This is a genomic window from Streptomyces anandii JCM 4720 (genome assembly GCF_014650655.1).
GTDB lineage: Bacteria > Actinomycetota > Actinomycetes > Streptomycetales > Streptomycetaceae > Streptomyces > Streptomyces anandii.
On sequence record NZ_BMVJ01000007.1, the window covers coordinates 144,690 to 191,934 of the forward strand.

43 protein-coding genes are annotated in these 47,245 nt (G+C 72.2%); 18 read left to right on the forward strand and 25 right to left on the reverse strand.

The annotated features are described in order from the left end of the window. From IE249_RS15120 to IE249_RS37310, 3 genes are all read left to right on the forward strand, one after another. Positions 1 to 955: family 2 encapsulin nanocompartment cargo protein polyprenyl transferase (locus IE249_RS15120; protein ID WP_229858507.1), on the forward strand; the 955-nt coding region annotated here is incomplete at its 5' end. Positions 956 to 1,207: 252 nt separating this feature from the next. Continuing rightward, positions 1,208 to 1,867 carry a GNAT family N-acetyltransferase gene (locus IE249_RS15125; protein WP_189705337.1) on the forward strand — a complete coding sequence of 220 codons (660 nt, stop codon included), beginning with the start codon at positions 1,208 to 1,210 and terminating at the stop codon, positions 1,865 to 1,867. A gap of 9 nt (positions 1,868 to 1,876) precedes the next feature. Next, positions 1,877 to 2,134 (forward strand): hypothetical protein, encoded by a 258-nt coding sequence (locus IE249_RS37310; protein WP_229858510.1) that lies wholly within the window; start codon positions 1,877 to 1,879, stop codon positions 2,132 to 2,134. 56 nt (positions 2,135 to 2,190) lie between these two features. On the opposite strand, the gene IE249_RS15130 is transcribed toward IE249_RS37310, so the two are convergent. The 6 genes from IE249_RS15130 to sodN form a co-directional block, all read right to left on the reverse strand. Continuing rightward, positions 2,191 to 2,964, reverse strand: a complete 774-nt coding sequence (locus IE249_RS15130; RefSeq protein ID WP_189705338.1) for a VOC family protein — start codon at positions 2,962 to 2,964, stop codon at positions 2,191 to 2,193. 43 nt (positions 2,965 to 3,007) lie between these two features. Continuing rightward, positions 3,008 to 3,424, reverse strand: coding sequence for a VOC family protein (locus IE249_RS15135; protein WP_189705339.1), 417 nt, complete (start codon positions 3,422 to 3,424; stop codon positions 3,008 to 3,010). A 9-nt stretch (positions 3,425 to 3,433) separates the two neighbouring features. Then, positions 3,434 to 3,844, reverse strand: a complete 411-nt coding sequence (locus IE249_RS15140) for a helix-turn-helix transcriptional regulator (protein ID WP_189705340.1) — start codon at positions 3,842 to 3,844, stop codon at positions 3,434 to 3,436. 41 nt (positions 3,845 to 3,885) lie between these two features. Next, entirely contained in the window at positions 3,886 to 8,265 is a 4,380-nt protein-coding gene (locus IE249_RS15145; protein WP_229858512.1) for an nSTAND1 domain-containing NTPase, read from the reverse strand. Between the two features lie 216 nt (positions 8,266 to 8,481). Continuing rightward, entirely contained in the window at positions 8,482 to 8,907 is a 426-nt protein-coding gene (locus IE249_RS15150; RefSeq protein WP_189705341.1) for an effector-associated constant component EACC1, read from the reverse strand. A gap of 198 nt (positions 8,908 to 9,105) precedes the next feature. Further along, on the reverse strand, positions 9,106 to 9,501 hold the full coding sequence (gene sodN, locus IE249_RS15155; RefSeq protein WP_189705342.1) for a superoxide dismutase, Ni: 396 nt from the start codon (positions 9,499 to 9,501) through the stop codon (positions 9,106 to 9,108). 145 nt (positions 9,502 to 9,646) lie between these two features. On the opposite strand from sodN, the gene sodX reads away from it, so the two are divergent. Then, positions 9,647 to 10,081, forward strand: a complete 435-nt coding sequence (gene sodX / locus IE249_RS15160) for a nickel-type superoxide dismutase maturation protease (RefSeq protein ID WP_189705343.1) — start codon at positions 9,647 to 9,649, stop codon at positions 10,079 to 10,081. Here sodX and IE249_RS15165 read toward each other — a convergent pair. Continuing rightward, on the reverse strand, positions 9,985 to 10,614 hold the full coding sequence (locus tag IE249_RS15165) for a CGNR zinc finger domain-containing protein (protein ID WP_189705344.1): 630 nt from the start codon (positions 10,612 to 10,614) through the stop codon (positions 9,985 to 9,987). The two genes, sodX and IE249_RS15165, sit on opposite strands and share 97 nt — an antisense overlap. Positions 10,615 to 10,728: 114 nt before the next feature. On the opposite strand from IE249_RS15165, the gene IE249_RS15170 reads away from it, so the two are divergent. After that, positions 10,729 to 11,505 carry a class I SAM-dependent methyltransferase gene (locus IE249_RS15170; protein ID WP_189705345.1) on the forward strand — a complete coding sequence of 259 codons (777 nt, stop codon included), beginning with the start codon at positions 10,729 to 10,731 and terminating at the stop codon, positions 11,503 to 11,505. A gap of 106 nt (positions 11,506 to 11,611) precedes the next feature. Here the strand turns inward: IE249_RS15170 and IE249_RS15175 are convergent, their stop codons facing one another. Genes IE249_RS15175 through IE249_RS15185 form a run of 3 tightly spaced genes read right to left on the reverse strand, consistent with a single transcriptional unit; the run spans position 11,612 to position 14,345 of the window. Continuing rightward, positions 11,612 to 12,364 (reverse strand): amino acid ABC transporter ATP-binding protein, encoded by a 753-nt coding sequence (locus IE249_RS15175; protein WP_189705494.1) that lies wholly within the window; start codon positions 12,362 to 12,364, stop codon positions 11,612 to 11,614. Positions 12,365 to 12,417: 53 nt separating this feature from the next. Next, complete coding sequence (locus tag IE249_RS15180; protein ID WP_189705346.1) at positions 12,418 to 13,353, reverse strand: amino acid ABC transporter permease; 936 nt, start codon at positions 13,351 to 13,353, stop codon at positions 12,418 to 12,420. Positions 13,354 to 13,385: 32 nt separating this feature from the next. Further along, positions 13,386 to 14,345, reverse strand: a complete 960-nt coding sequence (locus IE249_RS15185; protein WP_189705347.1) for an ABC transporter substrate-binding protein — start codon at positions 14,343 to 14,345, stop codon at positions 13,386 to 13,388. Positions 14,346 to 14,892: 547 nt separating this feature from the next. On the opposite strand from IE249_RS15185, the gene IE249_RS15190 reads away from it, so the two are divergent. From IE249_RS15190 to IE249_RS15205, 4 genes are all read left to right on the forward strand, one after another. Further along, positions 14,893 to 16,116: an NAD(P)-dependent malic enzyme gene (locus IE249_RS15190; protein WP_189705348.1), complete on the forward strand. Its 1,224-nt coding sequence runs from the start codon at positions 14,893 to 14,895 to the stop codon at positions 16,114 to 16,116. A gap of 187 nt (positions 16,117 to 16,303) precedes the next feature. Continuing rightward, positions 16,304 to 17,269 carry a zinc-binding dehydrogenase gene (locus IE249_RS15195; RefSeq protein WP_189705349.1) on the forward strand — a complete coding sequence of 322 codons (966 nt, stop codon included), beginning with the start codon at positions 16,304 to 16,306 and terminating at the stop codon, positions 17,267 to 17,269. Between the two features lie 60 nt (positions 17,270 to 17,329). Then, complete coding sequence (locus IE249_RS15200) at positions 17,330 to 17,539, forward strand: helix-turn-helix domain-containing protein (RefSeq protein ID WP_018571396.1); 210 nt, start codon at positions 17,330 to 17,332, stop codon at positions 17,537 to 17,539. Continuing rightward, entirely contained in the window at positions 17,539 to 18,111 is a 573-nt protein-coding gene (locus tag IE249_RS15205) for a Clp protease N-terminal domain-containing protein (RefSeq protein ID WP_189705350.1), read from the forward strand. The genes IE249_RS15200 and IE249_RS15205 overlap by 1 nt, the downstream gene beginning before the upstream one ends. Before the next feature lie 18 nt (positions 18,112 to 18,129). Here IE249_RS15205 and IE249_RS15210 read toward each other — a convergent pair whose 3' ends face one another. The 7 genes from IE249_RS15210 to IE249_RS15240 all read right to left on the reverse strand — a co-directional run bounded on the left by IE249_RS15210 (position 18,130) and on the right by IE249_RS15240 (position 27,348). Next, positions 18,130 to 19,185 (reverse strand): PadR family transcriptional regulator, encoded by a 1,056-nt coding sequence (locus tag IE249_RS15210; RefSeq protein WP_189705351.1) that lies wholly within the window; start codon positions 19,183 to 19,185, stop codon positions 18,130 to 18,132. A gap of 1 nt (position 19,186) precedes the next feature. Then, positions 19,187 to 20,095, reverse strand: a complete 909-nt coding sequence (locus IE249_RS15215; RefSeq protein WP_189705352.1) for a DUF4097 family beta strand repeat-containing protein — start codon at positions 20,093 to 20,095, stop codon at positions 19,187 to 19,189. A gap of 278 nt (positions 20,096 to 20,373) precedes the next feature. Beyond that, positions 20,374 to 20,553, reverse strand: coding sequence for a DUF6104 family protein (locus IE249_RS15220; RefSeq protein WP_073491365.1), 180 nt, complete (start codon positions 20,551 to 20,553; stop codon positions 20,374 to 20,376). Positions 20,554 to 20,632: 79 nt separating this feature from the next. Then, positions 20,633 to 24,427 (reverse strand): multifunctional oxoglutarate decarboxylase/oxoglutarate dehydrogenase thiamine pyrophosphate-binding subunit/dihydrolipoyllysine-residue succinyltransferase subunit, encoded by a 3,795-nt coding sequence (locus tag IE249_RS15225; protein ID WP_189705353.1) that lies wholly within the window; start codon positions 24,425 to 24,427, stop codon positions 20,633 to 20,635. A gap of 281 nt (positions 24,428 to 24,708) precedes the next feature. After that, positions 24,709 to 25,815: a HAMP domain-containing sensor histidine kinase gene (locus IE249_RS15230; protein WP_189705354.1), complete on the reverse strand. Its 1,107-nt coding sequence runs from the start codon at positions 25,813 to 25,815 to the stop codon at positions 24,709 to 24,711. Further along, positions 25,812 to 26,549 (reverse strand): response regulator transcription factor, encoded by a 738-nt coding sequence (locus IE249_RS15235; RefSeq protein ID WP_189705355.1) that lies wholly within the window; start codon positions 26,547 to 26,549, stop codon positions 25,812 to 25,814. Before IE249_RS15235 ends, IE249_RS15230 begins: the two co-directional genes overlap by 4 nt. 121 nt (positions 26,550 to 26,670) lie before the next feature. Continuing rightward, positions 26,671 to 27,348, reverse strand: a complete 678-nt coding sequence (locus IE249_RS15240) for a spermidine synthase family protein (protein ID WP_189705356.1) — start codon at positions 27,346 to 27,348, stop codon at positions 26,671 to 26,673. Positions 27,349 to 27,552: 204 nt separating this feature from the next. Here IE249_RS15240 and IE249_RS15245 point away from each other — a divergent pair, with 204 nt between their 5' ends. Together IE249_RS15245 and lon are read left to right on the forward strand one after the other, a co-directional pair. Further along, positions 27,553 to 28,395: a rhomboid-like protein gene (locus tag IE249_RS15245; RefSeq protein ID WP_189705357.1), complete on the forward strand. Its 843-nt coding sequence runs from the start codon at positions 27,553 to 27,555 to the stop codon at positions 28,393 to 28,395. 90 nt (positions 28,396 to 28,485) lie between these two features. Next, entirely contained in the window at positions 28,486 to 30,909 is a 2,424-nt protein-coding gene (gene lon / locus IE249_RS15250; RefSeq protein WP_189705358.1) for an endopeptidase La, read from the forward strand. A gap of 78 nt (positions 30,910 to 30,987) precedes the next feature. Here the strand turns inward: lon and IE249_RS15255 are convergent, their stop codons facing one another. Beyond that, positions 30,988 to 31,827 (reverse strand): lysozyme, encoded by an 840-nt coding sequence (locus IE249_RS15255; RefSeq protein WP_189705359.1) that lies wholly within the window; start codon positions 31,825 to 31,827, stop codon positions 30,988 to 30,990. A gap of 285 nt (positions 31,828 to 32,112) precedes the next feature. On the opposite strand from IE249_RS15255, the gene IE249_RS15260 reads away from it, so the two are divergent. Continuing rightward, positions 32,113 to 32,604: a MarR family winged helix-turn-helix transcriptional regulator gene (locus IE249_RS15260; protein WP_189705360.1), complete on the forward strand. Its 492-nt coding sequence runs from the start codon at positions 32,113 to 32,115 to the stop codon at positions 32,602 to 32,604. Positions 32,605 to 33,035: 431 nt separating this feature from the next. Here IE249_RS15260 and IE249_RS15265 read toward each other — a convergent pair whose 3' ends face one another. After that, complete coding sequence (locus tag IE249_RS15265; RefSeq protein ID WP_189705361.1) at positions 33,036 to 33,824, reverse strand: protein phosphatase 2C domain-containing protein; 789 nt, start codon at positions 33,822 to 33,824, stop codon at positions 33,036 to 33,038. 418 nt (positions 33,825 to 34,242) lie between these two features. Between IE249_RS15265 and IE249_RS15270 the strand changes: the two genes are divergently transcribed. From IE249_RS15270 to IE249_RS15290, 5 genes are all read left to right on the forward strand, one after another. Beyond that, a complete protein-coding gene (locus IE249_RS15270) occupies positions 34,243 to 37,287 on the forward strand; it encodes a sensor histidine kinase (RefSeq protein WP_229858515.1) in 3,045 nt (1,014 codons plus the stop codon). Then, positions 37,284 to 37,787, forward strand: a complete 504-nt coding sequence (locus IE249_RS15275; RefSeq protein WP_189705363.1) for a roadblock/LC7 domain-containing protein — start codon at positions 37,284 to 37,286, stop codon at positions 37,785 to 37,787. The genes IE249_RS15270 and IE249_RS15275 overlap by 4 nt, the downstream gene beginning before the upstream one ends. Beyond that, a complete protein-coding gene (locus IE249_RS15280; RefSeq protein WP_373304390.1) occupies positions 37,784 to 38,221 on the forward strand; it encodes a DUF742 domain-containing protein in 438 nt (145 codons plus the stop codon). Before IE249_RS15275 ends, IE249_RS15280 begins: the two co-directional genes overlap by 4 nt. Then, positions 38,202 to 38,840: a GTP-binding protein gene (locus IE249_RS15285; protein WP_189705364.1), complete on the forward strand. Its 639-nt coding sequence runs from the start codon at positions 38,202 to 38,204 to the stop codon at positions 38,838 to 38,840. The genes IE249_RS15280 and IE249_RS15285 overlap by 20 nt, the downstream gene beginning before the upstream one ends. 61 nt (positions 38,841 to 38,901) lie before the next feature. Further along, positions 38,902 to 40,164 (forward strand): styrene monooxygenase/indole monooxygenase family protein, encoded by a 1,263-nt coding sequence (locus IE249_RS15290; protein WP_189705365.1) that lies wholly within the window; start codon positions 38,902 to 38,904, stop codon positions 40,162 to 40,164. Here the strand turns inward: IE249_RS15290 and IE249_RS15295 are convergent. The 4 genes from IE249_RS15295 to IE249_RS15310 all read right to left on the reverse strand — a co-directional run bounded on the left by IE249_RS15295 (position 40,128) and on the right by IE249_RS15310 (position 43,471). Then, positions 40,128 to 41,279, reverse strand: coding sequence for a C40 family peptidase (locus tag IE249_RS15295; protein ID WP_189705366.1), 1,152 nt, complete (start codon positions 41,277 to 41,279; stop codon positions 40,128 to 40,130). The two genes, IE249_RS15290 and IE249_RS15295, sit on opposite strands and share 37 nt — an antisense overlap. A 102-nt stretch (positions 41,280 to 41,381) precedes the next feature. Continuing rightward, a complete protein-coding gene (locus IE249_RS15300; protein WP_189705367.1) occupies positions 41,382 to 41,717 on the reverse strand; it encodes a DUF8847 domain-containing protein in 336 nt (111 codons plus the stop codon). A gap of 10 nt (positions 41,718 to 41,727) precedes the next feature. Beyond that, the gene (locus tag IE249_RS15305) at positions 41,728 to 42,387 is read right to left on the reverse strand and encodes a TetR/AcrR family transcriptional regulator (protein WP_189705368.1); all 660 of its coding nucleotides are present in this window, start codon (positions 42,385 to 42,387) and stop codon (positions 41,728 to 41,730) included. A gap of 145 nt (positions 42,388 to 42,532) precedes the next feature. Next, on the reverse strand, positions 42,533 to 43,471 hold the full coding sequence (locus tag IE249_RS15310; RefSeq protein ID WP_189705369.1) for an AurF N-oxygenase family protein: 939 nt from the start codon (positions 43,469 to 43,471) through the stop codon (positions 42,533 to 42,535). Positions 43,472 to 43,622: 151 nt separating this feature from the next. On the opposite strand from IE249_RS15310, the gene IE249_RS15315 reads away from it, so the two are divergent. Further along, positions 43,623 to 44,735: a ferritin-like domain-containing protein gene (locus tag IE249_RS15315; protein WP_189705370.1), complete on the forward strand. Its 1,113-nt coding sequence runs from the start codon at positions 43,623 to 43,625 to the stop codon at positions 44,733 to 44,735. Positions 44,736 to 44,744: 9 nt separating this feature from the next. Here the strand turns inward: IE249_RS15315 and IE249_RS15320 are convergent, their stop codons facing one another. Together IE249_RS15320 and IE249_RS15325 are read right to left on the reverse strand one after the other, a co-directional pair. Next, positions 44,745 to 46,214: a penicillin-binding transpeptidase domain-containing protein gene (locus IE249_RS15320; RefSeq protein ID WP_189705371.1), complete on the reverse strand. Its 1,470-nt coding sequence runs from the start codon at positions 46,212 to 46,214 to the stop codon at positions 44,745 to 44,747. Beyond that, positions 46,211 to 47,245, reverse strand: a 1,035-nt coding sequence (locus tag IE249_RS15325; RefSeq protein ID WP_229858518.1) for an FtsW/RodA/SpoVE family cell cycle protein, incomplete at its 5' end; no start/stop codon positions are given. The genes IE249_RS15325 and IE249_RS15320, both read right to left, overlap by 4 nt.

Genomic DNA, 47,245 nt, shown 5'->3' on the forward strand with positions numbered 1-47,245 from the left:
GGTGACCTCATTGCCCGCCTCGATGCGGCGGATCGCGCGCTACCACTTCGGCTGGGAGCACCCGGACGGCACCCCGGCCGCAGGGAACGCGGGCAAGGCGATCCGCCCGGCGCTCGTCCTGACCGCGGCCGACGCGCTCGGCGGGCCGCGGGCCAGGGCGTCGGCGGCCCGGGCGGCCGCGGCGGTGGAACTGGTCCACAACTTCACGCTGCTGCACGACGACGTGATGGACCGCGACACCACCCGCCGGCACCGGCCCACCGCGTGGACGGTGTTCGGGGACGCCGACGCCATCCTCGCCGGGGACGCACTGCAGGCGCTCGCCCTGGGGCTGCTGGCCGGGGACCCGCACCCGGCGTCCCGGGCGGCCGCCGCCCGGCTCGCCGCCTGCGTCGTGGAGCTGTGCGCGGGACAGCAGGCGGACACGGCCCTGGAGGTCCGCGCCCCCGGCGAGGTCACCCTGGCCGAGGTGCTCGCCATGGCCGAGGCCAAGACCGGGGCGCTGCTCGGCTGCGCCTGTGCCATCGGCGCCCTGTACGCGGGGGCGGGGGAGGAGGAGGTCGAGGCGCTCGACGCGTTCGGCCGTCAGGCCGGGCTGGCCTTCCAGCTCATCGACGACGTCATCGGCATATGGGGCGACCCCGCCCGCACCGGCAAGCCGGCCGGCGCCGACCTCGCCGCCCGCAAGAAGTCCCTGCCGGTGGTCGCCGCGCTGACCTCCGGCACGCCGGCCGCCGCGGAACTCGCCGAGCTGTACGCCCGGCCCCACCAGGAAGGAGAGGAGGAGCGCGCGGCACTGGCCGTGGAGCGGGCCGGTGGACGCGACTGGGCGCAGGCCCAGGCGGCCGACCGCATGTCCCGGGCCCTGCACGACCTGTCCCGGGCCATCCCGGACCCGCGGGCCGCGGACGGGCTGCTGGCGCTGGCGGAGTTCGTCACCCGGCGCACCGCCTGAGTCCGCGGCGCGGCACCGCACCACCGCCCGGCGCGGCCCGGCACCACTCGGCGTCACCGCGTCACCGCCCCACCAGGACACCGGAGGAATCGGGTCCGTACGGCTCCTGACTCCGTACGGCCGCCGGGGCCCCGGTCCGGCGGGTCCCGCACTTCCCCACGGTGTGCGGGGCCCGCCACCCCACCGGGTCCGCGGGCACCCAGTAGGCTCAACACCCGTATGAATACGGCTGGTTGAGGCGGAGGGGCGGAGATGGGCGTGGGAATCCGGGCCGCGGGACAGGGCGACCGGGAGCTGGTCGTGCGGCTGCTGGACGAGGCGTTCCAGGACGACCCGGTGAGCGGCTGGGTCTTCCCGGGGGAGGAGTACCGCCGTACGACCCACCAGCGGCTGATGGCCGCGTTCACCGACATCGTGCTCGCCGACGGCCGGATCGACGTCACGGATGACGGCGCGGCGTGTGCGCTGTGGCTGCCGGTGCGCGCCGGTGACCAGGCAGAAGAAGCACAACAAGGGGAGAACGGGGAGGAGGGCGACGAGACCGACGAGGCCGTGCGGCTGCGTGAGGCCGTGGACCCCGCGAACGCGCGGGTGGAGGAGGTCGCCCGGCTGATGGCCGAGGCGCATCCCGCCGGCCGGGCCCACGAGTACCTGTGGATGATCGGCGTCACGCCGGGCCGCCAGGGCGAGGGCCTGGGGAGCGCGCTCATCGAGCACGTCCTGCGGCGGTGCGATCACGCGGGCCTGCCCGCGTACCTGGAGGCGAGCAGCGCCCGCAGCACCAAGCTGTACGAACGCCTCGGCTTCGCCTTCACCGGCAGCACCCTCGACCTCCCGGACGGCGGCCCCCGGATGTGGCCGATGTGGCGGGAGCCCCGTTCACGGGAAGCGGTACAGCCGCGCTCGTCCTAGCCTGAAGGCATGGAGGGCGAGGAACACCGCTGTCCCACCTGCGGGCAGCCGGTGGAGACGGTGGTCCGGCGGCACAAGACGCTGGGCGCCTGGGTCCCCGTATGGGAGCCCGGACCGTGCCGGAACCCGCGCTGCGGGCCGGACACCGCGGCTGCGGCCGACCGGCCCGAGGAACCGGGACGGAGCCCGGACGCGGCTCCCGCCCCGAGCCCGGACGCGGCTCCCGCACCGAGCCCGGAACAGACATCGGCGCCGAGCCCGGAATAGACGTGGGCACCGGGTCCGGAGGCGAGTGCTTCGTGCGCGCGGATGCCGCGGGACGGTCAGCCGGCGACACCGCCGGTTCTCGGGGGCAGGCCGCCCGTCTCCGGGTCGCGTCCGGTGAGGCAGTACAGGCCGCCCGCCGGGTCGCGCAGCACCGTCCAGTGGGGGTGGTCGGCCACGTGGACGGCGCCGAGTTCCTCGTGCCGGGCGCGTGTCGCGGGGATGTCCGCACAGGCCAGGTCCAGGTGGGCGGAGGCGGGCCGCTCCTCGTCCAGGCGCTGGACCAGGACGCGGACGGGCAGCCCGGGCGGGGGCGTGATCACGTGAAACTCCGGGAGGGAGCCGGGCCGCGACTCCCAGCCGTCCAGCAGCCGTGTCCAGAAGGCGACTTCGGCGTCGTGGACCGAGGGCGGGACGTCGAGACAGATCTGGTCCAGGCGGCTGCCCCGGACGACCGGCGGGCGCGCCGACTCGCCGTGCCAGGACACCGCGCAGAACAACTGCCCGGCGGGCGAGCGGAGTACGGCCCAGCCGTCGTGCCCGGCATGCACCCCGGCGCCGGTCCGCACCGCCGACGCCACGAACGCGTCCACGTCGTCGACGGCGAGGTCCAGGTGGGCGCCCGCCTCCCCGGAGGCGACGGCCTGGAGCTTCACGCACGGGTCGGTGCCGGCACCCGCCGTGTTCCCGGACGGCAGCAAGGTGACGAACTCGCCGTGCTCACCGCGTGGTTCGGACGCCTGGGTGTCCGTGACGGCGGTCCAGAACTCCCGGGCACGGGAGAAGCGCGCGGCGGGCCGGTCGGCGAAGACGTACGTCCAGCGGATGCTCATGACGTGATCGTAGGGCGGTGAAGCCGCCGTCCCGGGCGGCCTTTCAGGCGCGGGGACGTTCCATGAAGCGCAGCAGGTTCCCGGCCGGGTCGCGGAAGGCGCAGTCGCGCACCCCGTACGGCTGGTCCATCGGCTCCTGGACGACGTCGGCGCCGTACTCCTCGACTCTGGAGAACAGGGCGTCGCAGTCGGGGGTGGAGAAGATGACCCCGCGCAGCATGCCCTTGGCCAGGAGCTGGGCCATGGCCTCCTTGTCGGCGGGGGAGGCATCGGGGTTGGCGGCGGGCGGCTCCAGCACGATCTCGACGTCCGGCTGGAGCGGCGACCCCACGGTCACCCACCGCATGCCCTCGAACCCGACGTCGTTGCGGACTTCCAGCCCGAGAACGTCCCGGTAGAAGGTGAGCGCCTTGTCATGGTCGTCGACGGCGATGAAACACTGGTGGAGTTTGAGGTCCATGCCCACACGTTAGGGCGCGAGCGGCCGTCCCGCGCGCCTCGGGCGCGTGAAGGTCCGCGCCACGCACGCCGGGATCACCGCACCGTCCTCGTGCGACCGCGCCCGGTAGGCGCTCGGCGTCTCCCCGACCAGCTCGGTGAACCGCGAGCTGAACGAACCGAGCGAGGTGCAGCCCACCGCCAGGCACACCTCCGTGACGCTCAGGTCGCCCCGCCTGAGCAGGGCCTTCGCCCGCTCGATACGACGGGTCATGAGGTAGCTGTAGGGGGTCTCGCCGAAGGCCGCCCGGAAGCTGCGCTGGAAGTGCCCGGACGACATCAGCGCGTCCCGCGCGAGCGAGGCGATGTCGAGCGGCTCGGCGTACTCGCGGTTCATCCGGTCGCGGGCCCGCCTCAGGCGCACCAGGTCTTCGGGGGTCACCCGCACAGCATGACACGGACACCGGCCTCGCCACCGGCCCGTCAGCGGCACGGTGGCCGGTAGGGATGGCCGGAGAGGTACCGGCTCCACTGCTGCCTGCTGATCGGGTCGCCCGTGGAACGGCAGAGGTCGTCGTAGAGAGGCGCCGGACCGAGATCCCACAGGCCGACGCCGGCGCCCTCCCGCAGGACGGCCAGACGACGGCCGTCCGCGCTGAAGGCGAGCGCGTAGAAGCCGCTCACCGGCCCACCGGACAGGTAGGACTCCCGGACGGGATCGGCCGGTTGGCGCAGATCCCAGATCTCGGGGTGTGCCGCCTCGCCCTGGTGGTTCTCGTCGTACTTCTGGTCGATCAGGGCGAGGCGGGTGCCGTCCGGGCTGAAGGCGATCCGGCTGCCCGTGTCGCCGATGGGCATGTCGGCCAGTGAGCGCGTCGGCCGGCCCCGGTCCATCCGCCACAGCCGCAGTTGCCCGTTGCTCTGGTAGACCGCGAGCAGCCTGCCGTCCGGCCGGAACGCCAGATACGCGAACTGGGCGTTGTTCGTGAGCGGGCGGCTCCAGAGGCGGGAGGGGTGCGCCGGGTCGGACACGTCCCAGCCCTCCAGTCGCGTCCCGTAGCCGAGCCGGGGATCCTTCGGCTTGCTCAGCGGCGAGTCGGTGAGGAGCATCGTCCTGCCGTCGGGGGAGAAGACGAGCTCCGTGACGGTCTTCTCGATGTGGGCGATCTGCCGCGGGTGCCGGGGATCCGCGATGTCGTAGAGCCGCAGGGTGGGCGGAGAGTGGTTCCTTTTCACCCAGCCGTTCATGTCGGAGACGGCCAGCAAGGGTTTGGCGGGGCTGAAGCGGAGGACCGCGACGCCGTTGCGCAGCTCGTCGCCGATCGTGCCCAGCGGGGGGCCCGAGGCCTTGGCCGTGTCGCGCAGACGCACACCGACGTACTCGGTCTTCGGCTTCTTGCCGTCCTTGTAGAGCTCCACGTCGGCGAGGAGGCGGCCGTCGGCGCTGAGCGCGATGTCCTGGCCGGTGTACATGTCGGGGGCCGGGGTGTCGGCCAGTATCCTGGCGCCGCCCGAAGGGTTCCCCAGCTCGGTCGCGTCCACAAGATAGTTCCGTCCGACGCCCTCCACGGCGATCAGTTGTCTGCCGTTCACCGCCTTGTAGACCAGCTGCGCCCCGGTTCCGGGAGTCAGCGGCAGAAAGCCACTGGCGCCGGGCTCGGCCACGTTGGACAGGTACCAGACGAGGACACCGTGGTCGCTGGTCACCAGCACTCTGCGGGTCATGCCCGGGTCGAAGAGGATGGCGCCGGGCGCCGTGGACGTCGACCGCAGGCTCATCGACGCCCCGGCGAAGAGCAGGCCGGTGTCCGGCTCGGTCGCGTACACCCAGGCCTGCCACTTCTCGCCGCACAGTCCGACGACGTGCTGATGGCCAGGGCTGAACGCCAGGGAGGTGAGCGGCGAGCTGAGACACTCGCCGCTCGCGAACTGCCCCGATTCGCCTTCCCTGAGGATGCGCCGCGGAGCGCCCGGGGTGTCGAGCCGCCACAGACCCAGGCTCTGTTCGGTCCTCGCCACCACCACCGGGGCCGCCAGCAGCCGTCCCGTGCGGTCGAAGGCCACGCGGTGCAGGGGGCCGTGGGGCGACCTCGAGTCGTAGGGGGATCCCTTCAAAGCCTCCGACTGCCGGGGACGGCGGGGGTCGGTCATGCTCCACAGCAGGATCCGGCCGTCCACGCTCATGCCCGCCAGCAGGTCGTGCCAGGGCGAGAGGGCCAGCGAGTCCACCCGCTCGGACAGTCCCCGTAAGGAGGGCAAAGCGGCCGGTGCGGAGCGGTCGCCGATGTCCCCCACCCGTATCTCGCCGGTGGACAGGCCCGCGTACAGCATCTTCCCGTCCCTGCCGAGGGCCAGTGCGGTGGCGGTGTGGTCCATCCGCAGCGCGGCGGTCTGCCGGGGCCGGTTCGGGCGGGAGGTGTCCCACAGCCGTACCGTCGCCGTGGTGGACGCGTCGCTGCCGTACGTGACGGCGGCCAGGGTCGCGCCGTCGCGGCTGAGGGCGATCGGGCCGACCGTGTCCGCGGCGATCCGCGCCGAACCGCCGTCGAAGCGCAGGACGACCGAGTCCCCGGTCGAGATCGCGAGAACGCGGCCGCTGCCGTCGGTGGCCAGGTCGCGCGCCGGCGCCTGCTCGTTGATCACGCCCGGAGTGCGGCGGCTGTTCAGGAGCGCGCTGCGGCCCGCCTCGTGATCGGTGTCGTACGCGAGCAGACTGAGCTGCTTGGCCAGGCCCGGTTCGACGACGCGCAGGGTCTCGGCCTCGGCGGAGAGGTACCGGGCGAGGTCGCGCCGGTGCGCCTGCTCGGCCTGCCGTTGGAAGATCACGGAGCCGGTCAGACCCGCCGAGGCCAGCAGGGCCAGCACGGCGAGGAAGGCCACGGCGGTCCTGCGGCGGCGGGTGCCCCGGCGCTGCTGGTGCGCGGAGGCGGCCATGAATTCGGCGGGCAGACGGTCCAGGTCCTGGGTGCGCACCGAGGCTTCCTCGGCGCGCCCCTGCACCCCTGCCAGCCTCCCGCCCCGGTACAGCAGCGAGGGGTCGCGGCCGGAACGCTCCCAGGCCGCCGCGTCGTCGGTGAGCTGCTGGCGGTCGCGCAGCCAGTCGCGGTCGGCGTCCACCCACTCCCGCAGCCGGGGCCACGCGCGGATCAGCGCCTCGTGGCTGAGCCGCGCGGTGTCCTGGTCGAGCGTGACCAGACGGGCCTCGGTGAGCCGGTCGAGCACCTGCCGGGCGGTGTCCTCGGGCAGACCGTGCAGCAGCGTGGCGCGGTCCACGGGCTGCGCGGTGTCGGCGGAGTCGTCCGCGACGCGCACCAACCGGGTGAGGATGTGGCGGAGGGTCTTCCTGCCCTCCGTGTCCAGCGCGTCGTGCAACTCGTCGGCGGTGCGTGCGATCGCCTGCCCGATGCCGCCGGCGGCGCGGTAGTCGGCGAAGGTCAGCCGTGCTCCGGTCCCTTGCCGCCAGGTCGCCCACAGCGCGTGGGACAGCAGCGGCAGCGCACCGGCCACCGGGTGGCCGCCGTTCCCGGCGCCCAGTTCGTGCAGCATCAGGTCGGCGAGCCCGTCGTCCAGTTCGAGTCCGGTCGTGGCGGCCGGCTGCTCGATCGCTGCGCGCAGTTCGGCGGCGGTCATGGGTTCGACCAGCACCTGGCGGTCACGCAGTGCGGCCAGCAGGTCGGGGTGCGCGGCGGCCCGGTCGTAGAAGTCCGCGCGCAGGGCGAGGACGACCGACGCCCGCGCGGGGCCCTCGCCCACCGGTGCGGCGAGGGCGGTCAACGCCCGGAGGAAGGCGGTCCGTTGCTCCTCCTCGGGGCAGAGCGTGAACAGTTCCTCGAGCTGGTCGACCAGCAGCACCAGCCGCTGTCCGGGCCGGCCGTCCAGGAGCCGGGCGGCCGCGTCCGCCGCCTCTTCCGGCCGCGCCCGCAGCAGTTCGGCCTCCTCGGACGCCATTCCGAGCCGTACGGCCAGCCGTCGCAACGGCCACGCACCGGGCGTGAGCCGCAGCACGGCCCGGCGGGCCAACCGGCCGGCCCCGTCCGCCCCGGCCGTGCTGTCGGGCTCGGCCTCGTCGCCGGCCTCCGGGGACACCCCGTGGCGCAGTCTGTGGGCCAGGCCCGCGTTGAGCAGGGAGCTCTTGCCCGAGCCGGACGGGCCCACCAGGACCCAGGGACCCGCTCCGGCGGGGGAGTCGGGGGGCGTGTCCAGGGTGGCGAGCAGCCGCTCGACCATGCGCTCCCGCCCGCGGAACAGCCGTGCGTCGTCAGGACCGAAGGGTTTCAGGCCGGGGTAGGGGCAGCGCCCCGGCGCCCGCGGTTCCCCGGACGGTGGCGTACGGTCGCCGGGTACGACCGCGGGCAGGGCGGCGTTCGGCGCGACGACCAGGGAGCCCGTCAGCCCCTCGGCCTGTCTGCGCGGCAGCGGGAGCTGACGTTCCCTCATCGTGCGGAACACCGCGTCGTGGACCAGGTCCAGGGTCAGCAGGCGCGGCGCGCGAGGGTCGCCGTGCGTCAGTACGTCGACGAGCGCCCCGGTGAACGCCGTCCGCTCTGCGTCCGGCGGGGCGAGGGCGAGCTGTTCCGCGGACCCGATGAAGTACAGCCCGGGCGCCGGATCCATGCTGAAGGCGGGTACGGACGTGCCGCGCCCGAGCGGCGGGCGTCCGGAGAAGCAGCAGTCGAGGATCAGGACCACGGACGGCGCTCGGCTCGCGGTGAGCGCCTGGCGCAGCGCGGCGAAGGACAGCGCCTGGTGCCCGGCCAGGCCCGGGGTGAGCCGGTCGGTGCCGCGGGCGGCCAGGTAGAGCTCGCCGTCCGCGTCGAGCAGCCCCGTGCCCGACGAAGTACACCAGCAGGACGCTGTCGGCACGCCCGGCCTCCTCGGCGACGGCCTTGGCCATGGCCTGCGCGTCGGGCGGGTCGAGTTCGGCACGCAACTGCGCGGGCGGCACCCCGCACCGCTCGGTCAGCGCCTGCCGCAGCGCGTGGAAGGTGGGCGTGACGGAGGGGACGGAGGGGAGGGTGGGACCGTCGTGCGTGGCGGTGGCGATCAGCAGAACCCGTACGCCCGCGCCGGCCAGGTCGGTCACGTCAGCTCTCGCCGCCCGCCGCTGCCGTCCACACCGGTGTCGCCGCCGGCGCCGTCCTGGCCCTGGTTCACCAGATCCGCGAGGTCGGCCACCTGCCGGCGCAGCGCGTCCGCGTCGAGGCCCGCGACCCGCCTGGCGGTCAGTTCGAGCGACCGCCCTCCGGGGAGCGTCACCTTGATGCGCACCTCACCGCGCCGGCTGCGCAGCCAGGCGATCACACCGGTCGCGAAGGCGGTCGCCGCCCCGCCCGGCCCGAGCGCCACCACGAGCGCGTCCAGGACCGGCCCCAGCGCGCCCGGCGCCACCGGGCCCTCCCGGTCGCCGACCCGGCCCCGTAACTCCTGGTCGGTGCGCAACCACTGTCCCAGGGAGCGCAGTTGATCCCCCGAGCCGGGACCCTGCGCAGCCACTGTCACGTCCATGACTCCCCCGTCACCGCCGCACGGCGCGGCCGCTCGTGTCACGACTGTGCAGGGAGGCTAGCAACGTTGAAGGAGTGCTGACCAGAAGCCCACTGCGTCATCCCGAAGCCCACACGGCATCCGCGAAAGCACGCACCCGGCACGCGAGGGCCGCCGTGTTCGGCGGTCTGCGTGCCGGGTGCGCGGGAAAGCCTCGGGTCAGGCCTTCTTGGTCTCCCAGAAGATCTTGTCGATCTGGGCGATGTGGTCCAGCGCCTTCTGGCCCGTTGCCGGGTCGGTGGAGGCCTTGGCGGCGGAGAGGGCCTTCAGCGTGTCGTTGACCAGCTGGTGCAGCTCCGGGTACTTCTCGAAGTGCGGGGGCTTGAAGTAGTCGCTCCACAGCACGGAGACGTGGTGCTTCGCCAGCTCGGCACGCTGCTCCTTGATGACGGTGGCACGCGCCTGGAAGTGCGGGTCGTCGTTTCCGGCCATCTTCTCCTGGATGGCCTTCACCGACTCCGCCTCGATGCGGGCCTGGGCCGGGTCGTACACACCGCAGGGAAGGTCGCAGTGCGCGCTGACCTTGACCTTGGGGGCAAACAGGCGGGAAAGCATGGAGCATTCCTTCCTCGTGATCGTCTTCTCAGGTGGGACATTACTCCCTGCAAGGCGTGTTTTCGCGAGTGCCCCCTAGGGCTTAGGACAAAAGTCGGGGGTCAGACTGAGACTGGTGGAGGAACGGACCGGGGAGGTGCCGGGGATGCCGGAACTGTCGCAGGAGACCGAGCGCAGGGGCGCGGTGCTGCCCTTCGGGCTGGCCGAGGTGACCGGGCCGTCCATGGTGCCCACGCTGTACCACGGGGACCGGCTCCTGGTGCAGTACGGCGCCCGCATCCGGCCCGGTGACGTGGTGGTCCTGCGGCACCCCTTCCAGCAGGACCTGCTGGTCGTCAAGCGCGCGGCGGAACTGCGCGAGGGCGGCTGGTGGGTGCTGGGGGACAACACGTACGCCGGCGGCGACAGCACCGACTACGGGACCGTGCCCGAGGACCTGGTCCTGGGCAAGGCGTGGTTCCGCTACCGGCCGCGCAAGCCCGCTCAGCGCTCGCCGCTGGCGCTGCTGCGCTGGGCGCTGTCCGCGGCCAGGCCCGTGTTCACCGACCGGTCGGCCTCCAGGCGCTTGCGGGCCCGGTAGGCGGCCACGTTGGCGCGGGTCGCGCAGCGGTCCGAGCAGTAGCGGCGAGAGCGGTTGGTCGAGGTGTCGAGGTAGGCGTTGCGGCAGGGGGCCGCCTCGCACAGGCCGAGCCGGTCGACGCCGTACTCGGTCAGGTGGAAGGCCAGGCCCATGGCGGCGATCGCCGCGTAGCCCGCGGTCGCGTTGGACGGGTGGTCGGCCAGGTGCATGTGCCACAGCGGGCGGCCGTCCTCGTCGCGGTGGTCGTGCCCCGAGATCTGCGGGCTCACCGGGAACTCCAGCAGCAGCGAGTTCAGCAGGTCCACCGCGAGCGTCTCGTCCCCGGCGTCGGCCGCCTCGAAGACCGAGCGCAGCCGGGCCCGTACCGAACGGAAGCGGGTCACGTCGGCGTCGGTGGCGCGGCGGGCCGCCGAGGCGTTGGCGCCGAACAGGTCGCGCACCGCCTCGACCGAGGTCAGCGCGTCCTTGCCCCGGGCCGGCTCCTCGCTGTTGACGAGACGTACGGCGTAATCCGAGTAATAGGCCAGTTCCACTTGTAGTCCTTACGGCGGCGCTCTATGGTCATGGAGGCGGTCGGTAACAGCCGGTCGTGCTTACAGGGTATTACGCGACGGTGGTCGCGTGACCGGGGTTCAGGGAGGGCAGCGATGACGGACACGGGCATGGACATCACCGCGACGGGGGCCGACTGGCGGGCCTGGCAGGAGAGCTGGGACCGGCAGCAGGAGTGGTACATGCCCGACCGCGAGGACCGCTTCCGCATCATGCTGGACATGGTGGAGGCACTGGTCGGCACCGCGCCGCGCGTCCTCGACCTCGCCTGCGGCACCGGCTCCATCACGGCCCGGCTGCTCGACCGCTTCCCCGCGGCCACCAGCACCGGCGTCGACCTCGACCCGGCGCTGCTCGCCATCGCGCGGGGCACCTTCGAGGGCGACGAGCGGGTCCGCTTCGTGACCGCCGACCTCAAGGACCCCGGCTGGCGGGCGGAACTGCCGTACGACTCCTACGACGCCGTCCTGACCGCCACGGCCCTGCACTGGCTGCACAGCGAACCCCTCGCGGCCCTCTACGGATCGGTCGCGGAACTCGTCCGCGACGGCGGTGTCTTCATGAACGCGGACCACATGATCGACGAGACGACGCCCCGGATCAACGCGGCCGAGCGCGCCCAGCGGCACGCGCGCATGGACGAGGCCAGGCGCGGGGGCGCCCTGGACTGGAGCGAGTGGTGGCAGCTGGCCGCCGAGGACCCGGTGCTCGCCGGCCCGACCGCCCGCCGCTTCGAGATCTACGGCGAGCACGCCGACGGCGACATGCCCGGCGCCGCCTGGCACGCGCGCGTGCTGCGCGAGAAGGGCTTCGCGGAGGCCCGCCCCGTGTGGTGCTCGCCCTCGGACACGCTGCTGCTCGCGGTGAAGTGACGGCACGAAGGGGCGGTACGGCATCGGCACACCGTACGGCGAAGGGGCGGTACGGATCGATCCGTACCGCCCCTTCGGGTGTGCCGCCCGCAGCGCCTTCGCTCTACTACAGCACCTTGGACAGGAACGACTGGGTGCGCTCGTGCTGCGGGTTGGTCAGCACCTCGCGCGGGTGGCCGGACTCGACCACCACGCCCTCGTCCATGAAGACCAGGCTGTCGCCCACCTCGCGGGCGAAGCCCATCTCGTGGGTGACGACGACCATCGTCATGCCGGACTCGGCGAGGTCGCGCATGACGTCGAGGACGTCACCGACCAGCTCCGGGTCCAGTGCCGAGGTCGGCTCGTCGAACAGCATCAGCTTCGGCTCCATCGCCAGCGCGCGGGCGATCGCCACGCGCTGCTGCTGGCCGCCGGAGAGCTGCGAGGGGTAGTGCCCGGCGCGGTCGGCGAGACCGACGCGCTCCAGGAGCTGCATCGCCCGCTCCTTGGCCTGGCCCTTGCTCATGCCCTTGACCTGCACCGGCGCCTCGATGACGTTCTCCAGCGCGGTCATGTGCGGGAACAGGTTGAAGCGCTGGAAGACCATGCCGATGTCCCGGCGCTTCATGGCGACCTCGCGGTCGCGCAGCTCGTAGAGCTTGTCGCCCTGCTGCCGGTAGCCGACGAGCTCGCCGTCGACGTACAGCCGGCCGGCGTTGATCTTCTCCAGGTGGTTGATGCACCTGAGGAAGGTCGACTTGCCGGAGCCGGAGGGGCCGATGAGGCAGAACACCTCGCCGGGCCTGACCTCCAGGTCGATGCCCTTGAGGACCTCCACCTGGCCGAAGGACTTGTGCACGCCCTCGGCCTTGACCATCGCGGCGGAGGCGTCGCGCGGGGTGGTGGCGTCGTTCTTCTCGAGCTTGTCGGTCATGCCGTCACCTTCCTGCTGGAGAAGGTCGTCAGATGTGCCCTGACCTTCTGCCACGGCGTCGGCGGCAGGCTGCGGCTGGAGCCGCGGGCGTAGTACCGCTCGATGTAGTACTGGCCCACGCTCAGCACGGAGGTCATGATCAGGTACCAGGCGGCGGCGAGGAAGTACATCTCCACCGGGGCGCCGGAGACCTGGCCGATGTCCTGGGCGTAACGGAACAGCTCCGGATACTGGACGGCCGCCACGAGCGAGGTCGTCTTCAGCATGTTGATGACCTCGTTGCCGGTCGGCGGCACGATCACCCGCATGGCCTGCGGGATGATGATCCGGCGCAGGGTCCGGCCGTGGCTCATGCCCAGCGCGTGGGCCGCCTCGGTCTGGCCCTCGTCGACCGCGAGCAGGCCGGCGCGGCAGATCTCCGCCATGTACGCGGCCTCGTTCAGACCGAGGCCGAGCAGCGCCGTCAGCAGCGGGGTCATGAAGTCCGACCAGTAGTCCTTGTAGATCGGACCGAGGTCGATGTACTCGAAGACCAGGCCCAGGTTGAACCACAGGAACAGCTGGACCAGGACCGGCGTGCCGCGGAAGAACCAGATGTAGAACCAGGAGATGGACGAGGTCACCGGGTTCTTCGACAGGCGCATCACCGCGAGGACGATGCCGCCGACGATACCGATCAGCATCGACAGGACCGTCAGCAGGAGGGTCTTGCCGACGCCCCTGATGATGCGGTCGTCGAAGAAGTAGCTCGGCACCGCATGCCAGTTGATCTTGCCCTGGCCGAACGCGTAGATGATCGCGACCAGAATCGCGATGGCGATGACGGCGGAGACGTAGCGTCCGTAGTGCCGGACCGGGATGGCCTTGATGGCCTCCGGGCCGGACGGGGGCGTGCTCGTCGGTCCCGCGGTCTTGTCGATGTCAGCAGTCACGGGTGTTGCCTTTCAGTGGCCGCTCGGTGCGGTCACTTGCCGCCGTTGATGGCCGACTCCTTGACGGCGCCGTCCTGGGCGCCCCACTTCTGGAGGATCTTCTGGTACTCGCCGCTCTTGATGACCGCGTTCAGCGCGGCCTGCAGCGCGTCACGCAGCTGCGTGCTCGACTTCGCGACCGCGATGCCGTACGGGGCCGCCTCGACCTGGTCGCCGACGATCTGGAAGTCCTTGCCACCGCCGGAGGTCTTGACCGCGTACGCGGCGACCGGGAAGTCGGCGGACACCGCGTCCGCGCCGCCCGAGCGCAGGCGGGTCTCGGCCTGCTGGTTGTCGTCGAAGGCCTGGATGGAGAGCGTCTTGCCGCTCGGGCACTTCTTCGCCTCGGCCTTGGCGAGGTCCTCGGAGACCGTGCCGCGCTCCACGGCGATCTTCTTGCCGCACAGGTCGGACCAGGACGTGATGCCCTTGGTGTCACCCTTGCGGGTGTAGATGGAGACACCGGCGGTCAGGTAGTCGACGAAGTCGACGCCCTCGCCGACCTTCTTGCCGGTGGTCGGGTCGACGCCCTCCTGGCGGTTCTTGTTGTCCGTCATCGCGGACATGGCGATGTCGTAGCGGTTGGAGCGGAGGCCGGTGAGCAGGGCGTCGAACGTTCCGTTCTGGAAGTCGAACTTCACGCCGAGCTGCTTGCCCATGGCGTCCGCCAGGTCGGGGTCGAGGCCGACGACCTTGCCCGAGTTGTCCTTGAACTCGACCGGCGCGTAGGAGATGTCCGAGCCGACCCTGATGACGCCCTTGTCACGGATCGAGGACGGGAGCTTGTCGGCGAGCGGGGCGGAGCCGGCTGACGAACTGCCGGACGCGTTGTTCTTGTCCTTGGTCTGGTCACCGCAGCCGGTGAGAATCAGGGCGCCTGCGACCGCGATCGCACCGACCGCGGCAAGACGGGAGTGCGCGGCGGTCGTACGACGGGTGGAGCCTGCGGTCATGGTGGGTTCCTCCGGCGGATGGGTGGAGATGCCGATGGGTCGACGAGAACACACACCTTCGGGTGTCGCGACCTCGTGTGATTGACGCATCTTGCCATTCGAGCTGCGCCATTCAGGGGAATCGCCATGTCAAAATCGGATAACGGGTGATCCCCCAGCCGCTCGGAACCGGCCCACGAGGGCCGGACCATCTACGGGAAAGCCTCCTCCCGGCCGGAAGATCTTCGGCACATCTCGGGATGCGGGCGGTCGGAACAGGGTGTTTGGGCGGCTCGAGACCTTGTCGAGCATTCGGCGAGAGCTTGTCCCCATATTGGGCCAAGTGTCGGCTCGCCGTCATGTGACCTTGGCGTTATGGACTCGTCCCCGACGCCGTCCGTCCGGTAAGAAGGTTCTTTACACCCCTCATCCGGGGCTCAGGGCGCGTGTGCGGCGCGCCCGTCGCGTATGCGCCCGAAGCATCACCTACTGGGCCGTGCGCGGTCCCGCCCACCCCTCACCAGGAGTGGCCACCCTCAATCCATGAACAATTAAGGGGTAAAACCAAGTGGCAGCGGAGATCGTCAATCCTCGCAGCGACGGCAGTACGGAACAGGACGGCGGGGCAGAGCCGCTCGATTCCTTCGATCCGGCTTTCGCGCTGCACCGCGGCGGCAAGATGGCAGTGCAGGCCACCGTGCCCGTCCGCGACAAGGACGACCTGTCCCTGGCGTACACGCCCGGCGTCGCGCGGGTGTGCACCGCCATCGCCGAGCAGCCGGAACTGGTCCACGACTACACGTGGAAGTCGTCCGTGGTCGCCGTCGTGACCGACGGCACGGCCGTGCTCGGGCTCGGGGACATCGGCCCGGAGGCCTCCCTTCCGGTGATGGAGGGCAAGGCCATTCTCTTCAAGCAGTTCGGCGGCGTGGACGCGGTGCCGATCGCGCTGGACTGCACCGGCGTCGACGAGATCGTCGAGACCGTGGTGCGGCTCGCGCCCTCCTTCGGCGGAGTCAACCTGGAGGACATCTCGGCGCCCCGGTGCTTCGAGATCGAGCGCCGGCTCCAGGAGCGGCTGGACATCCCGGTCTTCCACGACGACCAGCACGGCACGGCGGTCGTGACGCTGGCGGCGCTGCGCAACGCGGCGCGGCTGAGCGGGCGCGCGCTCGGTGAGCTGCGGGCCGTGATCTCGGGCGCCGGCGCGGCCGGTGTCGCCATCGCCAAGATGCTGGTCGAGGCCGGCATCGGCGATGTGGCGGTCGCCGACCGCAAGGGCGTGGTGTCCGCCGACCGCGAGGACCTCACGCAGGTCAAGCGTGAGCTGGCGGAGTTCACCAACAAGGCGGGCATCACCGGCTCGCTGGAGGACGCGCTGTCCGGCGCCGACGTCTTCATCGGCGTCTCCGGCGGCACGGTCGCGGAGTCCGCCGTGGCGTCGATGGCCGAGGGGGCCTTCGTCTTCGCCATGGCCAACCCCAACCCGGAGGTGCACCCCGACGTCGCGCGCAAGTACGCGTCGGTCGTCGCCACCGGCCGGTCGGACTTCCCGAACCAGATCAACAACGTCCTGGCGTTCCCCGGCATCTTCGCGGGCGCGCTCCAGGTGCGGGCCTCCCGGATCACCGAGGGCATGAAGATCGCGGCCGCCGAGGCGCTCGCGGGCGTGGTCGGCGACGACCTCGCCGCGGACTACGTGATCCCCTCGCCGTTCGACGAGCGGGTCGCCCCCGCGGTGACCGCCGCCGTGGCGGCCGCCGCCCGCGCGGAGGGCGTCGCCCGCAGCTGACCCACCCCGGACGGCCCCGCCCCACCCTCGGGCGGGGCCGTCCGCATGCCGGGGCCGTCCGCATGCCGGGGCCGGCGCCGCACGGGACGGCCGTGGGAGCGGCCGGTGGGGCGGGGCTTGGCAAGAGGGCGTGTGTCACAGAGGGGTCTGGTTCCCTCCGCGGGGGCGCACGCCTATCGTCAAGGTCATGTTCGCTGTCTACGCCGCCCGAATCGACCGCGACCGGCCGCTGAACGGTCTGGAGTCGGGGGAGCGCCCGGCCCCCGAGGCCCGCCCCGGCTGGAGCACCGTCCATGTCAGGGCCGCCTCCCTCAACCATCACGACCTGTGGTCCCTCAAGGGTGTCGGCCTGTCCGAGGACAAGCTGCCGATGATCCTCGGCTGCGACGCCGCGGGCGTCGACGAGGACGGCAACGAGGTCGTCCTGCACTCCGTGATCGGCCAGAGCGGACACGGGGTCGGCCCCCGCGAGCCCCGCTCCATCCTCACCGAGCGCTACCAGGGCACCTTCGCCGAGCAGGTCTCCGTGCCAACCTGGAACATCCTGCCCAAGCCCAAGGAGCTCTCCTTCGCGGAGGCCGCCTGCCTGCCCACGGCCTGGCTCACGGCGTACCGGATGCTCTTCACCAACGCCGGGGTGCGCCCCGGCGACTCCGTCCTCGTACAGGGCGCCGGCGGCGGTGTCGCCACGGCCGCCATCGTGCTCGGCAAGGCGGCCGGGCTGAAGGTCTTCGCCACCAGCAGGGACGAGGCCAGGCGCAAGCGGGCGCTCGAGCTCGGCGCGGTGGAGGCGCTGGAGTCGGGGGCCCGGCTGCCGCAGCGGGTGGACGCCGTGATCGAGACCGTGGGCGCGGCCACCTGGTCGCACTCGGTGAAGTCGCTGCGCCCGGGCGGCACGATCGTCATCTCCGGCGCCACCAGCGGCGACCGCCCCTCGCACGCCGAGCTGACCCGGATCTTCTTCCTGGAGCTGAAGGTCGTCGGTTCCACCATGGGCACCAAGGACGAGCTGGAGGACCTGCTCTCCTTCTGCGCCTCCACCGGTGTGCGTCCCGTGATCGACGAGGTGCTTCCGCTCGACCGGGCCCGGGAGGGCTTCGAACGGCTCGAGGCGGGCGACCAGTTCGGCAAGATCGTGCTGACCAACGACTGACCCCCACGCCTCCGTCAACCAAGGTTGACGTCTGCCTGTGTGTCAACGTACGTTGACATCATGACCGAAGCAACGGATCTCGCCGAGCGCGCGGGCGACCGGGACCCCCGGGTCGGCCTGCGGGCCGTCGCCGCGCTGCGCCGGCTGCTGGAGCAGCTGGAGGCGGTGCAGGTGCGCAGCGCGCGCAACCAGGGCTGGTCGTGGCAGGAGATCGCCGCCGAACTCGGCGTCAGCAGGCAGGCCGTGCACAAGAAGTACGGGAGGCAGTGATGTTCGAACGGTTCACCAAGGACGCCCGCGCCGTGATCGAGGGCGCCGCCGGACACGCCGAGCGGGCCGGCGCGGAACGGGTCGAGGAGTCCCATGTCCTGCTCGCCCTGTTCGACCGCGAGGGCAGCCGTGGTTCGTTCGCCCTGACGGCGCTCGGCCTCACCCCCGCCCGGCGGCAGGAGGTCGTACGGGAACTGGACGGGGCGCGTCGCCGGGGCGGGCTGTCGCGGGCCGACGCCGAGGCACTCTCCGGACTGGGCATCGACCTGGCGGAGGTGGTCTCACGCGTCGAAGAGGCGCACGGCGAGGGCGCGCTGGCCGCGAGGCGGTACGGCCTCGGCCGGCACTGGTCCGGCAGGCGGCTGTTCAGCCGCGGTGCCAGGGACCTGCTCACCCAGTCGCTGCGCGTGGCCTTGGGCCACCGCGACCGCCACATCGGCGACGAGCACCTCCTGCTCGCCCTCGCCTCCCACCCCGGCGTGCCCGCCGAGGTCCTCGCCGATCACGGGGTGACGTACGAGACGCTGAACCGCGTGCTGTACGGCGGGGGAGAGGCGCGCGCGGCCGGGTGAGGTGGGCGGCGCCGGCCCTCACACCTTGGGCCGGCGCAGCACCACCCCGATGTGGGCCGCCGCCGTCGACAGATGCCGACGGGTCTCGCGCAGCTGCTCCGCGGTGACGCCGTGGTCGCGGGCCGCGTCCCGGATGTCGTCCCGGAAGCGGTCCAGGAGCCGGTCCAGGTCACGGGCCGGATCGCCGGTCGGGTCCTCGTGCGCCCAGGCGGGTTCGTAGGCGGCGGGGAAGTCCTCCGGGGTCTTGGAGTACTCGGGCCGGCTCCCGCTCGTGGCGGTGCCGGCCGCCGGACGCCCGAAGCCGAGGTCCCGGCCGAACTCCTTGCCGAAGTCCTTGCCGAAGTCGCCCATCTCCTTGGCCAGTTCGGTCAGGCCCTCGCGCATCCCCGTGGGCCAGTCGCCCCGCGCGAAGTGGTCCTGCACCTGCTCCTGCACCCGCCTCGCGATGCGCTGCAATTCCTCCTGCGCCTGCTCGCGGGCCCGCTCCTGGGCCTCCTTGGCCTGGCGCCGGGCGCGCTGGGCCTCCTCGCGGGCGCGGCGGCTCTCGTCCTTGGCCCGCCTCGCCTGCTCCTTCCACTCCTGCTTGGCGCGCCGCATCTCCTCCTTGGCGGCCTGCCAGGCCTCCTTGTCGGTGATGTCGGTGTACTCCCCGGCGGTGCGGGCCGTGCGGCCCGGGCCCGGGCCGTTGCGGGCCTCGGTGGCGGCCGCGCGCATCTCGCGGCGCAGGTCGCCGGCGGCCCCGCGCACATCGGCCCGGATCTCGGCGGCGAGCTCGGCGACCGACTCGCGGATCTCCAGCTCCAGGTCGGCCAGTTCGCCACTGCGGTCGGCGAGCTCGGCACGGCCGGCGTCCGTGATCGCGTACACCTTGCGGCCGCCCTCGGTGGTGTGCGTGACCAGGCCCTCGGCCTCCAGCTTGGCCAGCCGGGGGTAGACGGTGCCCGCCGACGGCGCGTACAGCCCCTGGAAGCGCTCCTCCAGGAGGCGGATCACCTCGTAGCCGTGGCGCGGGGCCTCGTCGAGCAGCTTGAGCAGGTAGAGGCGGAGGCGTCCGTGGGCGAAGACGGGGGGCATGTCAGAGCACCTTCTTGTCGGTCGTTCCGTCGGTCGTGCCGTCTGTCGGGTCGTCGCTGGTTGCGCCCCCGGGCCGTGGCTGCGCCTCCCACGGGCCGTCCTCCACCGGCGGGCGGCGCAGCAGAGCGATCGAGCCGGAGACCGTGGTCGCCTTCAGCTTGCCGTTGCCCGAGCCGAGCCGGCCGGTGATGCGCTTGGCGCCCCACTGGCCGCTGACCCGGAGGTCCTCGAAGGCGTTGGACACCGAGCCGCTGGCGGTGTTCGCCTCCACCTGCGTGTCCGCGGGATGGGGCAGCCGGATGGCGATCTCCCCGGAGACGTTGGTCAGGCTGACGTCGGTGGGGCCGCCCGCCGGGTCCAGGTCGACGATCATCGAGCCGCTCACCGAGTCGGCCTTGACCGAGGAGCCGGCGCCCTCGACCACCGTCAGGTCGCCGGAGACGGAGTTGAACCGCAGGTCGCCGGAGAGCGCCTGCGCCTCCACGTTGCCCGACACGGTGTCCGCGCGGACCGGGCCGGTCAGGCCCACCAGGGTGGTGTCACCGGTGACGCCCTTGACCTCCGCGCGCCCGTCGATCCCCGACACCACCGCGGTGGCGCCGACCACGCCGACCTCGACGCGGGTCGCGGCCGGAACGGCCAGGGACACCACGGCGCTGCGCCGCCAGCCCTTGCGGTCCAGCCACTTGAGGAACCCCTTCCAGGGCAGGTCCTCGTAGGCCACCGTCAGGGTGCCGCCCTGCTGGGTGACCACCAGGGGCGGGCCCTCGATCTCGGTGACCTCCAGGCGGGCGGAACTCTCGTCGGTGCCCACGACGTTCACCGTTCCGTTGACGATGCGGACGTTGAGCTCGGTCACGGGCTCGTCGAAGGTGAGCTTGCCGGGCTCGCCCACGGACCACTCGGACATGGTGCGGACCTCCTGAGACGACCGGACCGCGCGCAGACGGCACCGGAGACGGAACGGAACGGCACGACGCGATACGTCGATCGACACGCCATATCGCGTCTTACGTGAAACACGATATATCGCGGCCGCCGAAAGTCAAGGCACTCTTCCGGGCGAACAGGCGCGGCACCCGGCGCCCGCACAGCGCAGGGGCGCCCGGCGCCCGGAAACATGAAGGGCGCCCCCAAGGGGCGCCCGTGATGCGATGGGAAGCACGGACCGGTGACCGGCCCGACCGGCTACTCGTCGTCCTCGTCGTCCAGCCGTGCCAGCCAGGTCGCCAGCCGCTCGACCGGGACCTCGAAGTCCGGGTTCAGGTCCACGAACGTGCGCAGCTGCTCGGCCAGCCACTCGAAGGTGACCTCCTCCGCGCCGCGGCGCTTCTCCAGCTCTTCGATTCCTCGGTCGGTGAAGTACATGACTCAAGGATAGGCGCGCGAAAACGGCCGGGCCGCACTCCCCGGGGGGAGTGCGGCCCGGCCACGTGGCACTGCGCCCCTACGCCTCGAACACCTCGCGCACGAGCTGCTCCTGCTCCGCCTGGTGCCGCTTGGCGGAACCGACGGCCGGGGAGGAGCTGTGCGGACGCGAGATGCGGCGCAGGCGCTCGCCCGCGGGCACGTCCGCGCCGACCGCCAGGTCCAGGTGGTCGATCAGGTTGAGCGCGATGAACGGCCAGGCACCCTGGTTCGCCGGCTCCTCCTGCGTCCACAGGTACTTCTCGGCGTTCGGGTACTTCTTGATCTCCGCCTGGAGCTCGGCGCCCGGCAGCGGGTACAGGCGCTCGATGCGGATGATCGCCGTGTCCGTCACGCCGCGCTTGCGGCGCTCGGCCTCGAGGTCGTAGTAGACCTTGCCGGCGCAGAAGACGACCTTGCGCACCGCACTCGGGTCGACCGAGGCGTCCCCGATGACCGGGCGGAACTGGCCCGTGGTGAACTCCTCCGCCTTCGAGGCCGCGGCCTTCAGGCGCAGCATCGACTTCGGGGTGAAGACGACCAGCGGCTTGTGGTGCGGGTTGTGCACCTGCCACCGCAGGAGGTGGAAGTAGTTCGACGGCAGGGTCGGCATCGCGACCGTCATGTTGTTCTGCGCGCACAGCTGGAGGTAGCGCTCGATGCGGGCCGAGGAGTGGTCCGGGCCCTGGCCCTCGTAGCCGTGCGGCAGCAGCAGCGTGACGCCGGAGGTCTGGCCCCACTTCTGCTCGGCGGCCGAGATGTACTCGTCGATGACCGACTGGGCGCCGTTGGCGAAGTCGCCGAACTGCGCCTCCCACATCACCAGCGCGTCGGGGCGGGTGAGCGAGTAGCCGTATTCGAAGCCCATCACCGCGTACTCGGAGAGCAGCGAGTCGTAGACGTTGTAGCGGGCCTGCTCGTCGGACAGATACAGCAGCGGGGTGTAGTCCTCGCCGGTCTCGCGGTCGATCAGCACCGCGTGACGCTGGCCGAAGGTGCCGCGGCGGGAGTCCTGGCCGGAGAGCCGGACCGGGACGCCCTCGAGCAGCAGCGAGCCGATCGCGAGGGTCTCGCCCATGCCCCAGTCGATGGTGCCGTCCTCGACCATCGCCGCCCGGCGCTGCAGCTGGGGCAGCAGACGCGGGTGGACGGTGAAGTGCTCGGGGATGTTGACCTGCGACTCGGCGATGCGCTTGACGACCTCTGCGGAGATCGCGGTGCTGACCTGGACCGGGAAGCCCGCCTGCGGGTCCGGGGACTGCGGGGTGGCCGGCTGCGAGGTCGCCTCGCGGACCTCGGTGAAGACCTTCTCCAGCTGGCCCTGGTAGTCCTGCAGCGCCTGCTCGGCCTCTTCCAGGGTGATGTCGCCGCGACCGATCAGGGACTCGGTGTAGAGCTTGCGCACCGAGCGCTTCTTGTCGATCAGGTCGTACATCAGCGGCTGGGTGAAGGCCGGGTTGTCCGACTCGTTGTGACCGCGGCGGCGGTAGCAGATGAGGTCGATCACCACGTCCTTGTTGAACGCCTGGCGGAACTCGAAGGCCAGCCGCGCGACGCGGACCACGGCCTCCGGGTCGTCGCCGTTCACGTGGAAGATCGGGGCCTCGATCATCCGCGCGACGTCGGTGGCGTACATCGACGAGCGCGAGGACTCCGGGGCGGCGGTGAAGCCGACCTGGTTGTTGATGACGATGTGGACCGTGCCGCCGGTGCGGTAGCCGCGCAGCTGCGACATGTTCAGGGTCTCTGCCACCACGCCCTGGCCCGCGAAGGCCGCGTCGCCGTGGATCGCCACCGGCAGGACGGTGAAGTCCGTGCCGCCCTTGTTGATGATGTCCTGCTTGGCGCGGGCGATGCCCTCGATGACCGGGTCGACCGTCTCCAGGTGGGAGGGGTTCGCGGCCAGCGAGACCTTGATCTGCTCGCCGTCCAGGCCGGTGAAGGTGCCCTCGGCGCCCAGGTGGTACTTCACGTCGCCGGAGCCGTGCATCGACTTCGGGTCGAGGTTGCCCTCGAACTCGCGGAAGATCTGCGCGTAGGACTTGCCGACGATGTTGGCGAGCACGTTGAGGCGGCCGCGGTGGGCCATGCCGATGACGACCTCGTCCAGGCGGGACTCGGCGGCCGAGTCCAGCACCGCGTCGAGCAGCGGGATGACGGACTCGCCGCCCTCCAGGGAGAACCGCTTCTGCCCCACGTACTTGGTCTGCAGGAAGGTCTCGAAGGCCTCCGCCGCGTTCAGCCGGCGCAGGATGCGCAGCTGCTCCTCGCGCTCCGGCTTGGAGTGCGGGCGCTCGACGCGGTCCTGGATCCACTTGCGCTGCTTGGGGTCCTGGATGTGCATGTACTCGATGCCGGTGGTGCGGCAGTACGAGTCGCGCAGCACGCCGAGGATGTCGCGCAGCTTCATCATCGACTTGCCCGCGAAGCCGCCGACGGCGAACTCGCGCTCCAGGTCCCACAGGGTGAGGCCGTGCTCGACGATGTCCAGGTCGGGGTGCTTGCGCTGGCGGTACTCCAGCGGGTCGGTGTCGGCCATGACGTGGCCGCGGACCCGGTAGGAGTGGATCAGCTCGAAGACCCGCGCGGCCTTGGTGACGTCGTCGTCGTGGGAGGCGTCGATGTCCTTGAGCCAGCGGACCGGCTCGTAGGGGATGCGCAGGGCCTCGAAGATCTCGTCGTAGAAGCCGTTCTCGCCGAGCAGGAGGTTGGCCACCTGGCGCAGGAACTCGCCGGAGGCGGCGCCCTGGATCACCCGGTGGTCGTAGGTCGACGTGAGCGTCATGACCTTGGAGACGCCGAGCTTGTTCAGGGTGTCCTGGGAGGTGCCCTGGAACTCCGCCGGGTAGTCCATGGAGCCGACGCCCATGATCACCGACTGGCCGGGCATCAGGCGCGGCACGGAGTGGACCGTGCCGAGGCCGCCGGGGTTGGTGAGGGAGACGGTGACGCCGGTGAAGTCGTCCATCGTCAGCTTGCCGTCGCGGGCGCGGCGGACGATGTCCTCGTAGGCCTGCCAGAACTCGAAGAAGTTCAGCGTCTCGGCCTTCTTGATGGCCGCGACGACCAGCTGGCGGTCGCCGTTGGGCTTGACCAGGTCGATGGCCAGGCCGAGGTTGACGTGCGCCGGCTTGATCAGGGCCGGCTTGCCGTCCTTCTCGCCGAACGACCAGTTCATCGACGGCATGGCCTTGATGGCCTGCACCATCGCGAAGCCGATCAGGTGCGTGAAGGAGATCTTCCCGCCGCGGGCCCGCTTGAGGTGGTTGTTGATGACGATGCGGTTGTCGAACAGCAGCTTCACCGGGACCGCGCGCACGGACGTGGCCGTGGGCAGCTCCAGCGAGGCGTTCATGTTCTTGGCGACCGCGGCGGACGGGCCGCGCAGCGTCACGAACTCGGGGCCCTCGGGCGCGGCGGCGGCGGGCGCGGCCTTCGCCTTGGCGGCGGCCGGCTTCGCGGCGGCGGGCGCGGCCGGGGCGGCCGGAGCGGCCTGGGGGGCCGGCTTGGCGGGCGCCGGAGCAGCCGCCGCGGGCTTCGCCGCAGCGGGCGCGGCCTGCGCGGGCGTGGCCTGGGCGGGCGCCGACGGGGCCGTGGTGGTCCCTGCGGCCCCCGCGGCCGCAGTGCCCGCCGCGGCCGTGGTGGCGGCCCCCGGCTTGTAGTCGGCGAAGAAGTCCCACCAGGCGCGGTCTACCGAGTTCGGGTCCTGGAGGTACTGCTGATAGATCTCGTCGACGAGCCACTCATTGGGACCGAACGCGGCCGCGGGGTTCTTCCCGGCTTGGTCTGCGTCGGTCGAGATGCTCGATGCGTTACTGGGGGACTGTGGCGACACGGCGGCAACCGCCCTCTTCCGCTTCACAAGGTGATGGACAGCGGGAATAAAGGCTACGCCTCCAAGACCGTGAAGGTCAGGTCGGGCCGGTCCTTCGTCGCGTAAGTCACATCAAAAGCTGGGTTTCGGGGCTTGAAATGGCGGGAAACAAGTGTGGTTCACCGGCTGATGGGAAGGCTGGACCCGGGCCTGACCCCCCGAAGGTGCAGGCCCCCGCCTGATCGCACGGGTCCGGTGGCGCCGGTGATCGTGGATCTTGTGGTTCCGGATCGAACTTTACGTCAACTTGGTGCGGAGCGAGGCCCTGGAAGGGTGACGAGGATCCGGCAGCCACGCTCGGATTCGGCCACGCCGATCCGGCCGCCGTGCAGATCCACCGCCCAGCGCGCGATCGCCAGCCCCAGTCCCGTGCCGCCGTCGCTGCCCGGACCGTGCGGCCGGCTCACCGCGCCCCGGTTGAAGCGCTCGAAGACGCGGTGCCACTCCGAGCGCGGAATGCCGGGTCCCTCGTCGAGGACCTCCAGCTCCAGCGAGTCCGGCTGCGGCCCGCGCCGCGCCTTCACCGTCACGCGCCCGTGCGGCGGGCTGTGCTTGACCGCGTTGTCGATCAGGTTGGCGACGACCTGGTGGATGCGCTCGGGGTCCGCGTGCGCGGTCAGCTCCGGCGGGGAGACGTCGAGGTGGAGGTGGACGTCGGTACGGGTGTGGCTGCCGGACCCGGAGGCGATGCCGGCGCGCACCGAGGCGACCATGTTGGCCTCCTTCAGCACGCCCGACAGATACGGCCACACCTCGAACCGCCGCGTCTTCAGCGGCACCACGCCGTTGTCCAGCCGGGAGAGGTCCAGCAGCGTCTCGACCAGCCGGCCGAGGCGCTCGGTCTGCTTCAGGGCCGTGCGCATGGTCTCGGGGTCGGCCTCGGTGACCCCGTCGACGATGTTCTCCAGCACCGCGCGCAGGCCCGCGATGGGGGTGCGCAGCTCGTGCGAGACGTTCGCCACAAGTTCCTTGCGCTGGCGGTCCTGCGCCGCGAGCTCGTCGGCCATGCGGTTGATGGTCTGGGCCAGCGTGCCCAGTTCGTCCCGGCGGTTCTCCCGCACCCGGCGCGTGTAGTCGCCGTGCGAGATGGACCGGGCCACCGCGTTCATCTCGTCCAGCGGCGAGGTGAGCGAATGCGCCACGAACTGCGTAATGAGAAGCGTGGCGATCATCGAGAAGACCATGATGAAGCGGAGCTCGGTCTTGGTGTGCACCGCGATCATCGACAGGCCCGTGGTGATCAGCACCGAGATGACGACCAGTGCGCCCAGCTTGGTCTTGATCGAGAACGGGCGTACGCCGCCCAGGCGTTCGCCGGAGTCTCTCCGCGCGGCCGGCCCGCCGCTCATGGGGTGGGCGTCTCCAGCGCGTAGCCCACGCCGTGCACCGTGCGGATCCGCTCGGCGCCGATCTTCCGGCGCAGCGCCTTGATGTGGCTGTCCACGGTCCGGGTGCCGGAGGCGTCCGCCCAGTCCCAGACCTCGGCCAGCAGCTGCTCGCGCGAGAGCACCGCGCGCGGGGTGTTCGCCAGGCACACCAGCAGGTCGAACTCCGTCGGCGTGAGGTGGACGTCCTCGCTGCGCACCCGCACCCTGCGCTGCGCGTGGTCGATCTCCAGCTCGCCCAGGCGCAGGATGCCGCTGCGCGGGGTGGCCGCGGCGATCGCCGCGCGCTCCACGCGGCGCAGCAGCACGTGCACACGCGCCGCCAGCTCCCGCATCGAGAAGGGCTTGGTCATGTAGTCGTCGGCGCCGACGCCCAGCCCGACCAGCATGTCGGTCTCGTCGTCGCGCGCGGTGAGCATCAGCACCGGCACCGGCCGGGCGGCCTGCACACGGCGGCAGACCTCCAGCCCGTCGAAGCCGGGCAGCATGATGTCGAGGATCAGCAGATCGGGCTGCCAGGCCTCGGCGGTGTCCACGGCGGCCGGCCCGTCGCCCGCGGTCTGCACGAGGAATCCCTCGGCGCGCAGGCGGGTGGCGATGGCGTCCATGATGGTCTGGTCGTCCTCGACCACCAGGACCCGGCGCTGGGCGCCCGGGGTGGCCGTCGTGCCGTTGTGCGCGGTGTGTGTCTGCTCCATCGCCCGCCCCTGAGTTGCTTTCCGGAATCCGTGGGGTGATCCCTTGACTGCGCGTGGTTGCGATTGACGCTTGAATGATCGGCGTCAGGGAAGCAGCGTACGGGGAGTCACCGCGGCTTTGCTATCCAGGTCGGACGCCGATGTGCACGACGTCCGGAACGCCCCGGGCAACGGGGATCTCTTCGGTGCGCACCTGTTGGAACCCGACATTCCGCAAGGTTCCCTCGAATTCCGGAGACGGCTCGGCCGACCATACGGCGAGCACCCCGCCGGGCCTCAACACCCTTGCGCAGCTTGCCAGTCCGGCCGGTGCGTACAGCCCCGCGTTGCCCTCCGTGACCGTCCAGCCGGGGCCGTTGTCGATGTCGAGGCAGAGCGCGTCGAACGTGGCGGAAGTCTCATTGACGTAGTCGATCAGATCACTCTCGACGATGCCGGTGCGCGGGTCGGCGAGCGCGGACGCGGTCAGCCCGGACAGCGGGCCGTCGCGGTGCCAGCCGACGATCGCGCGCTCCCGCTCGACGACGGTGATCCGCCCCCAGCGCGGGTCCGCGGCGGCGTGCGCGAGCGAGAAGCCGACGCCCAGGCCACCGATCAGCACGTCCGGGTGTGGCCGGCCGTCCAGCGCGGCGAGGGCGGCGTCGACGAGGAGCCGCTCGGAACGCCCGTCGGAGGTGTCCATCAGGAAGCAGCCGTTGGCGATGATCTGCAGCAGCGGGCCGTGCCGGCGCAGCACGACCTCGCCGTGGGGACCCTCGCGGCGGTCCAGCACGATGGGGGAGCCGTACGACGTGGTCATGAGGGCATCCTGCCCCAACACGCCTGTACGGCCACGTGAATTACGGGTGACAGCGGCGGTACGACAATCTGCGAGGATCCTCGATGAGGATCTTGCATGAGGAACTTAATAGCTTCCTGAGAATCGGCCGTGCGGTGGCGCCGGTCATAGACACGAGGCGTCCGTGACCCGAAGGGTGGGATGCGACGGAAGGAGGCCCCCACGGTGGAACGGACTGCGACGGCCGAGGCCGCGGCCTCGTCGCCGCCCTCGAACGCTCCCCTTCCACCGCCGTCCGGGGGCGCCCGACACCTGCTGGACGGAATGCCGCAGCAGCGCCCGCGCGGCGAGGCCGCGCCGGTCCCGCGCGGCCTTTGTGCGGAAGCGGCGGGGCCGGCGCCGGCCGCGCCCGTGCGGCCGTGCTGGACGGCCCTCCCCGCGGCCTGGCCGCGGACGCGGCGCTCCTGGCGGCTGCTCCCCGGTCCCACCAGTACGCCGTTCACCTTCTGGTACGCGGCCCTGCTCGCCGTCACCTCGCTGATCGCGCGGTACGCCGCTCCGGACCTCATGGACGCGCTGTACCGCAGCTCCAGCACGGACGTCGCGCACCTGGTGCGGGTGCCCCTGCTGGTGCTGCCGGCGAGCGCGCTGTGGATCGCGGGCGGCGTCGCCTCGCCGTACGCGCTGTGCTTCCTGCTGGTGCTCACCGCGCTGGAGCGGCGCACGGGTGCGCTGCGGACGGCCGGGGTGTTCCTGGCCGGGCACGTGCTGGCCACGCTGGCCACCGAGATCCCGGTCGCCCTCGGGGTGCTTTCCGGGGACCTGCCGGCGAGCTCGCTGCACCGCCTCGACTACGGCATCAGCTTCGGCGTCGCCGCGAGCGTCGGCGCCCTCGCCGGACTGGTGCGCCCGTGGGTGCGCTGGCCGCTGCTGACGCTGTTCGTCGCCACGATCATCGAGGACCTGCTCACCTTCGTCGACCCCATGACGAGCTCGGGCCACCTCGTCTCCGTGGGACTGGGCATGGCGGCCTGGCCGCTGCTGCGGCGGTCACGGCGCATCCCCTGATCGCTGTGGGCGAACGGCGGTCGGGGAACATTCGGTGGTACCCCGGGCATTGAGTCGGCATAGCTCAACTTGACTGCCGAAGGGGAGATCATGGCTGCTGAGTCCACGGCGTTCACACCGCTCGTCCTGCCCGTGCTGCCGCTCGACGACGAGGTCGTGCTGCCCGGGATGGTGGTTCCGCTGGACCTGAGCGACTCCGAGGTGCGCGCCGCGGTCGAGGCCGCCCAGGCCGCCGCGCGGTCGGAGCCGGGCAAGCCCAAGGTGCTGCTGGTGCCGCGCATCGAGGGAACGTACGCCAGGACGGGCGTCCTGGGCACCGTCGAGCAGGTCGGCCGGCTGGCCGACGGGGACCCGGGCGCCCTGATCCGCGGCCGGGGCCGGGTGCGGATCGGCGCCGGCACCACCGGCCCGGGCGCCGCGCTGTGGGTCGAGGGCACGCGGATCGACGAGAGCGTCCCCGAGCCGCTGCCCGGGCAGGTCGCCGAACTGGTCAAGGAGTACAAGGCCCTCGCCACCGCCTGGCTGCGCAAGCGCGGCGCCTGGCAGGTCGTGGACCGTGTGCAGGCCATCGACGACGTCTCCGCGCTCGCCGACAACTCCGGCTACTCGCCCTTCCTGACCACCGAGCAGAAGATCGGGCTGCTGGAGACCGCCGACCCGGTGGCCCGTCTGAAGCTCGCCACCCAGCAGCTGCGCGACCACCTCGCCGAGCAGGACGTGGCCGAGACCATCGCCAAGGACGTCCAGGAGGGCGTCGACAAGCAGCAGCGGGAGTTCCTGCTGCGCCGCCAGCTCGAAGCGGTGCGCAAGGAACTGCGCGAGCTGAACGGCGAGAGCGAGGGCGAGGAGTCCGACGACTACCGCGCCCGCGTCGAGGCCGCCGACCTGCCCGAGAAGGTCCGCGAGGCCGCGCTCAAAGAGGTCGACAAGCTGGAGCGCGCCTCCGACGCCTCGCCGGAGGGCTCCTGGATCCGCACCTGGCTCGACACCGTCCTGGAGATGCCGTGGAACGAGCGGACCGAGGACGCCTACGACATCCAGGGCGCCAAGGCGGTCCTGGACGCCGAGCACGCCGGCCTGCAGGACGTGAAGGAGCGCATCACCGAGTACCTGGCCGTGCGCAAGCGGCGCGGCGACCGCGGCCTGGGCGTCATCGGCGGGCGGCGCGGGGGCGCCGTGCTGGCCCTCGTCGGGCCGCCCGGTGTCGGCAAGACCAGCCTCGGCGAGTCCGTCGCCCACGCGATGGGCCGCAAGTTCGTCCGCGTCGCCCTCGGCGGCGTACGCGACGAGGCCGAGGTGCGCGGCCACCGGCGTACGTACGTCGGCGCGCTGCCCGGACGGATCGTGCGCGCCATCAAGGAGGCCGGGTCCATGAACCCGGTGGTCCTGCTGGACGAGATCGACAAGGTGGGCTCCGACTTCCGGGGCGACCCGGCCGCGGCCCTGCTGGAGGTCCTGGACCCGGCGCAGAACCACACCTTCCGGGACCACTACCTGGAGGTCGAGCTCGACCTGTCGGACGTGGTCTTCCTCGCCACCGCCAACGTGCTCGAGGCAATCCCCGAGGCCCTCGCGGACCGTATGGAGATCGTGCGGCTCGACGGTTACACCGAGGACGAGAAGGTCGTCATCGCCCGCGACCACCTGCTCCCGCGCCAGCTGGAGCGGGCCGGTCTGAGCAAGGACGAGGTGACGATCGAGGAGGGCGCGCTGCGCAGGCTCGCGGGCGAGTACACGCGCGAGGCGGGCGTGCGCACCCTGGAGCGGTCCGTCGCGCGGCTGCTGCGCAAGGTGGCGGCCCAGCACGAACTGGGCGAGCGGGAGCTGCCGTTCACGGTCACCGCGGACGGCCTGCGCGCCCTGATCGGCCGGCCGCACCACGTGCCCGAGTCCGCCCAGGACCCGGCGGAGCGCCGCACGGCCGTGCCCGGTGTGGCGACCGGGCTCGCGGTCACCGGCGCCGGCGGCGACGTGCTCTTCGTCGAGGCGTCCCTGGCCGACCCGGAGACGGGCGGGGCGGGGCTGACCCTGACCGGTCAGCTGGGTGACGTGATGAAGGAGTCGGCGCAGATCGCGCTGAGCTTCCTGCGCAGCCACGGCGCCGAACTGGAGCTGCCGGTGGGCGACCTGAAGGACCGGGGCGTGCACATCCACTTCCCGGCGGGCGCGGTGCCGAAGGACGGCCCGAGCGCGGGCATCACGATGACCACGGCGCTCGCGTCGCTGCTCTCGGGCCGTCTGGTCCGCACGGACGTGGCGATGACCGGCGAGGTCTCGCTGACCGGGCGCGTGCTTCCGATCGGCGGCGTGAAGCAGAAGCTGCTCGCCGCGCAGCGCGCCGGGGTGACCACCGTGATCATCCCCAAGCGCAACGAGCCCGACCTGGACGACGTCCCCGCGGAGGTGCTGGACAAGCTGGAGGTCCACGCCGTCACCGACGTCCGCCAGGTCCTGGAGCTGGCTCTGGCGCCCGTGGCGAGTGGGGCGGAGCCGGAGGTTCCGGTCGCGGCGTGACGGGCGCGGCCGGATAGGGAAGGCCCGGGTCCCGTGAGGGAGGCCCGGGCCTTCACCGTGCGTGCCGCGGCCCCCGGCTCAGCCGTTGGCCAGGGCCTGGACCCGGTCGAGGGCGCCGTTGAACTTGTCGTGGTCCCCGACCGTCGGGCCGGACGAGGTGTACTGCCACATCGTGTAGTAGCCCCAGCCGGCCGGCAGCGTGCCCGGGGCGGAGGCGTAACGGGCGATCCAGAGCGGGTTGTCGGCCGCGAAACCGCCGTAGTTGCCCGTGCACTGGGTCCACCAGCTGGTGGCCGTGTAGATGACGGCGTCACGGCCGGTGCGGGCCTTGTAGGTGTTCAGGAAGTCGGCGATCCAGCTGACCATGCCGCTCGCGGACTTGCCGTAGCAGGCCGCGCCGTAGGGGTTCCACTCGATGTCGAGGGCGCCCGGGAGGGTCTTGCCGTCGCGGGACCAGCCGCCGCCGTGGTCGACGAAGTAGTTCGCCTGGGTGGCTCCGCTCGTGGTGTCCGGGGTCGCGAAGTGGTACGAACCGCGGATCATGCCGACGTTGTAGGAGCCGTTGTACTGCTGCGCGAAGTAGGGGTTCGTGTAGTACGTCCCCTCGGTCGCCTTGGTGTAGGCCCAGCGGACGCCGCTGTTCCACAGCGTGGACCAGGCGACGTTGCCCTGGTAGGCGCTGACGTCGACGCCCTCGGTCTGGGTGGCCTGGTCGCTGGTCGGCGTCCCTGCCTGGCCGTCGTGGGCCAGTACGCCCATGCCCATGTGGGCGGAGCCGCGGGCGGGGGTGGTGGCGGCCGAGGAGGGGGTGGTGCAGAGGAAGGAGCACGCGGCGAGCAGGGCTCCCGCGACGGTCAGCCGCCGGATGCGGACGGCGGGTCTCGCGGATCTGGACCCGCTGGATCTGCGCACGGGCATGTCGTGCCTCCGAAGCTCGGTGGTGCACGGTGGGGGGAGGTGCGGGGCATGCCGGCTCGCACCGCTGGGGAGGGCGGGCCGCCGCTCGCCGACGTGCGGGTCACGGCGATGGCGTGGGCATGCCATTGGTTGCCTGACCAAGAAGCTACGCACGTAGACCCGGGGCTGGGAAGGGGGTCCGGTGGCTGCCGTTGGTCTACGCCTGCGAAATACTGACGGAGCTGCGGCGATGGCCGCGCCTGACGGAAACTTTCAGGACCGGGAAAACTCGAGGCAGGGGCTGACGTGCAGGAAGACGCGAAAGGCGACGGGCGCGAGGCCGAGCCCAGCGCGTCGCCGAGTGGACCGGACCGGCCGTTCCTGGCCCTGGAACGCGAACTGACGGTGCTGTTGCGGCGGGCGCGGGCCAGCCAGGGGGAGATGGCCCGCGAGGTCCACCCGGACCTGGAGTCCGCCGCGTACGGGCTGCTGGTCCGGCTGGACGAGTGCGGGGGGCGGCGGGCCACGGAGCTCGCCGCGTACATCGGCGTGGGCAAGGCCACCATGTCCCGCCAGCTGCGCGCCCTGGAGGAACTGGGTCTGGTCGCAAGGGAACCGGACCCGGCGGACGGCCGGGCCTGGCTGATCGCCCTCACCGACGAGGGCCGCCGCCGCGTGGGCCGCGTCCGCGAGGCCCGCCGAGCCCGCTACGTCCGCCAACTCGCCCACTGGCAACGCGGCGAGGTCGCAGAGCTGGCCCGCCTCCTCCACGAACTGAACGAGGGCGCGGAAAAGTAGCCGGGAGCGCCGCCGTCCACCGAAACACGCGCGGCCGGGGGCCGGTGACGGGGTGGCCGGTGGCGTCCGGCTGGTGGCCGGGGGACCAGTGGCGGTGCGGCCGGGGGGCGACCGGGGGCCGGGTTGCCGGGCGCCCGGTGGTCGTGCGGCCAGTGGCCGGGGTCCGGGTAACCGGGGGCGCCGCCCGCCGGAACACGGCGTCCGCGTGTGCCGGAGGGCTGGTGGCCGTGTGGCTGGGCGGTCTGTGGCCGGGGACCGGTGGCCGGGTGGCCGGGGCCGACGTGCCCGTCGGAACGCGGTGGCCGTCGGCCGGGCGCCCGGGCGCCCGGTGGCCCTGTGACCGGGGCCGGTGGCCGTGCGGTCGGGGGTCGGGAGCCCGGGGGCGTGCGGCCGGTGCCCGGGGGCGTGGGCTTGGGCGGGTGTTCGGTGGGTCATGGCTCCACGAAGACCGCTGTAGCGTCGTCGTGGGTCTTGCTGCGGCGCAAGTACGTGCGTTCCTCCTCGTCCGCTGTTTCCAGGGACCGTACGCGGTTCACCAGGGCGCGGGCGCCCTCCTTGCGCAACAGGCCGACGCACTGGGTCCAGTCGCCCTCGTGGAACTTCTCCACCCACCTCGCCGCGCCGTCCGTCAGCGCGGCCAGGGCGCGGACACCGGAGAGCGGCACGCTGCCCGTCACGGCGCGGCCGGCCACCGAGGGATCCGCGGCGGCGGTGAAGAAGCCGCCCTCCTTGTTGCGGATCTCGGCGTCGATCAGCGCGTCGGTGGCCAGCGAGGCACGCGGCAGGCGGGCCAGCCGGTCGTCGAGGACCGCGGTGACCTCGCCGGCCGGGGACTCCAGCAGCAGCACCGAGTCGGACAGGACCAGGTAGTCGAGGGTCCCGGCCGACCAGCGGGCCAGCACGACGGTTGCCTGAGGTGTCCGCGGGTGAGAAAGGTCACAAGTGATCTTGTGGGCCTCGGCGGTCCTGGAGATCGCGCGCGCGAGAATCTCCGGCAGCGTCAGATCTGGGCAGGAAACGGTCAGTTCGGTCAGGGCGCCGCCCAGCCGGGCGGTGAACCAGGGGACCGAATGCAGACATCCCGTACCGGTCCTCGGCGGTGTCACGCCGTCCAGGACGACCAGGCAACCGCCCTGCCCAAAGGCGGGTACCCCGACGCTCGCGAAGTCCTCGTTGGGGCGGTCCTCGTGGCCGGGCTCCGAAACAACTTCAGTGCGCATCCGGCCAGTCTGCACGAGGCCTTCACAAGGTTTGCGAAAGGCTGGCAACCGGCGGCGAATTGACGCAGCGACGCAGGTCAGACGCCTGTTTTGGGCTGGAATGGCGTGCTCCGTCGACCCGTGGCGGCGAATCCTGCCAAAGCCTGCCGCAGACGTCCAACCGGCCCACCGCACCGGGCCGTCGCACGTGCCGCGGAGACTTGCCCGCCAACTCCCCTCCGATGTTCACTCCTTCGGGTGGCCGGTCGGACGATGCGGGACCACCACCCACCGGCACTGGGAGGGTCGGAAAACGATGCAGGTCCCCCTGCTCGAGCCAAGCCGAGAGCCCGGGGGAGGGTGTACGCACCCGTCGTCCGACAACTGACGGAACGTCACCCGGGCCCATGGGTAGACGAGTACAGGAATGCGAGCACCGGTGCAGAAGACGCGGCCTCGGCGCACAGGCAAGCAGACGGCCCCGGCGGGGATCCCCGGGCCCGTGCCCGGCACGGCTCCCGGCACCCCGGCCACCCCTGTCGGCAAGGGCCGGCCGACCCACGTACGCAACCGGCTCATCGCCGCCGTCGCCGTGGTGGCCGCCGCCGTGGCCGGCGCCGGCGCCCCCTCCCTCGTCGCCGCCTCCGGGCAGCTGAGCGACTCCCAGGACCTGGTGACGCTCGCCGGCCGGACCCAGGACGCGCTCGCCCTGGCCCACTCCCTCGCCGACGAACGCGACGAGGTCACCTCCTACGTCGCCGCCGGCCGCCCCAAGTCCAAGGCGCCCTCCGAGCAGCGCAGCACCCGCGTGGACCGCCAGGTCGACGAACTGCGTGCCGACCCCGACACGCCCGCCTGGCTGCGCACCGACCTGGACGGCATCGCCGCCGTGCGCCGCGCCGCGCTCACCGGGCAGAGCACCGCGCTCCAGGCCCACCAGGCGTACTCCGCCGCCATCGCCGAACTGCACAGGCTGGCCGAGCAGCTCGCCGACAGCATGCCCCCGCGGGCCGGGTCCGGCGCCCACTCCCTGGCCGAGCTCGACACCGCCGTCCAGCAGGCCGCGGCCGCCCGCGGACTGCTGCTCGCGGCCCTCAGCGTGCCGCACTCCACGCAGACCGTGATCAGCCCCGTCACCGGCCTGCCCACCACGACCAGTACCTCCTCGGCCGCCGAGACCAAGCAGCGCGACGCCCTCAGCGCCGCCGCCCAGCAGGCCCGGGTGCGCTCCGACGCGGCCCTCGCCGGCTTCCGCGACACCGCGCCCGACGCGGCCCGCGAGTCCTACGACTCCACCGTCACCGGGCCGGAGACCGGCTCCGCCGAGTCCTACCTGACCAAGCTCACCGACCGGCCCACGCTCTCCGACTCCGAGCTCAACACCAGCACCACGAAGGCCGAGGCGGCCCTCACCGCCCGTATCGACCTGATGCGCGGTGTGGAGTCCTCCCTCTACGACCACCGCACCAAGGACCTCGCCAAGCTCCGTGACGACGATGTCACCGACCTGGAGCTGCGCATCGCCCTGCTCGGCGCCCTCCTGCTGCTCACCATCGCCGTGGCCACCGCCCTGGCCCGCACCCTGACCCGTCCCCTCGCCGTGCTGCGCCTGGGCTCCGCCCGGCTGGCAGGCGCCGAGGACGCCACCACCGCGGACCCGATCTCCTTCACCGGCCGCAACGACGAGTTCGCACAGGTCGTCCGCTCCGTCAACGAACTGCACGCCCGGGCCGCCGCCCTCGCCGAGCGGGTCGCCACCCTGGAGTCCGACCGCAAGCACCTGGTCGGCCAGCGCCAGAAGATGGCCGACGCCCGCGAGGAGCTGCGCGCCGAACTCGCCGCCTCCGCCGCCCAGATGGAGCGGCTGCGCAGCAGCATCGGCGGCACCTTCGTCAACCTGGCGCTGCGCACCCTCGGCCTGGTCGAGCGGCAGCTCGCCGTCATCGAGGGCCTGGAGGACCGCGAGCAGGACCCCGACCGCCTCGCCACGCTCTTCCGGCTCGACCACTTCGCCACCGTGATGCGCCGGCACAGCGAGAACCTCCTCGTGCTGGCCGGCACCGAGCACGTGCAGCAGCACGCCGGACCCGTCCCGCTCGTCGACGTCGTACGCGCCGCGGTCAGCGAGATCGAGCGCTACGAACGGGTCCGCATCGCCGCCCTGCCCCCGCACGCGCATGTGGCCGGCTTCGCCGCGGACGATCTGTCCCACCTGCTCGCCGAGCTGATGGAGAACGCCACCTCGTTCTCCCCGCCCGACCAGCCGGTGGAGGTCTCCGGGTGGCTCCTGGAGAACGGCGAGATCATGCTCTCCGTCCAGGACGAGGGCATCGGCATGGCCGGCGAGCGCATGGCCCGCCTCAACGCCCGCCTCGCCGACTTCGACCCCGAGTCCCCCTACGACCAGGAGGGCGAGGACGGGCTGGGCCTCGGCCTGTACGTGGTCGCGCGGCTCGCCCACCGGCACGGGGTGCGGGTCCAGCTGCGCGAGCAGAGGCAGGGCGGCACCGCGGCGGTCGTGGTCGTACCCCAGACCCTGCTCGCGGCCGCGCCCTCCGAGGCCGTGCCCGCCTCCGGCCCGGCCCATGGCGGCCCCCGCACCTACTCCCTCCCCGGCGCGAACGCCGAGGCCAACTCCAACGTCCTGCACGGCCGTGCGGAGTCCGCCGACCCCCTGGTCGCCCTGGCCGAACACGCCACCCGCCAGGCGGAGGCCACCGCTCCCGCCGAGCGGGAAACGCCGGGTGCGCCCCCGACCGACGCGCCCGCGGACGACGCGCCCGCGTCCGACGCGCCCGCCCCCGCGGACGAGGCGGCACCCACCGACGAGGCGGCCCCCGCCGACGAGACCACGTCCACCACCGGCTCGGCGACGACCGCGGCCGCGTACCCGCCGCCCGGCCCGGCCGAGGACGCCGCGGACCTCGCGGAGCACCCCGGCCACCCGGCGGAGTCCCCCGCCGAGACCACCATGGAGCTCCTGCTCCCCTCCCAGCCCCAGCCCCAGCCCGGGGCCGAGGCCCCCTCCGGCCACCCGGAGGAGCCCTTCCGCGTCCACGCCCCGCGAATCGAGGACGCACCGTTCCCGCAGGGCCCCCCTGAGAGCCGCACCCGCACGCACGAGCCGGAAACCGCGACGGATGCGGAACCCGGGCCCGAGACCGAGGCGGAGCACCACCGTGCCCAGGCCGAGGCGGACGACGAACCCGTCACCGCCAAGGGCCTGCCCAAGCGCACTCCCAAGATCACCGCACCCACCCCGGCCCCCCGCCGGCGCACCGGCTCCGTCGACGCCGAGGCACTCCGCCGCCGACTGGGAGGCTTCCGTCAGGGCGCCCAGGCCGGCCAGCGCGCCGTAGCGGCGGAGATCGCGGACCGGACGGGCGGCAACGACCGGCCGGCCGTCCCCGCACCCGGCCTCGGCCACAGCGACGCACACGCCGAAGAAACCACGGGGGGCACAGTCGAGGAGGCAAGCAGTTGACCGCGCCCAGTACCTTCGGACTGAGCAGTGAGGCCCGCAACCTGCACTGGCTGCTGACCAACCTCGTCGAGGAGGTACCCGGCATCGAATCGGTGGCCGTGGTCTCCTCCGACGGCCTGCTGCTGCTCTCCTCCGATCCCGGCCGCAACTCCGAGGCCCGCGAGAGCCGAGCGGCGGCCCGCACGGGCCCGCGCGGCTCCTCGGCCGACCTGGCCACCATCGTCTCCGGCATCGGCAGCCTCACCATCGGCGCGGCCAAGCTGATGGACTCCGGCGCCGTCAAGCACACGATGGTGGCGATGGACGAGGGCAGCGTGTTCGTGATGTCGATCAGCGACGGCTCGCTGCTCGGCGTGCACGGCTCCGCCGACTGCGACATGAGCGTCGTGGCGTACCACATGGCGCTCTTCGTGGGCCGGGCCGGGCACGTGCTGACGCCCGAACTGCGCAGCGAGCTGAGGAAGTCCCTGGAGTCCGATCCGGCGGGGAGTCACCGATGAGCATTCCCATGAGCGGCCCGGCGAACCCCGCGCACCAGCACCGGCTCCCGGTGCGCGGCGGGGACCGCAAGCCCGCCCGCGTCCGCCCCTACTCGCTCACCGGCGGCCGTACCCGCTTCGGCCACGTCCTCCTGGTGGAGACGTTCGTGGCCGCGCTGGAGGCTCCCGAGGAGCGCAAGGAGCTGACGAACGGTTCGCTCTCCACCCGGGTCATGCCGGAGATGCGGGCCATCGTCGAACTGTGCCGCCGTATGCGCACGGTGGCCGAGATCGCCGCGCTGCTGAAGATGCCGCTCGGTGTGGTCCGCGTGCTCCTGAGCGACCTCGCGGACCAGGGAAAGATCCGTGTGTACGGAACCGGGACCGGTCACGGCACCGGCCGTCCGGACCGCGCTCTGCTGGAAAGGGTGCTGAGTGGACTCCGCCGTCTCTGACGCCGCCGGCGTCGCCCCCCTCGTCGTCGAGCCCGACGAGGACCTGAAGTCCTGGCAGACGGACCGCACCCGCGCCCCGATCGCCACGAAGATAGTGGTGGCCGGCGGCTTCGGCGTCGGCAAGACCACGCTGGTCACCGCGGTCTCGGAGATCACGCCGCTGCAGACCGAGGCGCTGATGACCGAGGCGAGCGAGGAGACCGACGACCTCACCGCCACGCCGGGCAAGGTGACCACCACGGTGGCCATGGACTTCGGCCGCATCACGCTCGACGACGACCTGGTCCTCTACCTGTTCGGCACGCCGGGGCAGCAGCGGTTCTGGTTCATGTGGGACGACCTGGTGCGCGGCGCGATCGGCGCCGTCGTCCTGGCCGACACCCGCCGGCTGAAGGACTGCTTCCCGGCGCTGGACTACTTCGAGAGCTGCGGACTGCCGTACGTCGTGGCCGTCAACCACTTCGACGGCACCGAGCTGTTCGAGCCGGAGGACGTGCGGGAGGCGCTGACGATCCCCCCGCACATACCTGTCATGATCATGGACGCGCGGCGCCGGATCTCGGCGATCGAGACCCTGCTGGCCCTCGTGGCCCACGCCCTCGAGGAAACCCCCGAGTGAACGGGGGACCGCCCAGAGCAGTCCCTCCCGCCGTCCAGAAGTCCTAGGAGGCACCACCCGCATGCGCAAGATACTCGTCGTGGGGGCCGGCCAGTCCGGTCTCCAGCTCGCCCTCGGCCTCCAGTCGCACGGGTACGAGGTCACCCTGATGTCCAACCGGACCGCGGACGAGATCCGCTCCGGCCGGGTCATGTCGACGCAGTGCATGTTCCACACGGCGCTCCAGCACGAGCGCGACCTGAAGCTGAACTTCTGGGAGTCGCAGGCGCCGAGGATCGAGGGCCTCGGCGTCTCCGTCGCCGCCCCCGGCTCCTTCGACCCGGGCCCCTCGCAGCGCGCGATCGACTGGGTGGGCCGGCTGGACGGGTACGCGCAGTCGGTGGACCAGCGGGTGAAGATGGCCGGCTGGATGGAGACCTTCGCCCAGCGCGGCGGCCAGCTCGTCGTCCACGGCGCCGCGGTCGGCGACCTCGACTACTTCTCCCGCGCCTACGACCTGGTGCTGGTCTCCGCGGGCAAGGGCGAGCTGGTGTCGATGTTCGAGCGGGACGCCTCCCGCTCCCCGTACAGCCGGCCGCAGCGGGCGCTCGCGGTGGCGTACGTGCACGGCCTCGGCCCGCGCCCGGAGCACCCCGACTTCGACGCGGTCCGCTGCAACCTGGTCCCGGGCGTCGGCGAGTTGTTCATCATGCCGACGTACACCCTCTCCGGCCGCGCCGACATCCTGTTCTGGGAGGGCGTCCCGGGCGGCCCGCTGGACGTGTTCAACGGCGTCAAGGACCCGGCCGAGCACCTGCGCCTGACCCTGGAGCTCATGGAGAAGTTCCTGCCCTGGGAGTACGCGCGCGCCACGGACGTCGAGCTCACGGACGCCGGCGGCACGCTGGCCGGGCGCTACGCCCCGACGGTGCGCAAGCCGATCGGCCGGCTGCCCGGCGGCGGCCTGGTCCTCGGCGTCGCCGACGTCGTCGTCGCCAACGACCCGATCACCGGCCAGGGCTCCAACTCGGCCTCCAAGTGCGCCGCCGCCTACCTCGCCTCGATCCTCGAGCACGGCGACAAGCCGTTCGACGAGGAGTGGATGCAGCAGACCTTCGACCGGTACTGGAACACCGCCCAGCACGTCACCAAGTGGACGAACGCCATGCTCGCCCCGCCGCCCGAGCACGTCCTGAACCTGATCGGCGCGGCCGGTCAGCTCCAGCCGGTCGCCGACCGCTTCGCCAACGCCTTCAACGACCCGGCCGACTTCGAGAACTTCTTCTTCGAGCCGGAGAAGACGGCGGCCTATCTGGCCGAGGTCACCGGAGCGCCGGCCGCGTAGAGCCCGGTGTCCGGCCCGTTCAGGGCGCCCGCGGGAAGCTTCACCGGCGTGTAGTGCGCGAGGGGCTTCCCGCCCGGGTCGGGCCGTACGGCGCCCAGCACCGGGGCGGCGGCGACGGGCGACACCGTCACCTTCGCGCCGGGCCTCGGCGCCTGGACCACCATGCCGTCGCCGAGGTAGAGGGCGACATGGGTGGCCTCGGGGAAGTAGACCACCAGGTCGCCCGGTCGCAGCTCGTTCAGCGGGATCCGCTTCAGCCGCGCCCACTGCTGCTGGCTGGTGCGCGGGATGGCCGTCCCGGCGTGCTGCCAGGCCTGCGAGGTCAGCCCCGAGCAGTCGTAGGCCTTCGGGCCGGCCGCGCCCCACCGGTACGGCTTGCCGACCTGCCGCACCGCGTAGCCCACCGCCTCCTCGCCCTCCTCGGTGGGCGGCCGGTCGTCGCCGAGCGCGCCGGAGGCCAGGAGCTTCCGCTGCGCCTCGGCGGTCCCGTTCCGCTCGAACTCGGCGAGGGCGGTGAGCTGTTCCGTGCTGAGCGAGGCGAGCAGCCGCTCGACCTCGTGCAGCCGGCCCTGGACGTCGTCCCGGGCGCGCTGCTGCCGCTGGGCGAGGGCGAGCTGGGTGTCGAGCGCCTTGCGGGCCTCGCGGGCGAGTTCGTCCGCCCGCTTCTCGCTGCCGGCCAGCCGCCCCAGGGTCCCGGCCCGCTCCCGCGCCAGCTGCCCGATCACATGTCCCTCGTCGAGCGCGCGCTGCGGATCACGGGCCAGCAGCAGCCGTAGGTACGGGGAGAGGGCGCCGGAACTTCCCTGGTACTGCTCGCGGGCGAGCCGTCCGGCGTCCCCCCGGCTGTCGTGCAGGGCGAGCCGGGCGCGGGCGAGACCGGCGTTCAGGCGGGCGACCTCGGCGCGCTGCCTCGTCAGCTGCTCGGCGGCGGAGTTGTAGGTCTCGGTGGCCTGCTCGGTCTGCCGGTACAGCTTCTGGAGGTCCGTCAGCAGATCGGCCACCGACCGCTGTCCGGGTTCCGTGGGCGCGGGCACGGCCACGGCTCCCACCGGCGCCAGGGCTGCCTGCGCCGCCACCGCCGCCGTGCACACCAGACGCAGCACTCTTCCCGACACGCCATCACCTCCGGTGCGGGGCGGCCCTTCCGCTCCACACCGTGAGGATTGGACGTATGAACCGACTTGTGTGCCCGTTGTGGGCCGTCCGGCCCAGCGCGCTCACCCGCCGGTGTCACCCGGCTTGCCTCCGGGCCCTTCCGGGTCCTGCGAACCGCTCCCGGTCCCGGGCTTGGACCACGGCCACCTGAGCCGCCCGCCGCGCCCGCCCTTCCCTCCCTCGGGGTCGAACTCGTACTTCCACCCCAGCGGCACCCCGAGCCGCTTGCTCTGGCCGCGCGGCACCCGGCGGTAGACCAGCACGGTCGGCGGACCGCCGGCCGCGTCCGGGACCGGGATGCGGTACGTCTTGGGCGGGTGCCCGGTGGGTCCCAGCAGCACGGGCAGCACCCGGCCGTCCATGGGCCCGCCCTCGAAGGGGGTGTCTTGGCTCTTCACGGCACCAGTGTCAGCCATCCTGCGCGGACAGCACCTGTTCCACGAGTGCGGCGGTCTGCGGGTCCCGGCCGGCGGTCACGGCCATCACGGCCGTGAACTGCTCGACCAGCCAGTCCCGCAGCTCTCCCACGGGCGGCTGCTTGTCCTCGTCGAGCCAGATGAGGGAGGCTGCCTCCACGGCCGTGATCCACATGCGCACGGTCATCCGCAGCCGGGGCCCGGGTTCCCTGACGCCCAGGTGGCTGAGGATGTGCTCGGCGGCGGCGCGGCGCACCCCGTCCACGATGGCGGTCGTGCGCGAGGTCTCCACGACGCTGCCGCCCTGGAGCAGCGCGGTGAAACCGGCGTCGTGCTCGTCGACGAAGGCCAGGTAGCGGTCCAGGGCGCGGGCGAGGCGGGGCAGGAGCGGGCCGTCGTGCGGCTCGTCGAAGCAGTGCCGCAGCTCCTCGGCGGCCGAGCGCAGGGCGGCCTCGTAGAGCTGCTGCTTGCCGCCGGGGAAGTACCGGTACACCAGCGGCCGCGACACCCCGGCCGCCTCCGCCACGTCGTCCAGCGAGACCTCCTCGGGCGCGCGGTGCGCGAAGAGCGACAGCGCCGCGTCGAGCAATTGCGCCCGCCGCTCCTCGACGCTGAGGCGGCGGTAGGCGGGCGTGGACGCGGCAGCACTCATGCCCGGCAGCGTAATCGCCCCCCGCCGGGACCACCCGCGCGAGCGCCGCCCGCGCGGGTGGTCCCGCGGCGGCCGGACCGCGGCCCGGGCGGCAGAGGCCGGCGGCTCGGGCATCGGGGAGCCGCCGGCCTGCTCGGGGGAGGGGTCAGGCCAGCAGCCCGGAGGACTTCCACAGCCGTCGGCCCACTCCGCGCAGCACGCCGATGTCGTCGAGGAAGTCCGTCAGCCGCTTGGCGCCCGTCTGCATGACCTCGCGCCGGTGCCCGCTGGCCTTCACCTGGGCCATGGCCTCGCGCTTGTCCAGGCCGACGTTCGTGTAGATCTCCGGGTTGACGAAGGCCACCGAGAACACCCGGGCGAACTCGCCGCTGGTCACCCGGGTGAACTCCTGCGACCACTTCGGCGCCGTCATCATCTGCCGGCGCAGCTCCTCGCGGGCGTACCGCACGTGCCGCGCCTCCTCGACCACGTGGATGCGCGTGACCCCCCGGATCAGCGTCTGCACCCGCTCGTCGGGGAACGTCAGCCGCTGCATCCAGTCCAGGACCTCCTCGCCGAGCAGCGTCGCCGTGAAGGAGCCGGGGGTGGTGGAGATGGTCTTGAAGAGCCGGCCGAGGTTCTGGTGCGCCCGGCTCACCGGGTACCAGGGCGTGCCGCCGCGCTGGATCACGCGGGCGAACATCTTCGAGTGCCGGCACTCGTCCTCGATCTCGGTCAGCGCGTACCGCACGTGCGCGCTCGTCGCCGGCTTGTCGTAGATGTGCCGCACGAGCAGCTGCATCAGGATCAGCTCGAACCAGATGCCGAGCGAGGCGAGGGCGGCCGCCTCGTGCTGGGAGAGCAGGATCCGCTGCTCCTCGCTCATCCGCTTCCACATCGGCGTGTCGTACAACGACACCAGCTCCGGCGGCCAGAACCACTTGCCCTCCTCGAAGGGCGCGTCCCAGTCCAGCTCCTTGTCCGGGTCGAAGGAGTGCTTGGCGGACGAGTCGAGCAGCCGCTCCGCCACCTGTTCCCGGTCCTTGAGCAGGCCGAGCGCGTCGCGCAGTCCGGCGAGCGCGTCGGCTTCCGTCACGGTCGTCATGGCTGTCCACCTCGTCGTACGGGGGTGCGGCTGGGGTCGCTGGTTACCCGCGGGTCAGTTCTTCCGCCTCTTATGAGACTGCTTGTCAGCAAGCCCGTCAATCCCTTGCACATGACTTGTTGACTGGGCGTCTACGTGTGAGCCTGCCGGTATGCCGACCTACGACCTGTACGCCAACGACCCCGGCGACCCCCACTGGCAGGTCCCCGCTTCCGGCGCGGCGCGCTTCAGCTGGGAGTACGACGAAGGACGCGACCGACTGCTCGCCCTGTACCAGAAGGGCAAGGACAAGCAGTGGGACGGGCAGAAGCGGATCGACTGGGACCTCGAAGTCGACCCGTACGACCCGCTCGGCACCCCCGAGGAGGCGATGACCCTCTACGGGACGCGCCACTGGGACCGGATGACCGAGCGCGACAAGGGCGAGCTGCGGCAGCACTTCGCCTCCTGGCAGTTCAGCCAGTTCCTGCACGGCGAGCAGGGCGCCATGATCTGCGCCGCCCGGATCGTGGAGTCCGTCCCCGACCTCGACGCCAAGTTCTACTCGGCCACCCAGACCATGGACGAGGCCCGGCACGCCGAGATCTACGCCCGCTTCCTGCACGAGAAGATCCAGCTGGTCTACCCGATCAACGACAACCTCCAGTCCCTCCTCGGCGACACCCTGCGCGACAGCCGCTGGGACGTGCCCTACCTCGGCATGCAGGTCCTCATCGAGGGCCTCGCGCTCGCCGCCTTCGGCATGATCCGCGACACCACCGACAAGCCCCTGCCCAAGCAGATCCTCGCCTACGTCATGCAGGACGAGGCCCGGCACGTGGCCTTCGGCCGGATGGCGCTGCGCGACTACTACAAGCAGCTCACCGACGCCGAACTGCGCGAGCGCGAGGAGTTCGTCATCGAGGGCTGCCACCTCATGCGCGACCGACTGCGCGGGGTGGAGGTCCTGGAGAACTTCGGCATCCCGAGGGCCGAGGCCGAGGAGCTGAGCGAGCGCTCCGAATTCCTGCAGCTCTTCCGTCAGTTGCTCTTCAGCCGCATCGTCCCGTGCGTGAAGGACATCGGCCTGTGGGGCAAACGGCTGCAGCAGGCCTACGTCGACATGGGCGTCTTCGAGATGGGCAACTCCAACCTCGACCTCCTCATGGCCCAGGACGAGGAGATCGCCGAGAAACTGGACGCGGAACGCTTCGCGGCCGAGGAGCGCGAGCGCGTCGCCGAGGTGGAGGAGGCGATCAAGGAGGGGCGGAGCCTGGCCGGCTGACGCGGGTCCTCACCCCGCCGGCCGGGAGCGCAGCACCGCCTCCATCACCGCCTTGGCGATCGGCGCGGCCGTACCGCCGCCGCTGATGTCCCCGCGCCGCGCCGAGGCGTCCTCCACCACCACCGCGACCGCGACCCTCGGGTCCATGTCGTCCCGGCCCTGCGCCCACGAGACGAACCAGGCGTACGGCGTACCGGCGTTGCCCAGCCCGTGCTGGGCGGTGCCGGTCTTGCCGCCCACCGTGGCGCCCGGGATCGCGGCGTTGTGGCCGGTGCCCTCGGCGACCACGTCGCACATCAGCTCCCGCAGCCGCACCGCCGTCGTCGGGCGCATCACCTGCCGCAGCGGCCGGGAGCCGGCCGCGGACACCAGGCTCCCGCCGCGGCGCGTGGTGCGCTCCACCAGGTACGGCGCCCGCACCTGCCCGTCGTTCGCGACCGCCGCCGCCACCATCGCCATCTGCAGCGGGGTGGCCCGCGTGTTGTACTGCCCGATGGAGGACAGCGCCAGCTGCGCCCGGTCCACGTGCGTGTCGAACGTGCTCGGCGCGACCGAGAAGGGGATCCGCAGCTCCTTGTCGTTGAAGCCGAAGCCGCGCGCCGCCTCCCGCATGCGGTCCACGCCCACGTCCACGGCGAGCTTGGCGAACACCGTGTTGCACGACCACTCGAAGGCGTACCGCAGCGAGGCGTTCTCGCACCCCTCGGCCTCGTTCGCGAGGCTCGTCCGCGTCCCCGGCAGCCGGTAGGGGTCCGGCGAGTCGGTCGGCGCGTCCAGGTCCGTGACCACGCCCGCGTCCAGCGCCGCCGCCGCGGTGACCACCTTGAACGTCGAGCCGGGCGGATAGGTCTGCCGCACCGCCCGGTTCAGCATCGGCTTCTCCGGGTCGTCGTTCAGCCGCGCCCAGGCCGCCGCCACCGCCGGCCCGTTGCCGGACAGCTCCGCCGGGTCGAAGGACGGCGTGGACGCCATCACCAGGATGCGGCCCGTCGTCGGCTCGATCGCCACGACCGCCCCCTTGCGCGTGCCCAGCCCCTGGAACGCGGCCCGCTGCGCTGCCGGGTCGAGGGTCGTCACCACGTTGCCGCCCGGGCTCTGCGCCCGCGTGAAGTCGTTCCACAGCGGGAAGCCCGCCAGCATCGGGTCGGTGCCCGCGAGCACCCGGTCCTCGGCGTGCTCCAGGAACGTCGTCCCGTACCGCTGCGAGGCGAAGCCGGTGACCGGCGCGTACAACGGCCCGTCCGTGTACGTCCGTTCGTAGCGCAGCTGCTCACCGGTGTCCCGGGAGCCGGTCACCGCCCGCCCGCCGACCAGGATCTGCCCGCGCGGCTGCTCGTAACGGGCGATCGTGGGGCGGCGGTTGGCCGGGTTGCCGCCGTAGGAGGGGCCCTGGAGCACCTGGAGCCAGGCGGTGTTGACCAGCAGCGCCCCCAGCAGCAGGACGCAGAACGCGGCCGCGTGCCGGATGTACCTGCTCACGGCGCCACCTTCCCGTCGTACTGCCGGCGCGCCACATGGCTCACCCGGATCAGCAGCGCCACGATCGCCCAGTTGGTGACGACCGAGGAGCCGCCCTGGGCGAGGAACGGCATCGCCATGCCGGTCAGCGGGATCAGCCCGGTCACCCCGCCCGCGATCACGAACACCTGGAGCGCCACGATCGAGGCCAGCCCCACCGCGAGCAGCCGCCCGAAGGGGTCACGCAGGGCGAGGCCCGCCCGGTAGCCGCGCTCGACCAGCAGCGCGTAGAGCAGGAAGACCGCCGACAGCCCGGCCAGCCCCAGCTCCTCCCCGGCCGTGGCCAGGATGAAGTCCGACTTGGCGGCGAACCCGACGAGGATCGAGTGCCCGAGGCCCAGCCCCGTGCCCAGCACCCCGCCCGCCGCGAACGAGAACAGCGACTGCGCCACCTGGCCCGGGCCGCGGCCCTCCTCGATCGACGCGAACGGGTGCAGCCACTCCTCCACCCGGCTGTGCACATGCGGCTCCAGCCAGCCCACGGCCACCGCGCCCGCCGCCGCCAGCAGCAGCCCCACCGCGATCCAGCCGGTGCGCCCGGTCGCCACGTACAGCAGCACGACGAACAGTCCGAAGAACAGCAGCGAGGTCCCGAGGTCGCGCTCCAGCACCAGCACGCCCACGCTCAGCAACCAGATCGCCACCACCGGACCCAGCACCCGCCCGGTGGGCAGCTGCAGCCGCCACACCTGGCGGCCGGTGTACGCCAGCGCGCTGCGGCCCGCGGCCAGGTACGCGGCGAAGAACACCGCCAGCAGCACCTTCGCGAACTCGCCCGGCTGGAAGGAGAATCCGCCGAGCCGGATCCAGATGCGGGCGCCGTTCACCGGCGGGAACAGGATCGGCAGGGTGAGCAGCGCGAGCGCGGCGACTACGCACACGTAGGAGTAGCGCTGGAGCCAGCGGTGGTCGCGCAGCACCAGCACCACCAGGATGAACAGCGCCACGCCCACCGTGGACCACACCAACTGCACCGGAGCGGCCCGCTCGCC

Excerpts from the sequence above, each read along its gene's own strand:
- IE249_RS15125 (WP_189705337.1), top strand. The coding sequence starts at position 1,208 with ATGGGCGTGGGAATCCGGGCCGCGGGACAGGGCGACCGGGAGCTGGTC.
- IE249_RS37310 (WP_229858510.1), top strand. The coding sequence starts at position 1,877 with ATGGAGGGCGAGGAACACCGCTGTCCCACCTGCGGGCAGCCGGTGGAG.
- IE249_RS15130 (WP_189705338.1), bottom strand. The coding sequence starts at position 2,964 with ATGAGCATCCGCTGGACGTACGTCTTCGCCGACCGGCCCGCCGCGCGC.
- IE249_RS15135 (WP_189705339.1), bottom strand. The coding sequence starts at position 3,424 with ATGGACCTCAAACTCCACCAGTGTTTCATCGCCGTCGACGACCATGAC.
- IE249_RS15150 (WP_189705341.1), bottom strand. The coding sequence starts at position 8,907 with ATGGACGTGACAGTGGCTGCGCAGGGTCCCGGCTCGGGGGATCAACTG.
- sodN (WP_189705342.1), bottom strand. The coding sequence starts at position 9,501 with ATGCTTTCCCGCCTGTTTGCCCCCAAGGTCAAGGTCAGCGCGCACTGC.
- sodX (WP_189705343.1), top strand. The coding sequence starts at position 9,647 with ATGCCGGAACTGTCGCAGGAGACCGAGCGCAGGGGCGCGGTGCTGCCC.
- IE249_RS15170 (WP_189705345.1), top strand. The coding sequence starts at position 10,729 with ATGACGGACACGGGCATGGACATCACCGCGACGGGGGCCGACTGGCGG.
- IE249_RS15175 (WP_189705494.1), bottom strand. The coding sequence starts at position 12,364 with ATGGTCAAGGCCGAGGGCGTGCACAAGTCCTTCGGCCAGGTGGAGGTC.
- IE249_RS15185 (WP_189705347.1), bottom strand. The coding sequence starts at position 14,345 with ATGACCGCAGGCTCCACCCGTCGTACGACCGCCGCGCACTCCCGTCTT.
- IE249_RS15195 (WP_189705349.1), top strand. The coding sequence starts at position 16,304 with ATGTTCGCTGTCTACGCCGCCCGAATCGACCGCGACCGGCCGCTGAAC.
- IE249_RS15200 (WP_018571396.1), top strand. The coding sequence starts at position 17,330 with ATGACCGAAGCAACGGATCTCGCCGAGCGCGCGGGCGACCGGGACCCC.
- IE249_RS15205 (WP_189705350.1), top strand. The coding sequence starts at position 17,539 with ATGTTCGAACGGTTCACCAAGGACGCCCGCGCCGTGATCGAGGGCGCC.
- IE249_RS15210 (WP_189705351.1), bottom strand. The coding sequence starts at position 19,185 with ATGCCCCCCGTCTTCGCCCACGGACGCCTCCGCCTCTACCTGCTCAAG.
- IE249_RS15215 (WP_189705352.1), bottom strand. The coding sequence starts at position 20,095 with ATGTCCGAGTGGTCCGTGGGCGAGCCCGGCAAGCTCACCTTCGACGAG.
- IE249_RS15220 (WP_073491365.1), bottom strand. The coding sequence starts at position 20,553 with ATGTACTTCACCGACCGAGGAATCGAAGAGCTGGAGAAGCGCCGCGGC.
- IE249_RS15230 (WP_189705354.1), bottom strand. The coding sequence starts at position 25,815 with ATGAGCGGCGGGCCGGCCGCGCGGAGAGACTCCGGCGAACGCCTGGGC.
- IE249_RS15235 (WP_189705355.1), bottom strand. The coding sequence starts at position 26,549 with ATGGAGCAGACACACACCGCGCACAACGGCACGACGGCCACCCCGGGC.
- IE249_RS15240 (WP_189705356.1), bottom strand. The coding sequence starts at position 27,348 with ATGACCACGTCGTACGGCTCCCCCATCGTGCTGGACCGCCGCGAGGGT.
- lon (WP_189705358.1), top strand. The coding sequence starts at position 28,486 with ATGGCTGCTGAGTCCACGGCGTTCACACCGCTCGTCCTGCCCGTGCTG.
- IE249_RS15255 (WP_189705359.1), bottom strand. The coding sequence starts at position 31,827 with ATGCCCGTGCGCAGATCCAGCGGGTCCAGATCCGCGAGACCCGCCGTC.
- IE249_RS15265 (WP_189705361.1), bottom strand. The coding sequence starts at position 33,824 with ATGCGCACTGAAGTTGTTTCGGAGCCCGGCCACGAGGACCGCCCCAAC.
- IE249_RS15280 (WP_373304390.1), top strand. The coding sequence starts at position 37,784 with ATGAGCATTCCCATGAGCGGCCCGGCGAACCCCGCGCACCAGCACCGG.
- IE249_RS15290 (WP_189705365.1), top strand. The coding sequence starts at position 38,902 with ATGCGCAAGATACTCGTCGTGGGGGCCGGCCAGTCCGGTCTCCAGCTC.
- IE249_RS15305 (WP_189705368.1), bottom strand. The coding sequence starts at position 42,387 with ATGAGTGCTGCCGCGTCCACGCCCGCCTACCGCCGCCTCAGCGTCGAG.
- IE249_RS15310 (WP_189705369.1), bottom strand. The coding sequence starts at position 43,471 with ATGACGACCGTGACGGAAGCCGACGCGCTCGCCGGACTGCGCGACGCG.
- IE249_RS15315 (WP_189705370.1), top strand. The coding sequence starts at position 43,623 with ATGCCGACCTACGACCTGTACGCCAACGACCCCGGCGACCCCCACTGG.